Origin of the sequence: Salinivibrio sp. SS3 (assembly GCF_001722105.1) — a bacterium.
GTDB lineage: Bacteria > Pseudomonadota > Gammaproteobacteria > Enterobacterales > Vibrionaceae > Salinivibrio > Salinivibrio kushneri.
Genome location: NZ_MEBQ01000004.1, coordinates 113365 through 171035, shown reverse-complemented (window position 1 = coordinate 171035; position 57671 = coordinate 113365). Strand labels below are relative to the sequence as shown.

58 protein-coding genes (2 of these 58 only partly in view) are annotated in these 57671 nt (G+C 51.0%); 27 read left to right on the top strand and 31 right to left on the bottom strand.

Annotated features, from left to right (window positions below; all coding sequences use genetic code 11):
* Positions 1-237, top strand: the end of a protein-coding gene (locus tag BGL48_RS02495; RefSeq protein WP_069361171.1) for an endonuclease/exonuclease/phosphatase family protein. It extends 606 nt beyond the left edge of the window; 237 of the gene's 843 nt are visible here — the last part of the coding sequence; the start codon falls outside the window, past its left edge; its stop codon occupies positions 235-237.
* A 33-nt stretch (positions 238-270) separates the two neighbouring features.
* Here BGL48_RS02495 and BGL48_RS02490 read toward each other — a convergent pair whose 3' ends face one another.
* The 3 genes from BGL48_RS02490 to gloB all read right to left on the bottom strand — a co-directional run bounded on the left by BGL48_RS02490 (position 271) and on the right by gloB (position 3363).
* Positions 271-960, bottom strand: coding sequence for a YIP1 family protein (locus BGL48_RS02490; protein ID WP_327292089.1), 690 nt, complete (start codon positions 958-960; stop codon positions 271-273).
* Positions 957-2534 carry a LysM peptidoglycan-binding domain-containing protein gene (locus BGL48_RS02485; RefSeq protein ID WP_069361170.1) on the bottom strand — a complete coding sequence of 526 codons (1578 nt, stop codon included), beginning with the start codon at positions 2532-2534 and terminating at the stop codon, positions 957-959. Before BGL48_RS02485 ends, BGL48_RS02490 begins: the two co-directional genes overlap by 4 nt.
* Before the next feature lie 70 nt (positions 2535-2604).
* Positions 2605-3363: a hydroxyacylglutathione hydrolase gene (gloB, locus tag BGL48_RS02480; protein ID WP_069361169.1), complete on the bottom strand. Its 759-nt coding sequence runs from the start codon at positions 3361-3363 to the stop codon at positions 2605-2607.
* Positions 3364-3396: 33 nt separating this feature from the next.
* On the opposite strand from gloB, the gene BGL48_RS02475 reads away from it, so the two are divergent.
* Positions 3397-4122, top strand: a complete 726-nt coding sequence (locus tag BGL48_RS02475; protein ID WP_069361168.1) for a methyltransferase domain-containing protein — start codon at positions 3397-3399, stop codon at positions 4120-4122.
* A gap of 8 nt (positions 4123-4130) precedes the next feature.
* On the opposite strand, the gene rnhA is transcribed toward BGL48_RS02475, so the two are convergent.
* Positions 4131-4598 (bottom strand): ribonuclease HI, encoded by a 468-nt coding sequence (rnhA, locus tag BGL48_RS02470; RefSeq protein ID WP_069361167.1) that lies wholly within the window; start codon positions 4596-4598, stop codon positions 4131-4133.
* Between the two features lie 51 nt (positions 4599-4649).
* Here rnhA and dnaQ point away from each other — a divergent pair, with 51 nt between their 5' ends.
* Together dnaQ and BGL48_RS02460 are read left to right on the top strand one after the other, a co-directional pair.
* Positions 4650-5372, top strand: a complete 723-nt coding sequence (gene dnaQ, locus BGL48_RS02465; protein ID WP_069361166.1) for a DNA polymerase III subunit epsilon — start codon at positions 4650-4652, stop codon at positions 5370-5372.
* Between the two features lie 8 nt (positions 5373-5380).
* A complete protein-coding gene (locus BGL48_RS02460; RefSeq protein WP_069361165.1) occupies positions 5381-6685 on the top strand; it encodes a TIGR03503 family protein in 1305 nt (434 codons plus the stop codon).
* 95 nt (positions 6686-6780) lie between these two features.
* Here the strand turns inward: BGL48_RS02460 and fadE are convergent, their stop codons facing one another.
* Positions 6781-9225: an acyl-CoA dehydrogenase FadE gene (gene fadE, locus BGL48_RS02455; protein WP_069361164.1), complete on the bottom strand. Its 2445-nt coding sequence runs from the start codon at positions 9223-9225 to the stop codon at positions 6781-6783.
* 310 nt (positions 9226-9535) lie between these two features.
* Here fadE and lpcA point away from each other — a divergent pair, with 310 nt between their 5' ends.
* The gene (lpcA, locus tag BGL48_RS02450) at positions 9536-10114 is read left to right on the top strand and encodes a D-sedoheptulose 7-phosphate isomerase (protein WP_069361163.1); all 579 of its coding nucleotides are present in this window, start codon (positions 9536-9538) and stop codon (positions 10112-10114) included.
* 22 nt (positions 10115-10136) lie between these two features.
* Positions 10137-10925, top strand: coding sequence for a class II glutamine amidotransferase (locus BGL48_RS02445; RefSeq protein WP_069361162.1), 789 nt, complete (start codon positions 10137-10139; stop codon positions 10923-10925).
* Positions 10926-10982: 57 nt separating this feature from the next.
* Here BGL48_RS02445 and purN read toward each other — a convergent pair whose 3' ends face one another.
* Complete coding sequence (gene purN / locus BGL48_RS02440; protein WP_069361161.1) at positions 10983-11618, bottom strand: phosphoribosylglycinamide formyltransferase; 636 nt, start codon at positions 11616-11618, stop codon at positions 10983-10985.
* Entirely contained in the window at positions 11615-12658 is a 1044-nt protein-coding gene (gene purM / locus BGL48_RS02435; protein WP_069361160.1) for a phosphoribosylformylglycinamidine cyclo-ligase, read from the bottom strand. The genes purN and purM overlap by 4 nt, the downstream gene beginning before the upstream one ends.
* Positions 12659-12842: 184 nt before the next feature.
* Here purM and upp point away from each other — a divergent pair, with 184 nt between their 5' ends.
* Positions 12843-13469 (top strand): uracil phosphoribosyltransferase, encoded by a 627-nt coding sequence (gene upp, locus BGL48_RS02430; RefSeq protein WP_069361159.1) that lies wholly within the window; start codon positions 12843-12845, stop codon positions 13467-13469.
* A gap of 123 nt (positions 13470-13592) precedes the next feature.
* Here upp and dxs read toward each other — a convergent pair whose 3' ends face one another.
* From dxs to xseB, 3 genes are read right to left on the bottom strand one after another with little or no spacing between them, the layout of a single operon-like run.
* A complete protein-coding gene (gene dxs, locus BGL48_RS02425; protein ID WP_069361158.1) occupies positions 13593-15467 on the bottom strand; it encodes a 1-deoxy-D-xylulose-5-phosphate synthase in 1875 nt (624 codons plus the stop codon).
* 27 nt (positions 15468-15494) lie between these two features.
* Entirely contained in the window at positions 15495-16394 is a 900-nt protein-coding gene (gene ispA / locus BGL48_RS02420; RefSeq protein ID WP_069361157.1) for a (2E,6E)-farnesyl diphosphate synthase, read from the bottom strand.
* On the bottom strand, positions 16387-16632 hold the full coding sequence (gene xseB, locus BGL48_RS02415) for an exodeoxyribonuclease VII small subunit (RefSeq protein ID WP_069361156.1): 246 nt from the start codon (positions 16630-16632) through the stop codon (positions 16387-16389). Before xseB ends, ispA begins: the two co-directional genes overlap by 8 nt.
* Before the next feature lie 222 nt (positions 16633-16854).
* Here xseB and pomA point away from each other — a divergent pair, with 222 nt between their 5' ends.
* From pomA to thiI, 3 genes are all read left to right on the top strand, one after another.
* Positions 16855-17616, top strand: a complete 762-nt coding sequence (gene pomA / locus BGL48_RS02410) for a flagellar motor protein PomA (RefSeq protein WP_069361155.1) — start codon at positions 16855-16857, stop codon at positions 17614-17616.
* Between the two features lie 44 nt (positions 17617-17660).
* Positions 17661-18596, top strand: coding sequence for a flagellar motor protein MotB (locus tag BGL48_RS02405; RefSeq protein WP_069361154.1), 936 nt, complete (start codon positions 17661-17663; stop codon positions 18594-18596).
* 148 nt (positions 18597-18744) lie between these two features.
* A complete protein-coding gene (gene thiI / locus BGL48_RS02400; protein ID WP_069361153.1) occupies positions 18745-20193 on the top strand; it encodes a tRNA uracil 4-sulfurtransferase ThiI in 1449 nt (482 codons plus the stop codon).
* A 73-nt stretch (positions 20194-20266) separates the two neighbouring features.
* Here thiI and BGL48_RS02395 read toward each other — a convergent pair whose 3' ends face one another.
* From BGL48_RS02395 to BGL48_RS02365, 7 genes are all read right to left on the bottom strand, one after another.
* Complete coding sequence (locus BGL48_RS02395) at positions 20267-20872, bottom strand: DJ-1 family glyoxalase III (protein WP_069361152.1); 606 nt, start codon at positions 20870-20872, stop codon at positions 20267-20269.
* 9 nt (positions 20873-20881) lie between these two features.
* A complete protein-coding gene (locus BGL48_RS02390) occupies positions 20882-21757 on the bottom strand; it encodes a 2-dehydropantoate 2-reductase (RefSeq protein ID WP_069361151.1) in 876 nt (291 codons plus the stop codon).
* Between the two features lie 89 nt (positions 21758-21846).
* Entirely contained in the window at positions 21847-22662 is an 816-nt protein-coding gene (locus BGL48_RS02385) for an outer membrane protein OmpK (RefSeq protein WP_069361150.1), read from the bottom strand.
* A 221-nt stretch (positions 22663-22883) separates the two neighbouring features.
* Positions 22884-24278 (bottom strand): AmpG family muropeptide MFS transporter, encoded by a 1395-nt coding sequence (locus BGL48_RS02380; protein ID WP_069361149.1) that lies wholly within the window; start codon positions 24276-24278, stop codon positions 22884-22886.
* A 22-nt stretch (positions 24279-24300) separates the two neighbouring features.
* Positions 24301-24861 carry a peptidylprolyl isomerase gene (locus BGL48_RS02375; protein WP_069361148.1) on the bottom strand — a complete coding sequence of 187 codons (561 nt, stop codon included), beginning with the start codon at positions 24859-24861 and terminating at the stop codon, positions 24301-24303.
* 2 nt (positions 24862-24863) lie between these two features.
* The gene (locus tag BGL48_RS02370) at positions 24864-25433 is read right to left on the bottom strand and encodes a YajG family lipoprotein (RefSeq protein WP_069361147.1); all 570 of its coding nucleotides are present in this window, start codon (positions 25431-25433) and stop codon (positions 24864-24866) included.
* 19 nt (positions 25434-25452) lie between these two features.
* Positions 25453-26595 (bottom strand): methyltransferase, encoded by a 1143-nt coding sequence (locus BGL48_RS02365; RefSeq protein WP_069361146.1) that lies wholly within the window; start codon positions 26593-26595, stop codon positions 25453-25455.
* A gap of 175 nt (positions 26596-26770) precedes the next feature.
* On the opposite strand from BGL48_RS02365, the gene bolA reads away from it, so the two are divergent.
* The 10 genes from bolA (at position 26771) to dinB (ending at position 35915) form a co-directional block, all read left to right on the top strand.
* Complete coding sequence (gene bolA / locus BGL48_RS02360) at positions 26771-27082, top strand: transcriptional regulator BolA (RefSeq protein WP_069361145.1); 312 nt, start codon at positions 26771-26773, stop codon at positions 27080-27082.
* A gap of 419 nt (positions 27083-27501) precedes the next feature.
* Positions 27502-28842 (top strand): Na(+)-translocating NADH-quinone reductase subunit A, encoded by a 1341-nt coding sequence (locus BGL48_RS02355; protein WP_069361144.1) that lies wholly within the window; start codon positions 27502-27504, stop codon positions 28840-28842.
* Positions 28843-28845: 3 nt separating this feature from the next.
* Positions 28846-30087, top strand: a complete 1242-nt coding sequence (locus BGL48_RS02350; RefSeq protein WP_069361143.1) for an NADH:ubiquinone reductase (Na(+)-transporting) subunit B — start codon at positions 28846-28848, stop codon at positions 30085-30087.
* On the top strand, positions 30077-30880 hold the full coding sequence (locus tag BGL48_RS02345) for a Na(+)-translocating NADH-quinone reductase subunit C (protein WP_069361142.1): 804 nt from the start codon (positions 30077-30079) through the stop codon (positions 30878-30880). Before BGL48_RS02350 ends, BGL48_RS02345 begins: the two co-directional genes overlap by 11 nt.
* Positions 30873-31505, top strand: a complete 633-nt coding sequence (locus BGL48_RS02340) for an NADH:ubiquinone reductase (Na(+)-transporting) subunit D (protein WP_069361141.1) — start codon at positions 30873-30875, stop codon at positions 31503-31505. Before BGL48_RS02345 ends, BGL48_RS02340 begins: the two co-directional genes overlap by 8 nt.
* Before the next feature lie 6 nt (positions 31506-31511).
* Entirely contained in the window at positions 31512-32108 is a 597-nt protein-coding gene (gene nqrE, locus BGL48_RS02335; protein ID WP_069361140.1) for an NADH:ubiquinone reductase (Na(+)-transporting) subunit E, read from the top strand.
* Positions 32109-32139: 31 nt separating this feature from the next.
* Positions 32140-33363, top strand: a complete 1224-nt coding sequence (nqrF, locus tag BGL48_RS02330) for an NADH:ubiquinone reductase (Na(+)-transporting) subunit F (protein ID WP_069361139.1) — start codon at positions 32140-32142, stop codon at positions 33361-33363.
* Between the two features lie 85 nt (positions 33364-33448).
* Positions 33449-34465: an FAD:protein FMN transferase gene (locus tag BGL48_RS02325; RefSeq protein WP_069361183.1), complete on the top strand. Its 1017-nt coding sequence runs from the start codon at positions 33449-33451 to the stop codon at positions 34463-34465.
* Between the two features lie 96 nt (positions 34466-34561).
* Positions 34562-34783, top strand: coding sequence for a (Na+)-NQR maturation NqrM (nqrM, locus tag BGL48_RS02320; protein WP_069361138.1), 222 nt, complete (start codon positions 34562-34564; stop codon positions 34781-34783).
* Between the two features lie 55 nt (positions 34784-34838).
* Positions 34839-35915 carry a DNA polymerase IV gene (dinB, locus tag BGL48_RS02315; protein ID WP_083238384.1) on the top strand — a complete coding sequence of 359 codons (1077 nt, stop codon included), beginning with the start codon at positions 34839-34841 and terminating at the stop codon, positions 35913-35915.
* On the opposite strand, the gene BGL48_RS02310 is transcribed toward dinB, so the two are convergent.
* Positions 35912-37387, bottom strand: a complete 1476-nt coding sequence (locus BGL48_RS02310; protein ID WP_069361137.1) for an aminoacyl-histidine dipeptidase — start codon at positions 37385-37387, stop codon at positions 35912-35914. The genes dinB and BGL48_RS02310 overlap by 4 nt on opposite strands.
* Before the next feature lie 710 nt (positions 37388-38097).
* On the opposite strand from BGL48_RS02310, the gene BGL48_RS02305 reads away from it, so the two are divergent.
* From BGL48_RS02305 to BGL48_RS02280, 6 genes are all read left to right on the top strand, one after another.
* On the top strand, positions 38098-39390 hold the full coding sequence (locus BGL48_RS02305; RefSeq protein ID WP_069361136.1) for an NCS2 family permease: 1293 nt from the start codon (positions 38098-38100) through the stop codon (positions 39388-39390).
* A 57-nt stretch (positions 39391-39447) separates the two neighbouring features.
* Positions 39448-39903, top strand: a complete 456-nt coding sequence (gpt, locus tag BGL48_RS02300; RefSeq protein WP_069361135.1) for a xanthine phosphoribosyltransferase — start codon at positions 39448-39450, stop codon at positions 39901-39903.
* 162 nt (positions 39904-40065) lie between these two features.
* Positions 40066-41319: an esterase FrsA gene (frsA, locus tag BGL48_RS02295; protein WP_069361134.1), complete on the top strand. Its 1254-nt coding sequence runs from the start codon at positions 40066-40068 to the stop codon at positions 41317-41319.
* Positions 41320-41449: 130 nt separating this feature from the next.
* On the top strand, positions 41450-41851 hold the full coding sequence (gene crl / locus BGL48_RS02290) for a sigma factor-binding protein Crl (RefSeq protein ID WP_069361133.1): 402 nt from the start codon (positions 41450-41452) through the stop codon (positions 41849-41851).
* Positions 41852-41936: 85 nt separating this feature from the next.
* On the top strand, positions 41937-43091 hold the full coding sequence (gene proB / locus BGL48_RS02285) for a glutamate 5-kinase (RefSeq protein ID WP_069361132.1): 1155 nt from the start codon (positions 41937-41939) through the stop codon (positions 43089-43091).
* Between the two features lie 22 nt (positions 43092-43113).
* Positions 43114-44367, top strand: a complete 1254-nt coding sequence (locus BGL48_RS02280; RefSeq protein ID WP_069361131.1) for a glutamate-5-semialdehyde dehydrogenase — start codon at positions 43114-43116, stop codon at positions 44365-44367.
* Between the two features lie 71 nt (positions 44368-44438).
* Here the strand turns inward: BGL48_RS02280 and lipA are convergent, their stop codons facing one another.
* The 12 genes from lipA to leuS all read right to left on the bottom strand — a co-directional run bounded on the left by lipA (position 44439) and on the right by leuS (position 56723).
* On the bottom strand, positions 44439-45404 hold the full coding sequence (gene lipA, locus BGL48_RS02275) for a lipoyl synthase (RefSeq protein WP_069361130.1): 966 nt from the start codon (positions 45402-45404) through the stop codon (positions 44439-44441).
* A complete protein-coding gene (lipB, locus tag BGL48_RS02270; protein WP_069361129.1) occupies positions 45401-46057 on the bottom strand; it encodes a lipoyl(octanoyl) transferase LipB in 657 nt (218 codons plus the stop codon). Before lipB ends, lipA begins: the two co-directional genes overlap by 4 nt.
* A 78-nt stretch (positions 46058-46135) precedes the next feature.
* Complete coding sequence (gene ybeD / locus BGL48_RS02265; protein WP_069361128.1) at positions 46136-46405, bottom strand: DUF493 family protein YbeD; 270 nt, start codon at positions 46403-46405, stop codon at positions 46136-46138.
* A 128-nt stretch (positions 46406-46533) separates the two neighbouring features.
* Complete coding sequence (locus BGL48_RS02260) at positions 46534-47685, bottom strand: serine hydrolase (protein ID WP_369795687.1); 1152 nt, start codon at positions 47683-47685, stop codon at positions 46534-46536.
* A 112-nt stretch (positions 47686-47797) separates the two neighbouring features.
* On the bottom strand, positions 47798-48619 hold the full coding sequence (locus BGL48_RS02255; protein ID WP_069361127.1) for a septal ring lytic transglycosylase RlpA family protein: 822 nt from the start codon (positions 48617-48619) through the stop codon (positions 47798-47800).
* Positions 48620-48621: 2 nt separating this feature from the next.
* Entirely contained in the window at positions 48622-49740 is a 1119-nt protein-coding gene (rodA, locus tag BGL48_RS02250; protein ID WP_069361126.1) for a rod shape-determining protein RodA, read from the bottom strand.
* Positions 49737-51617 carry a penicillin-binding protein 2 gene (mrdA, locus tag BGL48_RS02245; protein ID WP_069361125.1) on the bottom strand — a complete coding sequence of 627 codons (1881 nt, stop codon included), beginning with the start codon at positions 51615-51617 and terminating at the stop codon, positions 49737-49739. Before mrdA ends, rodA begins: the two co-directional genes overlap by 4 nt.
* Before the next feature lie 6 nt (positions 51618-51623).
* On the bottom strand, positions 51624-52094 hold the full coding sequence (gene rlmH, locus BGL48_RS02240) for a 23S rRNA (pseudouridine(1915)-N(3))-methyltransferase RlmH (protein WP_069361124.1): 471 nt from the start codon (positions 52092-52094) through the stop codon (positions 51624-51626).
* A gap of 6 nt (positions 52095-52100) precedes the next feature.
* On the bottom strand, positions 52101-52418 hold the full coding sequence (rsfS, locus tag BGL48_RS02235) for a ribosome silencing factor (RefSeq protein ID WP_046073734.1): 318 nt from the start codon (positions 52416-52418) through the stop codon (positions 52101-52103).
* Between the two features lie 68 nt (positions 52419-52486).
* On the bottom strand, positions 52487-53509 hold the full coding sequence (gene holA, locus BGL48_RS02230; protein ID WP_069361181.1) for a DNA polymerase III subunit delta: 1023 nt from the start codon (positions 53507-53509) through the stop codon (positions 52487-52489).
* Positions 53509-54132 carry an LPS assembly lipoprotein LptE gene (gene lptE, locus BGL48_RS02225; RefSeq protein WP_255377290.1) on the bottom strand — a complete coding sequence of 208 codons (624 nt, stop codon included), beginning with the start codon at positions 54130-54132 and terminating at the stop codon, positions 53509-53511. The genes holA and lptE overlap by 1 nt, the downstream gene beginning before the upstream one ends.
* Positions 54133-54146: 14 nt before the next feature.
* Positions 54147-56723: a leucine--tRNA ligase gene (gene leuS, locus BGL48_RS02220; RefSeq protein WP_069361122.1), complete on the bottom strand. Its 2577-nt coding sequence runs from the start codon at positions 56721-56723 to the stop codon at positions 54147-54149.
* A gap of 106 nt (positions 56724-56829) precedes the next feature.
* On the opposite strand from leuS, the gene BGL48_RS02215 reads away from it, so the two are divergent.
* Positions 56830-57315: a zinc ribbon-containing protein gene (locus BGL48_RS02215; protein WP_069361121.1), complete on the top strand. Its 486-nt coding sequence runs from the start codon at positions 56830-56832 to the stop codon at positions 57313-57315.
* A 66-nt stretch (positions 57316-57381) separates the two neighbouring features.
* On the opposite strand, the gene BGL48_RS02210 is transcribed toward BGL48_RS02215, so the two are convergent.
* Positions 57382-57671, bottom strand: the 3' portion of a protein-coding gene (locus tag BGL48_RS02210; protein WP_069361120.1) for a DUF2069 domain-containing protein. It continues 124 nt past the right edge of the window; the window shows 290 of its 414 coding nt (coding positions 125-414); its start codon lies beyond the right edge, outside the window — the gene reads right to left on this strand; the stop codon is at positions 57382-57384.

Here is a 57671-nt window from a genome sequence, read left to right as displayed (position 1 = left end):
ATTTTAGCTGGTGACTTTAATACTTGGTCTCAGCGGCGGTTAGACGCGGTAAGAGCGATGGTCACGCGTTTGTCATTGCAAGAAATGCGTTATCATCCCGATGAGCGAATGACTAAATTTGGGTTGCCGTTGGATCATGTTTTCTACCGTGGCTTATCGGTAGAAAAGGCGAGCGCAATTGATAATGGTGCCTCTGATCACGCAGCGATAGAGGCACAACTGAAAGTGACAGGATAGAGGCAGCGAGGGGATTTCCCTCGCTGAATTTTCCTAGCTTAATGCTATGACGATGGCCCAACTGGCAAAAACGGCAACCCAAGGCAGGGTAGCAACGACGATCGCTTTGCCATGATTGAGTGGTGTCCAAGTACCGATAACCGTAATGCTTAATACCCAGTACCACGGGAGTAGCAATGGCAAGCTTGCTGCCCATGCACTCCATGGCGAGGCGAGTGGTAATTTAAGTAAGCCATTAAGGCTATTTAAATCCGCATGAGCCGGCAAAATAAAACCGGATGATAAGGTCATATTGGTATAGCTTGCCAAATCGCCCACGACCGCGGGTAAAAAGATAAAGCAAGAGGCCGCGAGCCAATGACGATAGCCAAAGTTAGGGGCTTCTTGTTTGGTGGCTAACCGAAACCACAGTGCCAAGGAAAAAATGACCGCCGCTCGGCCAAACCAATCTCCGAGCACTTCAGAGGCAAGCAGTGTTTCACGTTGTAACCACTTTTCAGCGTCTGCAGGTGGCATCGATAATTGTTGCGCGAGTGCTTGCTGAAGCGCGGCAAGGTTGGTGTGATCAAAATAAGCACTCCAAAATGCAATAGCGCTTAGGCACATAAGCAAATAAGCCAACCAGCCCCATACCGGGCGCTGGCTTAATGCAGCAAAGCATGCACTGGGACGAAGAACGATGTCTCTTAAGGCGAACAGTGGATTGGCTGACGCTTGCATCATGAGCCGCTACTCCGAGAAATGTCGATATGCAGTGTTAGCTTTTGACCGGGTTGGATATATGCGCTTTGTCGTAACTGGTTCCATTTAACCAGCTCGGCGACTGATACATTGTAGCGTTGTGCAATACTGCTCAAGGAATCACCTTGTCGAATTCGGTAGGTAATCGTGCGGATGCGACGTGCATCTCCCTCTTTATCCCAAACGACCAACGTCTGGCCAATGCTGAGGGTGTCGCGAGGACTCATGCCGTTCCACTTAGCGAGCTGACGATAATCAACGTCATAACGGCGGGCGATTGTCCAAAAACTGTCGCCTTGGCGCACGGTGTGGGTGCGCTTGTGGCCATCTCGCTCCGCCGCTTGCAATGCCGCGAGGCGCTGTGGTGCGCTTAGCGTGTATTGTGATTCATCTTTCAGCGAAACAGGGATCATCAGGCGCTGACCCACGCGAATACGTGAGGAGCGGAGTTGGTTAGCTCGTTTTAATACCTTGACGGTGGTGTTGTACTCAGCCGCGATTTCACTCAGGCTGTCACCTGACTTCACCGCATAACGTTCCACACGAAGCCCTTGGTTGTCATTTTTAGCCAATTCAGTATTAAAGCGTTCCACATTGTCGTTGGGCAACAATAAGTGGGTGGGGCCTGATGGTGAGGTTGCCCAATGGTTATACGCAGGGTTAAGGCTTTGGAGCTCAGAAACACTTAAACCGGCATAGTTAGCCGCGAGCGCCAGATCCATCTGCATCTTAGGATCGACCAAGGTCAGTGCTGGCTGATTGGGGATTTCTGGCACGTCGAGTCCATACTGCTCTTGGTGGCGCAGTACATCGCCAAGGGCGATTAGCTTAGGCACATAGCTGCTGGTTTCTTTGGGGAGGTCTAAATGCCAAAAGTCGGTAGGCTTTCCGCGTTGCTCGTTGCGACGAATAGCACGAGCCACACGTCCTTCGCCGGAGTTATATGCAGCGATAGCGTGTAACCAGTTGCCATCAAACATGCCATGCAAGTACTCGAGGTAATCGAGTGCCGCATCGGTTGATTGCACCACATCACGTCGGCCGTCGTACCACCAATTTTGTTCCAGGCCAAAACGGCGGCCTGTTGCTGGGACAAATTGCCAAAGGCCAGCCGCCCGGCCATGCGAGTAAGCAAATTGATCAAACGAGCTTTCTACGACTGGAAGCAACGCCAACTCTAAGGGCATGTTGCGCGCTTCGACCTTTTCTACGATCAGGTGTAAAAACGGCGTGGCGCGCTCAGCGACCGTGGCAAGGTGATTAGGATACTTTAAGTACCAATTACGATAACGGCGTACCGAGGCATTATCAGGCACGGGAAGCGAAAGCTGCATACTGATGCGCTGCCACACATCATTCTGTTTTTGCGGGGAAAGTACCGTAGGCGTCGCGGGTGTGGTTTTCTTGGGCGTCTCTGAGGCTTTATCAGGCGAGCGCGTTGTTTCTTTTGCGACAACGGGCGGTGCCTCGGAGGCGATATCCGCATTTTGAGCGTCGCCGATAGACTGACAGCCGCTCAGCAACAGCGTGCTCAATATAACAAAACGGTACTTCATTGCATAAAACCTTCGTCCAAAATAGCCGATGATGATAGGGGCTGGCCTCATTGATGACAAGAGACTCAGCTCAAAATTCGTCCTTCCACTGCCGCAGCGCTCGGAAAACGGCAAGCTCATCGTCGGCTGCAGTGCGACCTGCAACCGCTTGAATGACCGTCGGCTCTTGGGTACGCAAAAACGGGTTAATACGCTTTTCTCGCTCAATGGTACTGGGGAGCGTTTGCTTACCTTGGGCGCGTAAGCGGTTCACTTCTTCTCGGTACAAGTGTAATGCGTCGTTTTCAGGCTCTACAGTCAGCGCAAACGCGACATTGGCGGCGGTATACTCATGGGCGCAATACACTTGGGTCTCGATGGGTAGCGATGCTAGCTTTTTCAATGAGTTAAGTGATTGCTCCGCAGTGCCACCGAGTAAGCGGCCACAACCGGCTGAAAACAAGGCATCGCCACAGAACAGCTTACCATCGCCGACAAACGCAATGTGATCGTCGGTGTGGCCCTCGACACCGACGACCAAAAAGCGATGGTCAAAGACATCAATTTGGTCACCGTCACCGACCGCCATTGAACGTTGAGGTATTGGATGAACATCCGGGCCGATCACTTTCGCGTTTGGCGCATAACGTACAAGATCGTCAATGCCATTGGTGTGATCCCAATGGTGGTGCGTGATAAGAATGCACGATAAAGTCAATGAATTCGCTTTAAGGTAGTCAATAACCTGACTTGCTTCACCCGGATCGACCACGGCGCAGCGATTATCTTCACTAATAATGAGCCATATGTAATTATCGTTAAATGCAGGTATGCTTTTTACATGAAGCATTGGGTTCTCCAGCGATAGAATGAGCCTTAATCAATGAAACCAGCGCGCATAGAACATCAGTTTGACTATCCCTATACGTGGGACCAAGTTGCTTACGGTGATTGGGCGCGCACCCAATTGCAAACTCGGTTGGATGAATGGCTACCGACCTTATTTGGCTACCACTTGCTGAAACTGGGCGGCTTAAGCTGCGAGCTAGTCAGTGAACAGTGTAACATTCAACACCAAGTGTGTGTCGACCAACATAACCCAATGCGCAATGTGACCGCGACACACTATGCCTTGCCATTTATCGAGAAATCTTTTGATGCCTGTGTATTAGCGCACCAACTTGATTATAGCGATGATCCGCACCGTTTATTGCGGGAGGTTGATCGTGTGATGATTGATGACGCTTGCTTGATCATCTCGGGTGTTAACCCCATAAGCTTTTTGGGCGTAAAAAAACTGCTACGTGGCAAGCATCAAAGGCTCCCTTGGGCTGGACGTATGTTTTCACCTCTTCGCGTTAAAGATTGGTTGAGTGTGATGAATTATGAGGTGGTTGAGGCGCACCAGATGGGACTGTGGCCGACGCAGCGACCCAGCGCTCGGCACGCTTGGGTAGAGAGTAGCGCCAGTATGGTGACACCTGCGCTTGGGTCCATTTATTTGATTATTGCCCGTAAGCGTAGCTACCCATTAAAACCGATTAAGCCTCGTTGGAAACTCAAGCAAGCGGTCTCACCGCTGGGCGGGGTTGTTCCCAACGGCGGCTAGAAATAGGTTTAGTCTGCAGGCTGATAACCTTCATCGATCTCTGTCGGGTGGTTGGCAGCGTCGCGCGCGAGTTCGTCACAACGCTCATTTTCTGGGTGTCCAGCGTGGCCTTTCACCCAGTTCCACGTGATCTGATGCTTAGATGCCGCTTGATCAAGCTGTTGCCATAAATCGGCATTTTTCACCGGTTTCTTATCCGCCGTCTTCCATTGGCGTTTTTTCCAATTATGGATCCATTGGGTGATCCCTTGTCGAACGTACTGGCTGTCAGTGGTGAGAGTCACGTTACAGCTCGTGTTAAGCGCATTTAAGCCGACAATGGCCGCCATCAGCTCCATGCGATTATTGGTGGTGAGGGTGAAACCGGCACTCAAGGTTTTTTCATGTTGTTTGTAGCGCATCACCACGCCATAGCCGCCCGGTCCCGGATTGCCGAGACAAGAACCGTCTGTGAAAATTTCTACCTGCTTGGTCATCTTTGATACTATTGGCTATTCATCTGAGCCAAGTTTGACACAGTTATTGCCATGAAAGCGAATTACGATCGCCTCGTTGTGCTTGATACCGAAACCACCGGTATGAACCGCGAAGGGGGGCCGCATTACCAAGGCCACAATATTATTGAAATCGGCGCGGTAGAGATCATCAACCGTAAGCTCACGGGGCGGCACTTTCATGCCTATATCAAGCCCACTCGTGCTATCGACCCTGAGGCGATTTCGGTACACGGTATCACCGATGCCTTTTTGGCCGACAAGCCGCAATACGCGCAAATCCATCAAGCCTTTGTTGATTTTATCCAAGGGGCGGAGCTGATCGCTCACAACGCGCCCTTTGATGTGGGGTTTATGGATCATGAGTTCAAAAACCTAGGTGTCTCGCTGCAAACCACTGAGCTTTGCACCATCACAGACACCTTAGCGATGGCGAAGAAAATCTTCCCTGGAAAGCGTAACAACCTGGATGTGTTGTGCGATCGCTACGGTATTGATAACTCTCGGCGAACGCTTCACGGCGCGTTGTTGGATGCGGAGATCCTCGCTGACGTTTATCTATTAATGACGGGGGGACAAACCAACCTGTCATTTAATGCGGGAACGGAGACGGATAATGCGAGCCCAATGGCTCCAAGAACCGTTAAGCGCCAGAAATCGCTAAAGGTTATTCCTGCATCGGCCGATGAAATGAGTGCGCATGAAGCGCGTTTAGACTTTATTGAGCAAAACGGAAGCTGTCTTTGGCGACAGTAGGAGAAGGCATGAAGAAGCGATGGTGGGCGGTGTGTGTTTGTTTTCCCTTGTTAGCACACGCTAACGAGCAAGAAATTCGTCTGCTGGAAAATCGTTTCCGTGTTGATCCAACCATTGAGCGTGCGGCCTTCGTGATTTATCGAGAAAAGCCAAGCATGCCGGTGGTGTTGGTACGTCCGGACGGCACCAAATATTATGCATGGCGTCACCCAGACAAAGTATCCTGGCATCAAGAAGCAGATATGGACATTGTGTCGGTGACCGACCCCATGCCAGGGCCATGGCAAGCGATTGGCCGGGTGAGTCCTGACAACAAAGTCCGTGTTTTAAGCGATTTGCGTATGCAGGTTGAAGACTTACCCAGCCGTCTTTATCAAGGCGAGGCGGTCAAGTTTACTGCACAGCTCATGTTGGGGGACAAGCCACTTAACTTGCGTGATTTTATTGAGCGTGTCGATTTAACGGTTAATTTTACCGAATTTATCGAAAATCCTGAATCACTTAACCCAGACCAACGCCCTCAACCCAAATCCTTGGGACAATTTAGTGACGATGGTACTGGGCTTGATGAGACGCCGAATGACGGTGTGTTTACCGTTTCTTTGCCGATTAATGTGATGCCGGGGAAATACCGCGCACGCGTGACCTCGGGCAATGGCATTTTTTTCCGCACGCTAGAGCAACAAGTCTTAGTCTACCCGACACCGTTAATGGCCACGTTTAAACAAAGCCAAGCAGAGGGCGAACCGCATCAATTGGTTGTTCAGTCCGAGCAGGCCAGTATTGAGCCTGGCAGCGTATCTGTTCACGCCAAATTCACCGATACGGAAGGAAAAACCACGGTCTACCAAACCACCGCTGAGGAAGAGCAGGAGACGATTACGCTCGATATCCCTTATGCCAGTACACCTGGACAATATAAGTGGCGAACAACCTTGTATGCGACGGATCAGTTGTCGGGACGTCCCTTAGTTTTCCCGCTTCCTGAACAAACCTTTGCGGTCACCGATTACGCAGCGCTGGAACAAGCCGAAGCAGAGCGCGAAGCACGTGAAAAAGCGATGATGGAAGCGGCAGAGGCGCGCCGCCAACAGCGGGCTCGCGAGGAGGCACGAACCACCTCCCTGTTGATCATTGGCTTAGGTAACTTATTGGTGATGTTGATGGGGGCTGCAACCTGGTTTGTCTTGCGAAAACGCAAGGCGCGTAAATTGGCTGAAGCGGCGCAAGAGCTGGAAGCGCCCCCGCTGGACAGCGACGGAGACGATCAAGGAAGTGAGCTTGATATGGATAAACCGGATAAGAACGACTAGCACTGTGGTGCGAGTAAGCTCATCTATTCGGGGAAATAAAAAAGAGAGGGAAGCCCTCTCTTTTTGACGTCAAGCTATCGATGCGGAAAACACGGTTAAGCCGCGTTATGCATCTTGCTCTCCTTGATTGACGCTGCAGGTAGCTCTGACGGGTCAAAGTCATCCACATTGATCGTTTCAAGTCGGCCTTGCTCGGCTTCTCGCAATAGTTCGGCTTCTTGCTCGGTGATCACACCGGCGCTTAAGCCTTTATCCGCGACTTGGTCAAGGAACATAAACGGCAGCTTTTCACCGATCCCCTCGCACACTTTCTTGTGAATAGGTTCAGCGTTCAAAATATCGTGCAGCGCTTTTTCGATGTTACCAATCGCATTACCAGGCTCGAAGTACTGACCACGACCGAGGCGGTCACGTGTCGCACTGGGTGATTGTAAAATGACGGCCAGTTTGCCATCGAGACGATCGCCAGGTTGACGGCGTCCTTTACCCAGAGGGAATACTAGTGCGCGGACTAAGCCGGCAATCGCCTTGTTGGGGAAGTTAGCGATAAAGCCATCCAGTGCTTGCTCAGCTTGGTACATGGCGTCTTGCATGCCCCAATGAACCAAAGGCAGATCCTCTTTTTGGTAGCCTTCATCGGCATAGCGTTTCATGGTGGCCGACGCTAGGTAAAGCTGGCTCAGCACATCGCCAAGGCGCGCAGACAGGCGCTCTTTACGCTTGAGGTTGCCGCCCAATACTGCCATAGAGACATCGGCAAGCAGCGCGAGCGCGGCACTGTAGCGGTTCATCTGCTGGTAATAGCGGCGTGTTGCGTCCTTGCGTGGCGCTTTTGACAAACGACCATCAGTGAGGCCCAGCCAGAAAGTACGTGCAACATTGCTAAACACGAAGCCAACGTGGCCAAACAAGGCCTTATCAAATGCGGCAAGGGCCGCTTGCTGATCGCTATTCTCGCTGGCACGAATTTCATCCAACACGAAGGGATGGCAACGAATGGCACCTTGGCCAAAGATGATCATCGAGCGCGTCAGGATGTTGGCGCCTTCTACCGTGATGGCAATCGGCGATCCTTGATAGTTGCGCCCTAGGAAGTTTTTGGGCCCTAGACAAATGCCTTTACCGCCGACAACGTCCATCGCATCAATCACGCCCTGTTGACTGCGGTGGGTACAGTGATACTTAACGATGGCAGAAATCACCGATGGCTTCTCGCCGATATCGATACCCGTCACTGTCAGCGCGCTGGCAGCATCCATGACGTAGGCGTTGCCTGCAATGCGCGCGAGAGGCTCTTCAATCCCTTCCATTTTACCAATGGGCAACTTGAACTGGCGACGGATGCGTGCGTAGGCTCCGGTAGCCAGCGCCGCGGATTTTAGCCCACCCGTGGTGTTAGATGGCAGGGTAATACCGCGACCAATTGACAAGCACTCCATCAGCATCCGCCAGCCTTGGCCTGCCATTTTCTGGCCACCAATAATAAAGTCCATCGGTACGAAGACGTCGTTGCCTTGCGTTGGACCGTTTTGGAAAGGCACGTTAAGCGGGAAATGACGACGACCAATTTCAACCCCGTCCAAATCAGTTGGAATCAAGGCACAGGTAATACCAAGTTCATCTTGGTCGCCTAACAGGTGCTCAGGGTCGCGCAGTTTAAACGCTAGACCCAACACAGTGGCAACCGGGGCGAGGGTGATATAGCGTTTGTTCCAGGTGATTTTCATCCCCAGTACTTCTTCACCTTGCCACATGCCTTTGGTGACCACACCATAATCAGGAATCGAGCCTGCATCAGAGCCCGCCTCTGGGCTGGTCAATGCAAAGCAAGGGAGCTCTTTACCTTGCGCCAAACGAGGAAGGTAATGGTCTTTCTGCTCGGTAGTGCCGTAATGCTGGAGCAATTCACCTGGGCCTAAAGAGTTCGGCACACCCACGGTGGATGACAGCACACCAGACACGCCTGACAGTTTTTGCAGCACCAAGGATTGCGCGTAGGCAGAGAATTCTAGGCCACCATATTGCTTTTTGATGATCATGGCGAAGAACTTATTGTCCTTCAGGTATTGCCAAACATCTTCAGGCAAATCGGCCAGTTCATGGGTGACTTGATAGTCATCCACCATGCGGCAGACTTCGTTGACTGGCCCATCTAAAAATGCCTGCTCTTCCGCACTCAGCGTGGGCGCAGGAATGTCATGCAGTTTGTTCCAATCCGGCGCGCCACGGAATAGATCCGCTTCCCACCAGACTGTCCCCGCATCAATCGCTTCTTTTTCCGTCGCTGACATTTCCGGCATCACGGATTTAAATGCTTTGAACGCTGGCTTACTGAGCCAGTTGCGACGAAACGTCACAATATTAAGCGGCAACGCGATCACGGCAAAGATCAACCAAGTGATCTCGCCGACGCTGCCCATGATTGTCCCTACAACTAGCCCGGCTGCAAGCACTGCAGTCGATACCAGCAGCTTGGCACGATGGTATGCGAGTACACCGGCCAGTATTAGCATGGCGGCGATATATAACCCTGTTGCCATCACGTCATCTCCTTAGGTTTGGGTTAGCTCTTACTATTGTGGTAAGAGGTCGTACCACTCAATGTAAGCAAATAATTAACGAATTGTAAAATGATACGGTGTGACCTAGCTTGCAAGGTGAGAAAATCACCACCAGGGGACGGGGACAACTGGCAAGATAGGTTGCCATTCAAGCAAACGTGACCTAGCTCGCTTGTCGGGAGGGCGCGGCAGTCGACAGCCGTAAAACGATGCGGGTACACTGGCAGTTATGTGACGTCATGCCTGTCAGGCGACACCGTCAGATATTTGTTAACAATGGGAAGGTGCCATGTACCAAGATATTATTCGCGGTGAGCTAACAGAAGCTGCCGATGTGTTAACAGCGTTTTTAAGTGATGACAATAATATTCAGCAAATCGAGAAAGCCGCGAAACTGCTGGCCGATAGCTTTAAGGCCAGTGGCAAGGTACTCTCTTGCGGCAATGGTGGCTCGCATTGTGATGCCATGCATTTTGCCGAAGAATTGACCGGGCGCTACCGAGAAAATCGTCCTGGTTATCCAGCGATTGCCATTTCAGATCCAAGTCATATTTCTTGCGTATCGAATGACTTTGGCTACGAGTATGTTTTCTCGCGTTACCTTGAAGCGGTGGGCATGAAAGGCGACGTATTGTTTGGGCTCTCCACATCGGGTAATTCGGGGAATATCCTCAATGCTATTGATGTTGCCAAACAAAAAGGCATCAAGACCATTATGCTCACGGGAAAAGACGGCGGCAAAATGGCAGGTCTCGCTGATATCGAAATCCGTGTGCCTCACTTTGGTTATGCGGATCGTATTCAGGAAGTCCATATCAAAATTATCCATATTCTTATCCAGCTAGTGGAAAAGGAAATGGCAGCGTAACTCCGCGGAGGCAGATGAAAGAATGTGCGAGCTGCTTGGCATGAGTGCCAACGTCCCAACCGATATTTGTTTTAGCTTTACTGGCTTGATTCAGCGCGGCGGTAAAACGGGTCCGCATCGCGATGGCTGGGGGATCACCTTTTATGAAGGGAAAGGATTTCGCACGTTTAAAGATCCGGCACCCAGTAGCCAATCCAAGATCGCAGAGCTGGTCACCAGTTATCCGATAAAAAGCTGTGCGGTAGTTAGCCATATTCGCCAAGCAAACCGAGGTGGGATAAGCCTAGAAAATACACATCCTTTCACTCGTGAGATCTGGGGACGCTATTGGACCTTTGCTCACAATGGGCAGTTATCTGGGTTTGAGAGCCTGGATACTGGGCACTTTAAACCTGTCGGGGAGACGGACAGTGAAAAAGCCTTTTGTTGGTTATTGAATGAGTTGTTCAAGCACTACCCGCAACAGCCAGACAATATGTGTGAGGTGTTTGACTTTATCGCGTCACGCTGTGATCGTTTGCGCGCGCTGGGTGTCTACAACATGCTGTTTAGCGATGGCGACTATGTTATGGCTTATTGCACCAATAACCTCCACTGGATCACGCGCCGTGCCCCGTTTGGCAAGGCCAGCCTGATCGACCAAGAAATGACGGTCGATTTTCACGAGCAAACCACGCCTAACGATGTGGTGACCGTGATTGCCACGCAGCCCCTTACCAACAACGAGTGCTGGCATAAGATGGCTGAAGGGGAATATTGTGTGTTTCACTTTGGCGAGGTGTATTGCCACAATCACACATCGGTTTCTTAGCGGACATAAAATAAGGCGCGAAGGCGCCTTAGTTTATGTTGTCAGTGTCTGTACAGGCTAGGCCTCTGCGGCGTAACCTGCTGGTCCAAGCGTTTGGCCATCAAGCCAGGCACTGTCCTCTGCCATCTTCAGTCGGCCATCGACAAACCATTTGACCACCAGTGGGTAGATCCTGTGCTCTTGTTGTTGGACGCGCGCGGCGACAGACTCAGCGTCGTCGTCCTCAAAAATAGGCACGCGAGCTTGGAGTACCACTGGCCCACCGTCAAGCTCTTCAGTGACAAAATGCACCGATGTACCATGCTCGGTATCGCCAGCATCAATCGCACGCTGGTGAGTGTGCAGTCCGGTGTACTTGGGAAGCAGTGAGGGGTGAATGTTGAGCATTCGCCCCGCATAGTGGGCAACGAAACCTGGGGTTAAAATACGCATAAAGCCGGCCAGTACGACGAGATCGGGCTGATAGGCATCTAACGCTCGAATAAGCGCCGCATCATACTCTTCCCGGCTAGCATAATCGGTGTTGGCAACCACTTGAGCCGGTATGCCCGCGTGCTCGGCACGCGTCAGACCATACGCATTCGCTTTGTTAGCGACTACCGCGGCAATCTGTGCGTGTTGCTGGTGGATGCTATCAATCAATGCTTGCAAATTGGAGCCGCTGCCGGAAATTAATACGACAATGCGCTTCATGCTTTCAGCTCCACCTGTGCGTCGTCGCCCGTCGCGTGAGCAATATGGCCCAACTGCCAGGCGGTTTCGCCGGCTTTATTTAACAGGGCGATCGCTTTGTCGGCGTCTGCCTGAGGCAATGCAATCACAAGTCCCACTCCACAGTTAAAGGTGCGCAGCATTTCGTAGTCACTGACGTTGCCTTTTTCTTGCAACCAGTTAAACACAGCCGGCCATTGCCAACTGGTATTGTCGATCACCGCCTTGGTTCCAACGGGCAATACGCGGGGGATGTTCTCCCAAAAGCCGCCACCTGTGATATGAGAAATCGCGTGAACGGGGGTTTGCTCAAGCAGGGCTAATACGGATTTAACGTAAATGCGGGTCGGGGCGAGCAAGTGATCGATGAGTGGTAGGCCTTCTAGGTCTTCACTCAGGTTTGCTTGACTGACGTCGAGGATCTTGCGGATCAGTGAGTAGCCGTTTGAATGTGGGCCACTCGACGCAAGGCCAATCAAGGCATCGCCATCGCTGACTTGGCTCCCATCTATGATGGCCGATTTTTCGGCAACACCGACACAAAAACCAGCCACATCGTAATCATCGCCGCTGTACATCCCCGGCATTTCTGCCGTCTCGCCACCGATAAGGGCACAACCTGCTTGCTGGCAGCCTTGGGCGATGCCGGTCACCACGTCGGCGGCGACGTCAACATCTAACTTGCCCGTGGCGTAGTAGTCGAGGAAAAACAGAGGCTCAGCACCTTGCACGATCAGATCGTTTACGCACATCGCAACCAGATCGATGCCGATCGTATCGTGCTTATTGGCATCCAGCGCCAAACGTAGTTTGGTACCCACGCCATCTGTACCAGAGACCAGTACGGGCTCTTTGTATTTGGTTGGCAATGAACAAAGCGCGCCAAAGCCACCTAAACCTCCCATGACTTCGGGACGGTGCGTTTGTTTTACTACCCCTTTAATGCGGTCGACTAGTGCGTTACCCGCGTCAATATCGACGCCAGCGTCCTTATAGCTAAGAGATGATTGTTTACCGCTCACTGCAATTCCTCGCCGGAGTTGGAAGTCAAAAGTCGGCGCTATTCTATCAGTGCATTCAGAGAAAGGAAAACGTTTGCGTAAGCGGTTTGGTGAGAATCTGGGCGATATGTCAAGCCCTAAGGCTACGCTAGCAAAAACCTTTCATGTATACTACCGATAATTTGTTTTTTGTAAGGAGTCTAAGATGAAGGTCGTGGAAGTAAGGCACCCGTTAGTCAAACATAAAATCGGTTTGATGCGCGAGCGAGATATTAGCACCAAACGGTTTCGCGAGCTTGCCACCGAAGTGGGCAGTCTGCTGACTTATGAAGCCACCTCTGACTTCGATACAGAAATAGTGACGATTGATGGCTGGGACGGCCCGGTTAATGTCGATCAAATCAAAGGCAAAAAAGTCACCGTGGTGCCCATTTTGCGCGCAGGGTTGGGCATGATGGATGGGGTGCTTGAACACGTCCCAGGGGCTCGCATCAGTGTCGTCGGCGTATATCGCGATGAAGAAACGCTCGAGCCTGTGCCGTATTTTCATAAGTTGGCGAGTAATATCGATGAGCGCATGGCCTTGGTTGTGGACCCGATGTTGGCGACCGGTGGCTCGATGATTGCGACCATCGACTTGCTTAAAGAGCAGGGCTGTCAGCAGATCAAGGTCTTGGTATTGGTCTCTGCCCCGGAAGGGATTGAGGCATTGAAAAAAGCGCATCCTGATATTGAGCTTTATACCGCGGCTATCGATGAAAAACTGGATGACAAAGGCTATATCGTGCCTGGACTGGGTGATGCGGGCGATAAGATTTTTGGGACCAAGTAAAGTTATCGCTATGGCGCTGATGATTATTTCAACCGTGCGATAAAGCATGAAAAAACCCGCTTATATAGGCGGGTTTCTTTATATCAGTCGATAGCGCTTGGCTAGCGGTTTAAAGCGGCGCTTCTACTCAGCTAATTTAGCCAGATAGCGCTGGATTTGCGCCTTAATGCCAGGACCATCAAGCTCAAGCTCGGCGTGCATTTCTTGTTGGGTGCCTTGGGAGATAAAGCGATCGGGGAGACCGATTTGCAGCACAGGCTTGATAACCCCATGGCGCATCATGGCTTCAATCACGCCAGAGCCCGCCCCGCCGGCGATCGCATTTTCCTCTACCGTCACGAGGTAGTCGTGCGTGTTGGCCATTTCAAGCAGCAATGCTTCATCCAGTGGTTTGGCAAAGCGCATATCAACCAAGGTGGCATCCAGCGCTTCAGCCGCGTCTAATGCGTGAGGCAACAAGGTGCCAAAGTTCAGCATCGCTATCCGCGTTCCCTGCCGTTTAATCACGCCTTTGCCAAGTGGCATCGCTTGCATCGTTTGTTCAATCTCTGCCCCGATACCACTGCCGCGAGGATAGCGCACCGCCGCTGGCCCATCATGAATATGGCCGGTATACAGCATTTGACGGCACTCGTTTTCGTCACTTGGCGTCATCACGACCAAGTTGGGAACACAGCGTAGATAGCTTAAATCAAAAGCCCCTTGGTGAGTTTGGCCATCCGCGCCAACAATTCCGCCACGATCAATGGCAAACAGCACTGGTAAGTTCATAATTGCCACGTCGTGGATGACTTGGTCATACGCGCGTTGTAAGAAAGTTGAATAAATGGCAACGACTGGGTGGTAAGTACCGATTGCCATGCCAGCGGCCAGTGTGACCGAGTGCTGCTCGGCGATGGCGACATCAAAGTACTTGTCTGGGTGAGCTTTCGAAAAGCGCACCATCCCGGAGCCTTCGCGCATTGCAGGGGTAATGGCGAGAAGTTTGTCGTCTTGCGCCGCCATATCGCATAGCCAGTCACCGAACACATTGGAGAACGTTGGGCTAGTTGGCTTGGATTTAGGCAGTGTGTGCACACTGGGATCAAACTTAGGCACGGCATGGTACCCAATCGGATCTTTTTCCGCCGGCTCATAGCCTTTGCCTTTTTTGGTCATCACGTGCAGAAACTGCGGCCCTTTTAAGTGGCGCATGTTCTTGAGGGTTTTGACCAGCTCTTCGACGTCGTGACCATCAATCGGGCCGATGTAGTTAAAGCCCAGCTCTTCAAACATGGTGCCTGGGACAACCATGCCTTTTAGATGTTCTTCCGCGCGACGCACCAACTCTTTGATTGGCGGCGCGCCTGATAAGACTTTCTTACCGCCTTCACGAATACTGGTGTAGACATTGCCAGAGAGGAGTTGGGCAAAGTGGTTATTCATCGCGCCAACATTTTCAGAAATCGACATCTCGTTGTCGTTAAGTACCACCAGCATATCGGGCTTGACATCGCCGGCATGGTTCATGGCTTCAAACGCCATTCCGGCGGTGATCGCCCCATCGCCAATCACGCTAACCACACGCCGGTTATGGCCTTCCTTCTGTGCGCTGATGGCCATGCCTAGGGCGGCACTGATGGATGTGGAGGAGTGGCCAACGGATAACACATCGTAAGGGCTTTCTCCTCGCCACGGAAAGGGGTGTAAACCATCTTTTTTCCGGATCGTTTGCATGCGCTCACGTCGTCCGGTCAGGATCTTGTGAGGATACGCCTGATGGCCCACATCCCATACCAAATGATCGAACGGGGTGTTATAGACATAGTGCAGCGCCACCGTCAGCTCTACGGTGCCAAGTCCAGACGCGAAATGGCCACTTGAATGACTGACTGTGTTGAGTAAGTAGGTCCGTAACTCTTCACAAAGCTGCGGCAGGTGATCGCGTGGTAAGGTACGCAACTCTTCCGGCGTATCAGCAAGAGCGAGAGTCGGGTATTTTGATATATCCAGTGTCATAATGGTTCGGCGCTTTTATTAATCATGCTAGTTGTTGCGCTCGATGATATATCGGGCAAAAACTTCCAGTTGTTCGGTATTGTAGGGGATTGCCTCCAAGGCGTGTAGTGCTTCTTGGTAAAGTTGCTCGGCTTTTTCCTGCGCGCCAGCTAGCCCCAGTAGTGCTGGGTAGGTGCTTTTATCCGCGTTCACATCTGACCCTTGCGGTTTCCCGAGTGTTTGCGTGTCACTGGTAATGTCCAAAATATCGTCCTGCACTTGAAACGCGAGACCGATGGCGTCAGCAAAACGCTCAAGCTCATGCAAGTGGGCGACACCTGCTTCGCCGGCTGCATAGGCGCCGAGTTTTACTGCCCCTTTGATCAGCGCCCCGGTTTTATTGTGGTGAATGCGTTTAAGGGCTTCAAGCTCAACGGCACGTCCCTCTGCAGCCAAATCCAGTGATTGTCCTAAACACATACCCGCTGCCCCGCTGGCCGCGGCCAAGGTTTTCACCATGTCTATACGGTAAGGCTCGGCCGCTGGATTGAGTGGGCCTTCAGCCAGCACGGTAAAGGCCAGTGTTTGTAGCGCGTCACCGGCCAAAATCGCGGTGGCTTCATCGAAGGCAACATGACAGGTTGGCTGCCCGCGTCGCAAGCTGTCGTTATCCATGGCGGGTAGATCGTCGTGAATCAACGAGTAGGCATGAATACACTCTACCGCGACAGCCGGTGTATCAATTTGCCCAAGTGACACGCCAAACAGCTGTCCTGTGGCATAGGTTAGAAAGGGACGAATGCGTTTGCCCCCCAAGAGCAAACCATGGCGCATTGCCTGAATAAGCGGTTGATCTTGGGAGGATAAGGTATCGAGCCACGCTTCGAGTTGTTGATTGCTTCGGGTTTGCGTTTCGCGCAGCGCATCGTGTACAACAGTGTTAATCATCGTCTTGAGGAGAAAACTCAGTCAGTGGCCCATCATCTTCTTGCGAGAGCAAGATCTCGACGCGTTGTTCGGCGTCAGCAAGGGTTTTCTGCCCTTGACGAGTGAGTGCGATGCCGCGCTCAAAACGTTTCATTGCGGTGTCGAGAGGAAGTTCGCCGGATTCGAGCGCGCCGACAATGGTATCTAACTCTTTGAGCGTGTCCTCAAAGGTCATATTTTCTGGTTTCTTCACAGCCATGATGCCATAAAATTAAAATAGAGAGGCTAGACGGTAACGCAGTGGCCACAGGCGGTCAAACCACTCTATGTGTTTTTGTGTGCTTGGCGCCACCACCGTAAAAGGCATGTTATCCTTGTTGGTATCTGCGTATTTACGCTAAACCTAAAGGATTGGTTGCCGATATAACCAATACCCTGAAAATGAACAACAATGACTTAATGGTAGTTAAGGGAGACTGACGTGGATATAGCGACGGTGCTAGGCCTTATAGGAGCATTAGCCTTCATTGCGATGGCGATGCTACTGGGCGGTAATTTTGGAATGTATGTTGATCTACCGTCGGTATTGATTGTATTTGGCGGTAGTACTTTCGTTGTTCTCATGCAATACCCGATGAGACAGTTCTTCTCCTCATTCAAAATTGCGGGCAAGGCTTTTATGTTCAAAGCTGATGATCCGGAAGATTTGATTGCTAAAATTATCGAAATGGCCGATGCGGCGCGTAAAGGCGGGTTTCTCGCTCTCGAAGAAATGGAAGTGACTAACTCGTTTATGCAAAAAGGCGTAGACTTGCTCGTTGACGGCCATGATGCGGATGTGGTGCGAACGGCACTAAATAAAGACATTTCGCTCACTGACGAGCGTCACGAGAGTGGCATTGGCTTTTTCAAAGCGATGGCGGATATCGGCCCTGCTATGGGGATGATCGGTACCTTGATCGGCTTAGTGGCCATGTTGTCGAATATGGATGACCCGAAAGCGATCGGGCCAGCGATGGCGGTGGCGTTGTTAACCACTATGTATGGCGCATTACTAGCGAATGTGTTTGCCATTCCTATCGCGAATAAGCTGACGTTGCGGAAAGAGCAAGAAAAACTGAATCGGCGACTAATAACGGACGGCTTACTCTCAATTCAGGATGGACAAAATCCAAGAGTGATTGATGGTTTTTTGAAAAACTATCTCAATGAGAAAAAACGTGAAGTAGATGTTGAGAGTTAATCATTGATTATCAACACTGTTATAGTCTGCGGTAAGGAATCGAGATGGCACAACAAGAAGAAGAGGAATGTAAATGCCCGCCCCCCGGTTTACCACCGTGGATGGGGACGTTTGCGGATTTAATGTCGTTGCTTGTTGCATTTTTCGTCCTTCTGTTGTCCTTTTCAGAAATGGACGTGCTCAAGTTTAAGCAAATTGCAGGGTCAATGAAGTTCGCTTTTGGGGTACAAAATGTGCTCGAGGTGAAAGACATTCCTAAAGGAACCAGTGTGATCGCGCAAGAGTTTCGTCCGGGTCGTCCTGAGCCGACGCCGATTGAAGTGATCATGCAGCAAACCATTGATATGACGCAGCGCACCTTGGATTTTCAAGAGGGCGAGGATGATCGGTCCGGCGGCTCGCAACGCAACACGTCAGATAAGGAAGGCGGCACCAGTGCCCAAGTGGCGTCACAATTGGAGCAGCAGAGAATGCAGCAGCAACTTGAGCAGCTGCAAAAGGCGTTGATGCAAGCGTTGCAACGCGAAATCGATGAGGGGGCGGTCGAAGTCGAGAACTTAGGGCAACAGTTGGTGATAAGGATCCGAGAAAAGGGCGCTTTCCCACAAAACTCTGCGTTTCTTCAACCCAAGTTCCGCCCCATGGTGCGTCAAATTGCGCAGTTGGTAAAAGATGTGCCGGGGGAAATCAAGGTCTCAGGGCATACCGATAGCACACCTTTGGAGTCGGAGCTTTACCGTTCGAACTGGGATCTTTCGGCACAGCGTGCGGTGTCAGTGGCGCAGGAGATGGAAAAAGTCCCTGGTTTTAACCATTTACGAATGAAAGTGGAAGGATTAGCGGATACCAAGCCGCGTGCGCCGAACAATTCTCCGGAAAACCGTGCGTCAAACCGGCGTGTGGAAATCGCTGTGATACAAGGAAAACCCACCTTCTCGGATGAAATCTCTACCGAGAATGCGCCACAAAACGCACCTTAGTCCTGTCTCTCGGCGATAACTGATTGTGGGTAAAGACAAGTTATCGCCGAGCACTTCCTCTTGCTACAGACGTGAAAATAGCCGGTTTCAGCGGCAGCCTGGTTATTGTATAATCCGCGGCTTTGTTCCCAGCTGTATCGAACCGGTTATGAAGTTTATCGTTAAAATTCACCCTGAGGTGATCGTCAAAAGTGAGTCAGTCAGAAAGCGTTTTACAAAAATCCTCGAATGCAATATTCGTAATATTTTAAAGCGTCGGACTGATAATACGGCGGTATATAACCGTCGGGATCACATTGAGGTGACGTTAAAACAACCTAACGAGCGCCAACTGGTTCTGGATGTGTTAACCAACACACCAGGAGTGCAAACCGTGCTTGAGGTTGAGCAAACTCTGTTTAACGATTTACACCATATCTATGAGCTTACTTTGGCGGGTGTGCGTCACCAAATCGAAGGGAAGACCTTTTGTGTGCGCGCTAAGCGTCGTGGGCAGCATGACTTTACCTCTATCGATCTGGAGCGCTATGTCGGTGGTGGACTAAACCAAGCCGTGCCGTCGGCCAGTGTGCAACTGAAAAAACCGGATGTCACCGTGATGATGGAAGTCGATCACGATAAGCTCAACGTGGTGAAACATCGTCACGCAGGTTTAGGGGGCTTCCCACTCGGTACACAAGAAGATGTATTGAGCTTGATCTCTGGCGGGTTCGATTCAGGCGTTTCCAGTTATTTACATATTAAACGTGGCAGTAAAGTGCACTACTGCTTCTTTAATCTGGGTGGTAAATCGCATGAAACGGGTGTGCAGCAGATATCTCATTATCTTTGGAACAAATTTGGCTCATCGGCCAAAGTGAAGTTTATTTCGATTGATTTTGAGCCGGTCGTCAATAGCATCTTGGAAAATATCGATAGCGCGCAAATGGGCGTGGTGTTGAAGCGTATGTTTATGCGGGCGGCGGCCATGGTGGCAAAACGGTTTGGTATTCAAGCACTGGTGACCGGCGAGGCATTGGGGCAGGTGTCGAGCCAAACGCTCACCAATCTGCGTATGATTGATAACGTCACCGATAGCTTGATCTTGCGCCCACTGATTAACTGGGACAAAGAAGACATTATTCAAACGGCGCGTAAAATTGGCACAGAAGATTTCGCCAAAACCATGCCAGAGTATTGTGGCGTGATTTCCAAAAAGCCAACGGTGAAAGCGGAAAAAGCCAAGCTTGAACACGAAGAAGCCAAGTTTGATTTTCGTCTGCTTGAGCAAGTGGTCGACAACGCGACTGTGATGGATATCCGTGATATCGAAGCCTTGAGCCAAGAAAAAGCGCCGGAAGCGGAGCTGGTTAATGAGGTTGAGAAAGGCGCAGTGGTGCTGGATATCCGCAGTCGAGAAGAGCAAGAAGATAAGCCGCTTGAGATTGAAGGCGTTGATGTGGTGCACATTCCTTTCTTCAAATTGGCGACCCAGTTTGGCGACCTTGACCAAACGAAAACCTATTTGCTCTATTGCGAGCGAGGGGTAATGAGTCGCTTGCAAGCGCTGTATCTTAAAGATATGGGCTTTGACAACGTGAAAGTGTATCGGGTGTAGGCCGAGTGGCTTACCGCAGTAAGACAACAGGCAGCCATTTAGCTGCCTGTTTGCGTTTAAGCCTCGCGTCAATCTAGCCTTCTGTAAACTTTTTCTCATAGTGCAGTTGAGGCAGGGGCATCATCGGCTCCGCCACTTGCCAGGCCAAGGCTTTGCCGCCAAGCACGTGAACGACTTCGATCGCGAACTCCATTGCCGAACCTGGCCCCTGGCTGGTAATCAAACGATGGTCATAGTCGGTCATCACGCGGCGGCGGCTTAGCCATTGCGCTGGGATCTGATCGCTAACGCTGGGGTGACAGCTCATGTGTGACTGTGGGAATAGCTGGTGGCGTTGTAGCACTAACGCCGGTGCGGCACAAATGGCAGCCACCCACGCATTGTCGCTCTGCTGCTGCTTGATGATCTCGGTGATCAGGTTACTTTCTCCTAAGCACTGGGCGCCCTCGATACCACCGGGTAAGATCACACAGTCAAAAGGCTGGTCGGCGACTGTTGCCAGTGCTGCGTCGCAAACTAGCTTGACGCCACGTGAACAGGTTAGCGTGAGCTCGCCTTCGGGATCGGCGCTGGCCACGATGACATTGAAGCCGGCACGTTTCATCACATCAATGGCAGTCACGGCTTCCATTTCTTCTGTGCCATTGGCCATACAAATCAGGATGCGTTTATCACTCATGATGATTCCTTATCTCTCCACTTGTTGAACGGCTTGGTGTAGCTGCTGGTGGTGTGGGGTTGAAATCTGGTGTGCTTGGGCGCGTTGCAGCACATAGCCCGTAATATACGCCAGCTCGGTCGGGCGACGGTAAAATACATCGCGATTCATTGAAGAGTAGTTGTCTGCGGTTGCCTTGGCGACCGTTTCCACACGTTGACGTACTTCGGTAGCCGAGGCAAGGATCCGCTCCGCCCGCATTACAGTGGCTAATTCTTGGCATAGCGCATCAATGATTGGCGCATAGTCTCGTTTGAGCAATTCACCGTTTTTTATCCCATGTAAGGCGGTAAGCGGGTTGATGACACTATTGACCGCCAGTTTATACCACAGCGATTCCAGGATATCGCTCTGCCAGGTTGCTGCCGGTAGGGCATGATCCAAGACATCGGCGAGAAACTGACAGGCTTCACCGGCTTGGTTACCTGCTCCGAGCGCTGTGGGCCCATTGCCCGTGTGCCGATACTCGCCTGTTTCCGCGCGAAACACGCCTTGTGAGGTGGTCGCAAGCAGCAGCGGCTGGCTGGCAGGTAGGGTATCAATGAGCCATTGATGAGGTCCCATGCCGTTATGCATCAACATCACCATGGTTTCCGGCTCAAGATGAGCAACGCACGGGGTTAAGGCTGCTTGCACGTCATAGGCTTTGGTGCAAACCAGCCAAAGATCACTATAACGCAGTAAGTCTGGTTGGTTGGCGGGCAAAGTAAGGGAGGTATCGTCAAGGTTCAGCGCCCGCTTATCAGCGCCATCGCGCGTGATAAGATGAACGTGATGACCCGCTTGGCTTAATTTGACCGCCCATAAGGTGCCGATCGCACCTGCGCCTATCAAGGTGATCCGCATGACACTTGCCTATCGATGAAAAGGCCAGTGTATCATAGACAATATAAGGCAGGGAGCACAGCGCCGGCAGGGACCGGCGCTGGATAAGATTAGAATTTGTAGGTCGCGCTAAGGTAGTGAGAAATACCCGAGCTGTCAGTTGTGCCGCCATCTTCAATTAAGTAGACGTCATTGTACGCTTTTAGGCCATAACCGAGGGCGTAGTTGTCTGAGTGCCAGTACAGGCCGTTAAACATCGCGCCGCCATGGGTTGCTTGACTGTTGCCTTTGAAGGTGTCATCGGCACCGAATTGATAATCAATATAACCTTGGTATGACAGGAAGCTACCATTGTCGAAAAAGTGGAAAGGTTTAAACCAGTTAGTCGAGAACTGATAGCCATTCCAATCTTTTTTATTGATGTCATACAAGCCATAGAGGTTCATGCCCACTTTGCCAAACCATGGCAGCTCAACATCGGCACCGACACCCCAGAACGAGTTGTTAGTGTCACTATCGCCGCCGCCCCAGTTAAACAAGGTCGAGAAGTAGACTTCTTGTACAGGGCCAAATGACAAGTCTTGCCCTGTGATGCCATCAATTGAGAAGCGGGGCGCTAATTTCATAAAAGACTTGGGTTTGTCTTTCTTATTGTTGTTATTGCTGTCGCTTTCTGCCAAGTCAAAAATATCCACATAACCATAGAGATCGACCACGCCTTTACGGCCGCCAAACTCCATTTCTAGATAGTTATGGTCTTTATTGGTGTCATCACCAAATTGCGGCTTCTCGTCAATAGCATACATAGCATTAAACTGAAGCCATTTGTGATCATTTTTGTAAATGTCATCTGAGTAATCGGCGGCGTTAGCAACGGATGCGCTGCTAGCGGCGATAACGGCGAGTGCGAGTAGGGATTTTTTCATAGTGACTGCCTCTGCTGGGTCTTGTTGTTGCGCAGTGCGCATGGGACAGAGGCAGTATATTGATTAAGTTCACGATAAAGAATGTAATAAACATAGACACAAAAATAGGCTGTGATCAGAGGCAGATTGTAAAGGGTTGCATGACAGTTTTATGTGATCATTGTTACTCAATAAGTCACAGCGGCGCGCAAAATTTTGCACTCCACTGTGATATGTCAGGGTTAGTCGCGACGAGAATCTAGGCAGTGTCTAGCATGCTTATCATTTTGTGACGGCGGTTGGCGAAACTGTCTGCCAATGTAGATCAGCATGACTAGTCCTGGGATCACCATTAATGCGGTTATTACGAAAAATGTTGACCAGCTATCGAGCCAGTCGACCATCATGCCACTAAACGATGCAACCGTGGTGCGGCCTAAGTTCCCCAAAGACGCGAGTAGCGCATATTGAGTGGCCGAGAATGCGCGGCCGGTCAAGAAGGTTAAAAAGGAGACAAACGCAATAGTGGCAAAAGCCGAGGTAAAGTTGTCTACCAGGATGGCCCCTAATAGCAGGTGCTCGTTGGGGCCGACCATGGCAATCCAGGCGAACATAAGGTTGCTGGATGCCATGGCGACCCCACCAATAAACAGCCCTTTAATCACGCCAAAGCGCAGGTTGATGTAGCTGCCTATTAAGGTGTAAACCACGGTGAGCCCCCAGCCGACTAGCTTGGAGTAATACCCAATTTGCTCATTGGTAAAGCCAACATCTTTGTAAAACACGATCGACATGCGACCGAGAAAGGCTTCGCCCAGTTTAAACAAAAACACAAATAACAGCAGCGTAAGGGCTACCTTAATCCCGTTGCGACGAAAGAACTCGGCAAAAGGTTCCACCACCGTCACGGCAAACCAGGCTTGGAAGCCACTGTAGCCTTGGTTGAGGTAATGTTTGGTGGCCTTGTCTTGGCGCTGTTCCCGATCACTGGCAGGCTCTTTGACATACAGGGTGGCGAGAATCATTAAGCCGACAAATCCGGCCATAATCACATAAACTTGGTTCCACCCGATGGCATCGGCATTGATAAAGCCGATATAGCCAGGCACAGAATAGCCTGTCCACCAACCAATGACCGACATCGCCGAGGCGAGCGGGAACTTCTCGGTTTCGTGCTCGGCGAAGTTATCGATACGGAAGGCATCAATGGCTATGTCTTGTGTGGCCGACGCGAGGGCGATAGAAAAAATCAATGACGAAAGGACAAGGGTGGTGATCCAGGGATCAATCGCTTGCAGGCCTTGCATGTTAACGCGAGACAAGGCCAAGGTGGCGACAAGCATCAGTGATTGTGTCACCACAATCCAGCTACGACGATGGCCAAGCTTTTCATTCAGTACCGGGATCTTAAGCCTATCCAGCAGGGGGGCCCACAAAAAGTTAACGGCGTAAAGCACGAACACTGAGCCAAAAAGGCCAATAGCCGTGCGCGATAACCCCTCATCGGCCAGCCAACCATTTAAGTTGGAGCCAATTAATACCCAAGGGAAACCACTACAGCACCCCATTAAAAAAACAAAGAGCAGGCGACGGTCGGCGTAGGCCGCCAAGGTCGTTTTTAGCTTGGATGACTGCATAATAAGGTGGCCTACTTAAAGACTAGGGGGTTGAGACACGATTGATAGCAGTAATAATAATCGGTTGTTGCGGCACATCCTGCATCCGTTTGCTGGGGATAGTAACGGTTGGCTGCTCGGTGATGGTCAGGATAGTGTTAAACCCTTCCACGACGCGGCCAAACACCGTGTACCCCAGCTTATTGGGGGTTGCATCTAAAAAACCATTATCACTGACATTGATGTAGAACTGGCGGGTGGCAGAGTCCGGGTCTTGGGTTCTAGCCATCGCAATGGTGGCACGACGGTTATGTAGGCCATTACGTGATTCATTATCAACAGGTTCATACGTGGGGCGACGATTGAGGTCTTGATCAAATCCGCCTCCTTGCACCACAAAACGTGGGATCACCCGATGAAATTGAGTGCCGACATAGCTGCCGTCATCGACATAGCGTAAAAAATTGCTGACAGTTTTGGGAGCTTTATCCTCATTAAGTTGCAAGACAAAGTCTCCCAGGGTCGTTTCAACAGCGACCATCACGCTGGCTTGCACTGGCGCCACCACCAGTGCAAGTAGCCCTAAAAGTGCCCATATTTTCATGATTAAAAGTGCGCTTTCATGTGATCAAGTAGCTGCTCATCGTTGGCAATGTCTTGCAAGACAGCTTCTAGCAGGTTGTTTAATGCCATTTCGATATCGTCGGGCGAAGCGCTGCTAACGCCGCTCTGGGTTGATTTGCCGGTGTAACGTTTTACAAAGCGACCATCCGGCGATTCAGCGACTAGCTGCAGTTGCACTGACGCTTCCATATCGTGCTTGAATACCGTGTGCTTAACACGAACTAAGGCGTCAAGAATATCGAGGCGGAGCATGCCCGGGCCATTTGCGACGACACGGAACCCTTGTGCTGAAAGCTGGCGTGAGAGGGTATCTTCAAGGACAACGCGTAAGTTTTGGGTGGCATGCAGCGGCTTAACATTGGAGCGACCGCTATCAATCACCGCAACGAACTGAGCTGTCCGTAAGTCCTTACTCTTTACCACCACAGGAAGGTTGTTGACCTGCTGCTGATTGGATGACGCTGGAGACGGTGCAATGGTTAGTTGTGGCTCGCGAGGTGTTGAGCAGCCCGCTAGGACTAACACAGCGGCGGCAATAATCAGTTTCTTCATGGGGTTCAGCATCCTTTTGTTAAAATTGGGCGTTGACTGCCTTGAGAATAACGAATTTTTTATTTGACGCAACGACAGTCACGTTACCAAAAAGACGTTTTAGCTTAGTATGATAGCCAAGATGACGATTGCCAATCACTAAAAGCGCGCCATTCGTGGTCAGAACACGTTTTGCGTCACAAAACATTTGCCAAGCAATGTGATCAGTGATGGTTTGTTGCTGGTGAAAGGGCGGGTTACACAACACAAGATCAATATCTGTGTGGTTAAAATCGGTCAAGCAATCTCGTGCTTCACATTGGAAACGTTGTGAGTCAATATCATGGCTTTCAAGGTTGTGTTGGGCACTGGCGACGGCCATATGGCTCTCGTCGACTGCATAAATGTATGCCTTTGGGTTGTTACGTGCCGCCTGCAGGGCAAGCACACCATTCCCACAACCTAAATCCAGAATATTTTTTTCTTCGTCCGAGCTTGGGATTTGCGGAAGCATTAAGTAAGCCGCGATATCCAGCTTTTTGGCGGAAAACACATTGGGCCAATTAGCCAAGCGCATGGAAAACTCAGGCACATCGACATAGCTAAGTGGCTCGGTGGGCTGTTGGGGGAGGGCGTTAGCGGTAGAAAAAATCAAGCGCGCTTTTTTCTTTGCCAACGAGGTGGTGGTTGCCCCAAGCCAGTGCTCAAACTGATTCAGCGTAGAGGTATGGATCGCTTTTGCCTTGTCTCCGGCGAGGATGCGTGTGGCCGGTGTCGTTACAGACGCCAGTTGCTGGAGCTGCCATGCCAACATTTTGCTGCTTTTAGGCACTCGCATGATCACCGCATCAAACTCTTTAGGCAGTGGTTCCGTACTCTTAAGCAGCGTAATGTCTGGAAGCTGGTTTTGGCGAAGGTTCGCGAGAGTCGCTTGCTGTGACACCACAGAATCGCTGATTTGAATGACGTCATAACCTTGCGAGCATGCCCAACAACTCAACGCGCCAAATTGATCATTGAGAATTAAAACCCGATTGCCTGCCTCAAGTTGCCAGGTGTTGGCGTGCTCAATGATATATTCATCGGCTGCATCAAAGGCTTGAAGTGTCTCATTTTTTCGGCGCGGGTAGCGGTGTAGTGTCAGGGGAGATTCGTCGCTTGAGATTACAAGTTCTGTTTTCATGGGAGCGTTTGCGTCAGAGGTCACTGACTGCGTATATTGTCGCACTCACACCACAACTGCAATTCAAACTCGATGGGTATGCCATCAATGATGGCGTGATCAGGCTATTGAATTCGCAATTTTATCGATAACGACTAAAATCTGGGCAACTTGCCCTTGATAGGTTGGGGAAGCCATGAAAATTCAAACGCAAATTACAGAGAAACTGACACAGGCTTTTGCGCCCGTTCATCTTGATGTCCGCAATGAAAGCGATATGCACAATGTACCAGAAGGGTCAGAGAGCCATTTCAAGGTTGTCGTGGTGTCAGATGAGTTTGCAGGTAAGCGTTTAATACAGCGGCATCGTGCGATCAATACCACCTTGGCGGACGAGCTTGCCAATGATATTCATGCATTGGCTATCCATACTTACACCCCAGAAGAGTGGCAAGAGCAGGCAAATGCGCCAGACTCGCCAGCCTGCCGCGGGGGTGGTGTAAAATAAGGGTGAGCCGATATGCTTAGGCGTGTTGATTCTTCACGTTATGGCAACAAATTCTTACATAAAGTCGCTGGTGGGGTGGGTATCAACGCGGCGCTTGGCGCACCACGCGAACAGCGTGGGGTCGGTGACCGTCACCTTAAGACGAGCAAAAAAACAACAGTAAAACTGTGAGCTTACAACGAGCATTGTTTGTACAGGTATGCATAATTGCCACGCCCTAGTGACAATACCCATAGAATCAATACTGGGGTTAGTGATAGAATGCCGTGCTTAAAGACTAACCTAGGCTACCTTTGTGTAACGTCATGGTTAGCAGGATGTTGCGACGGTGCGCCCTCAGGCCACCATACAGTCGAAAGTCGTGTCTTTAACTGCGCAATAACAGAATTCTTTTTCCCGTTAATGTAGTGCAAGTGCGTATGATTACAATAAAAAAGGGTTTGGATATCCCCATTGCTGGGACTCCTGCTCAGGTGATAAATGATGGCCCAGCTGTCAAGAAAGTCGCCTTGCTTGGCGAAGAGTACGTTGGAATGCGCCCCACAATGCATGTGCGAGTGGGTGATGTGGTGAAAAAAGGCCAGGGCCTTTTCGAAGATAAGAAAAACCCTGGTGTGGTATTTACTGCTCCCGCAGCCGGTAAAGTGGTTGAAGTCAACCGCGGTGCCAAACGTGTTCTTCAGTCTGTCGTCATTGAAGTCGATGGTAACGAGCAAGTCACATTCAACAAGTATGAAGCGTCGCAACTGGCCTCTCTTGAGCGCCAAGCGGTGGTGGACCAATTGGTTGAGTCGGGGATGTGGACAGCGCTCCGCACGCGCCCGTTCAGCCGTTCGCCCGCGATTGATGCCGTGCCGGAAGCCATTTTTGTGAATGCAATGGACACCAATCCGCTCGCCGCGGATCCGAAAGTGATCATTGATGAGCAAAAAGAGGCATTCGTTGCAGGTCTTGATGTACTCTCTCGCTTAACTGACAAGCAAGTGTTTGTTTGTAAGGCGAATGTAGAGTTACCCACCAGTCAGCAATCTAACGTTGAACAACATGTCTTTGCTGGCCCTCACCCAGCAGGCTTAGTGGGCACCCATATCCACCACTTGCGCTCAGCAAGCATGGAGAAAAAGGTGTGGCATCTTAACTACCAAGATGTGATTGCGTTTGGCCACTTGTTCCTTACCGGTGAAATCAACACTGATCGTGTGGTGTCATTGGCAGGCCCGATGGTTAACAAGCCACGCTTGGTACGCACGCAGCTAGGCGCAAACCTTGACGAGCTGACTGATGGCGAGCTGATGGCGGGTGAAAGCCGTGTTATTTCTGGCTCAGTGCTGTCGGGGACCAAAGCGTCTGGCCCGCATGCTTACTTGGGTCGCTTCCACTTGCAAGTATCGGTATTGCGTGAAGGCAACGAGAAAGAGCTGTTTGGTTGGTTGTCGCCAGGTAAAAACCGCTTCTCAGTGACGCGCGCCTACCTTGGCCACCTATTCAAAGGCCAACTTTTCAATTTGACCACCTCGACCAATGGCAGTGATCGTTCCATGGTACCAATCGGTAATTATGAGCGAGTAATGCCACTAGATATCGAGCCAACAATGCTGCTGCGTGATATCTGTGCTGGCGATACAGATAGCATGCAACAGCTGGGCGCGCTGGAGTTAGATCCTGAAGATTTGGCCCTTTGTACTTTTGTCTGCCCAGGCAAGTACGAGTACGGTCCAATGCTCCGCGAGAGCCTAGAAAAGATTGAGAAGGAAGGGTAACTGATGAGCCTTAAAAATTTTCTAGAGCAAATCGAGCCACACTTTGAGCCAGGCGGCAAACATGAAAAATGGTTTGCCCTGTACGAAGCGGTTGCCACCATTTTGTACACCCCGGGTATGGTGACCAAAGCCGGCGCGCACGTGCGTGACAGCATCGATTTGAAACGCATCATGATCATGGTGTGGTTTGCTGTGTTCCCCGCGATGTTCTGGGGCATGTATAACACAGGTAACCAAGCCATCATGGGATTGATGGATTTATATTCTGGTGACCAACTGGCACAGGTGATCAGTGGTAACTGGCATTATTGGCTCACCGAGTCGATTGCGGGGCCGCTATCCGCTGCCGGGTGGGGAACCAAAACCATTCTAGGCGCTACCTACTTTCTGCCTATTTACGCCACCGTATTTATTGTGGGTGGTTTTTGGGAAGTACTGTTCTGCATCGTGCGCAAGCATGAAGTCAACGAAGGTTTCTTCGTCACCTCGATTCTCTTTGCACTGATTGTGCCGCCAACCTTGCCATTATGGCAGGCTGCACTGGGTATCACCTTTGGTGTGGTGGTTGCCAAAGAGATCTTCGGGGGAACTGGACGTAACTTCTTGAACCCTGCGCTTGCGGGACGCGCGTTCTTGTTCTTTGCTTATCCAGCGCAGATCTCTGGCGATCTAGTGTGGACAGCCGCAGACGGTTACTCAGGCGCAACGGCATTGAGCCAATGGTACTCCGGCGGTGAAGGCGCGTTGCAACACAATGTCTCCGGGCAAGCGATGTCTTGGATGGATGCCTTTATCGGTAATATCCCTGGCTCTATCGGTGAAGTATCAACCCTTGCTATCTTGATTGGTGGCGCGGCCTTGGTATACATGCGCATTGCCTCATGGCGTATCATCTTGGGTACGTTCGTCGGTATGGCGGTGGCGGCAACTCTGTTTAACCTGATTGGTTCCGACACTAACCCGATGTTTAGCATGCCTTTCTACTGGCACTTGGTTCTAGGTGGCTTTGCGTTCGGCATGATGTTTATGGCAACGGATCCGGTTTCGGCCGCGTTTACCAATAAAGCGAAATGGTGGTACGGCGCATTGATCGGTGCCATGGCAGTGATCATTCGCGTGGTTAACCCAGCATATCCTGAAGGCATGATGCTGGCGATCCTGTTCGCTAACCTGTTTGCACCCTTGTTCGATAACTTGGTGATTCAGGGCAACATCAAACGGAGACTGGCTCGTAATGGCAAGTAGTAACGATAGTATTAAGAAGACGCTGATCGTTGTTATCGCGTTGAGCTTGGTATGCTCAATCGTGGTGTCCGGTGCAGCGGTAGCCTTACGTCCTTTGCAGCAGATGAACGCAAAGCTCGACGTACAGAAGAACATCCTCTCGGTCGCTGGCATTGAGGTGTCGGGCGGTAAGAGTGCGATCAATGATGCTTATAACAAGTACATTGAACCGCGTCTGGTTAGCTTAGATAAAGGCGACTTTGTCAGCCCCGATGCGGCCAATGTCGAAGACGTCGCAGACTACGACCAGCGTGAAGCCGCCAAAGACCCTGGGATGTCGAAAAAGCTAAGTGGTGACGAAAATGTCGCTGGTTTTGGCCGTCGTGCCGATATTGCGAAGATCTACTTGGTGAAAAACGACACAGGTGATTTGCAACGCCTCATCCTGCCAGTGAAAGGCTCGGGTCTTTGGAGCATGATGTATGCGTTTGTTGCGGTCGAGCCTGATGGCAATACGGTGGCTGACATCGTCTATTATGAGCAAGGGGAAACCCCGGGCTTAGGTGGCGAGGTTGAAAACCCGAAATGGCGCGCGAAGTGGGATGGCAAAAAGCTATTTAACGAACAAGGCGAGCCTGCTATCAAGGTGGTTAAAGGCGGTGCACCGAGTGATAGCGAGCACGGTATTGACGCGCTATCGGGCGCAACCTTGACCAGTAACGGTGTCGAGAAACAATTTGATTTCTGGCTAGGTGATTTGGGCTTTGGTCCATTCTTAGCAAAAGTTCGAGAGGGAGGCCTGACCAATGGCTGAAACGAAAGAACTGAAGAAAAACCTGCTGTCGCCAGTGTTAGACAATAACCCGATTGGCCTTCAGGTCCTCGGTGTATGTTCGGCACTCGCGGTGACCACGCAGATGCAGACGGCGTTTGTTATGACCTTGGCGGTGATGTTCGTTACCGCGATGTCTAACTTGTTCGTATCGCTGATCCGCAACCACATTCCGAATAGTGTACGTATCATCGTGCAAATGGCGATCATCGCGTCATTGGTTATCGTGGTTGACGAAACGCTTAAAGCGTTTGTTTATGACATCTCTAAGCAGCTTTCGGTCTTCGTGGGGCTGATCATCACTAACTGTATCGTGATGGGACGCGCAGAAGCCTATGCGATGAAATCGTCGCCGCTGCCGTCATTTATCGATGGTTTGGGTAACGCATTAGGTTATGGCTTCGTGCTGATGACGGTTGCCTTCTTCCGTGAGCTGCTTGGCTCAGGCTCTGTCTTTGGCGTGTCTATTCTGCCTGTGGTCAGTGAAGGGGGTTGGTATCAGCCAAACGGTATGATGCTGCTGGCCCCATCTGCATTCTTCCTAATCGGCTTTTTGATTTGGATTGTGCGTACCTTCAAACCCGAACAAGTTGAAGCGAAGGAGTAACAGCACATGGAACATTATTTGAGCCTGCTGGTGCGCTCAATCTTTATTGAGAACATGGCGCTGGCATTCTTCCTCGGCATGTGTACGTTTTTGGCGGTGTCCAAGAAGGTAAAAACAGCGTTCGGCCTCGGTGTCGCTGTGGTGGTGGTATTGACTATCGCAGTACCGGTGAACAATTTGGTCTATAACCTGATCCTACGTGAAGATGCATTGGTGAAAGGGATCGATCTTAGCTTTCTCAACTTTGTGACCTTTATCGGTGTTATCGCCGCATTGGTTCAGATTTTGGAAATGACATTAGATCGCTTCTTCCCGCCACTTTATAACGCGTTAGGTATCTTCCTGCCGTTGATCACGGTGAACTGTGCCATCTTTGGCGGCGTATCATTTATGGTACAGCGTGATTACAACTTCGTAGAGTCAGTCGTATACGGCTTCGGCTCTGGGGTGGGCTGGATGTTAGCCATCGTCGCCCTTGCGGGTATCCGTGAGAAAATGAAGTATTCAGACGTGCCGCCAGCACTGCGGGGATTGGGGATCACCTTTATCTCCGTTGGCCTGATGGCATTGGGCTTTATGTCTTTCTCTGGTGTGCAACTGTAAGCCGGGTAAACTGCGAGAAAAGGAATAGTCAATGGACATTATTCTTGGTGTAGTGATGTTTACTCTGATTGTGCTGGCGCTGGTATTGGTGATTTTATTCGCCAAATCCAAGCTGGTACCAACCGGAGACGTCACAATTGATATCAATGACGATCCTGAAAAAGCGATCGTGACTCAGCCAGGTGGCAAGCTGCTTGGCGCACTGGCCGGTGCTGGTGTGTTTGTATCGTCTGCCTGTGGTGGCGGTGGTTCATGCGGTCAATGTCGCGTGAAAATTAAAGAAGGGGGTGGTGATATTCTGCCCACCGAGCTTGACCACATCACCAAAGGCGAAGCGCGTGAAGGTGAGCGTCTTTCATGTCAGGTGGCAATAAAACAAGACATGAAAATTGAGCTGCCGGAAGAAATTTTTGGTGTGAAGAAGTGGGAATGTGAAGTTATCTCCAACGATAACGAAGCCACATTCATCAAAGAGCTTAAACTGCGCATCCCTGATGGTGAGTCGGTTCCCTTCCGAGCCGGCGGCTATATTCAGATTGAAGCGCCACCGCATCACATCAAATACGCAGATTTTGATATTCCTGAGGAATACCGAGAAGACTGGGAGAAGTTTAACCTTTTCCGCTATGAGTCGAAGGTGGATGAAGAGATCATTCGTGCGTACTCGATGGCTAACTACCCAGAAGAAGAAGGCATTATCATGCTGAACGTGCGTGTGGCAACACCACCACCACGTAATCCTGATGTGCCACCGGGTCAGATGTCATCTTATATTTGGTCACTTAAGCCAGGCGACAAGTGCACAATCTCAGGCCCATTCGGTGAGTTCTTTGCTAAAGACACCGATGCGGAGATGGTGTTTGTGGGTGGTGGTGCCGGTATGGCGCCAATGCGTTCACACATCTTTGACCAGCTTAAACGTCTGAATACCGACCGTAAGATCACCTTCTGGTATGGGGCGCGCTCGAAGCGAGAAATGTTCTACGTCGAAGATTTCGATATGCTCCAAGAGCAAAACGATAACTTTGAATGGTACTGTGCGCTATCGGATCCGCTTCCAGAAGATAACTGGGAAGGGGACACGGGCTTTATTCACAATGTGCTTTATGAAAACTATCTGAAAGATCATGAAGCGCCAGAAGATTGTGAGTACTACATGTGTGGGCCGCCGATGATGAACGCCGCCGTGATTGGTTTGCTTAAAGACCTGGGTGTCGAAGACGAAAACATCATGTTGGATGATTTCGGCGGGTAAACACCGACAGTCTATCTTACCGCTTAATGGCTGGCCTATGGGCCAGCCATTTTTACGTATGAAACTGATGTCCAAGGACACCGCTATGAAGACGTTATGGTTACGCTGTGCATGGGTATTTGCGCTGATTGTGGGATTACTCGGTTGCGACCGTGCCCCTGAGTTGGTGCATCTGACTGGTGAGACCATGGGAACATACTACTCGGTGAAATATATCGCCACAGAGAACACCCCATCTCAAGATAAGGTTCAAGCTGAGATTGATGCGCGTTTGGAAACGGTTAACGATCAGATGTCGACGTATCGTACCGACTCCGAATTAAGCCAGTTCAATCAGCAGAAAGCGGATATACCAATGGACGTATCACCCGCAACCGCAACGGTAGTAAAAGAGGCGATACGGCTGAATACGTTCACTCAAGGGGCGTTAGATGTCACCGTCGGCCCATTGGTGAACTTATGGAGCTTTGGGCCAGAGAAACGCCCCGAGAATATTCCGAGCGACAAAGACATCGCCTCTCGCATGGAAAGGGTTGGGTTGTCGCATTTACAGGTTGAGGATAACACCCTTACCAAAACCCATCCTGATTTATACGTCGACTTATCGACCATTGCCAAAGGGTATGGCGTCGATGTGGTCGCCAATTATCTAGGGTCGCTTGGGCTCGATAATTATTTGGTTGAGATTGGTGGTGAGTTACAATTAAAGGGTGTCAATCAAGATCAAAACCCATGGCGGATTGCCATTGAAAAACCCAGTGCTGGCGCGCAATCTGTGCAGGAGATCATTCAACCCGGTGATATGGCCGTCGCCACGTCTGGCGATTACCGCAACTATTTTGAGCAAGATGGTGTACGTTATTCGCACATTATTGATCCCAAAACAGGACGACCCATTAACCATCACCTCGTGTCCGTCACCGTGCTTGATCCCTCTTGCATGACCGCGGATGGCTTAGCGACGGGTTTTATGGTGTTGGGGCCAGAAAAGGCCATGGCGCTGGCCAATCAAGCGGATATTCCCGCGTTTATGGTGGTCAAAACCGATGACGGGTATAAAGAAATGGCGTCAGAGGCCTTTAAACCGTATCTAAACCGTTAGTGCGTCACGCACTGGCGTCTATTACACGCATCAGGCGTGGAACTAGCGCTCAGCGGTATCTCGCTGAGCGTGACGACTAAAAGTAGGTGAGCAATTATGTCAGTTTTTCTTATCACCTTTGCTGTCTTTGTACTCGTCATTGCCGGTATGGCGATTGGTTACATTGTGCAGCAGAAAACCATCAGTGGTAGCTGTGGCGGCTTAGGGGCCGTCGGTATCGAGAAAGAGTGTGACTGCCCAGAGCCATGCGATGCGCGGAAAAAGCGAGAAGAGCGCGCAGAAAAAACGCGTGAATGGAAGAAAAACCAAATAATCTAGGGACAATGCCCATCGTGGTGATCGCCACCGATGGGCTTTTTAGCGACGCAGCATAATGACCAGCTCAATAACCGGCCGTGCGAGCAAGAAAATCATCCATATCGACATGGACTGTTTTTATGCGGCCGTCGAAATGCGCGATAATCCTGCGTTGCAAACCATTCCCTTAGCGATTGGTGGGTCTGCGAATGGACGAGGTGTCATCGCCACTTGTAATTATCCGGCGCGCCGATTTGGGATCCGCTCGGCGATGGCGACGGCCCAAGCCCTCAAACTATGCCCTGGGCTAACCGTCATGCGCGGCGACATGGGTAAATACCGCCGAGTGTCTCAGCAGCTTCATGCTATCTTTCACCGCTACACTGATACCATAGAACCGCTTTCCCTTGACGAAGCCTATCTCGATGTCTCTGAAACGCAATGTTATCAAAATTCTGCGACCTTAATAGCCGAAGCCATCCGGCGAGACATTCGGCATGAATTAGCGTTAACTGCCTCCGCGGGCGTGGCACCGGTGAAGTTTGTTGCTAAAGTCGCGTCAGACAAAAACAAACCCGATGGTATTTGTGTCGTGGCGCCAGATCAGGTCGATGACTTTGTCCGTGACCTCCCTTTGCAGTCGATTCCTGGTGTGGGGCGAGTCACACTGACGAGATTACACGAATGGAATCTTTTCACCTGCGCAGATATCCAGGCTTGCGACCAAACCGCCTTGATACAGCGGATGGGGAAATTTGGTGCCGTGCTATGGCAGCGGGCGCACGGTATTGACCCACGAGAGGTTGAAGTTGAGCGAGTTCGCAAATCCGTGGGGGTGGAGCGTACCCTATCTGAGGATATTGACCAGCTCGAGGCTTGTTTACCCTGGATAGAGCATCTTTATCAAGCGTTATTGCTCCGCTTAGAAAAAGCCGATGCCAATGGCCGAATTTGTCGGCAGGGGATCAAAATCAAGTTTAATGATTTTCAAACCACCACGGTGGCCCATCGATGCGAGTCACTTGACCGCGCGTTGTTTGATACCTTGCTGCATGAGGCGTTTTATCGTGGCGAGGGAAGACGTATACGACTGATTGGGCTATCGGTAGGGTTGGGGGACGACACTGCCCCCCAACTCAGTTTACTGGGTTAGGCCGATTTAGCGGGGATTGCCTTTAAAATGGCCTGCATTTGCTGCCAGTAATGACCCACACTATCGATATGCACTTTTTCATCGGGCGAATGGGGGAACTTGATGGTTGGGCCGAATGAGATCATATCCATCGTTGGGTACGGCTTCTTAAACAAGCCACATTCAAGACCGGCATGAATCACCATGATATCAGGCTTACGCTGATAAATGCCCTCATAGGTGTCACGAAAGATATGCATGATTTGCGAGTCAGGATCGGGCTTCCAGCCTGGGTATGCCCCTGAGAACTCGACCGTGACATTGGCAAGACTCGCCAACGACTGTAGCATTCCTTGCATCATTTCTCTGCCCGAATCGATTAACGAGCGGATCAGAAATAGTACAGTGATACGATCCTCTTCGGTGTTGATAACCCCTAAGTTCAGTGACGTCTCCACGACGCCAGGTATATCATCACTCATTCTTACGACGCCGTTTGGTGCTGCATTTAACGCCGCTAATAAGCGGGACTGCACGGCGCGTGTCAGTGGTGCTACGGGGTTGTCACATGGCTCTAGAATGACAGTGATTTGCGGTTCAAGCTGGCCGAGCTCCGCTTTCATCAACATGGCAAAGTCATCGATCGCGGCCGCCAGTGCTTGCTGCTGATCGGCAGGGACGGCGATATCGGCAAACGCCTCTCGTGGGATGGCATTGCGCAAGGTGCCGCCGCGTAATGCAAGTAGGCGAGTATCTGTTTCACCAAGGTGATGACTGAGCAAACGGGCCAGTAATTTATTGGCATTGGCGCGACCCGTATGAATATCGACGCCCGAATGGCCGCCTTTTAGCCCTTTGATCCCCACCGTAAAACGTGCAAGTCCTTCATCGTCTGCCTGACGCTCTATTGGAAAGTGCATACTGGCATCGACGCCACCGGCACAGCCCATGTACACTTCCCCTTCTTGCTCCGAATCCGTGTTGAGCAAGATGTCCCCGTTTAGCCATCCTGCTTCCAAGCCAAATGCGCCATCCATCCCGGCTTCTTCATTGGTGGTGAGTAGCACCTCTAGCGGACCATGTTCGATGTCATCAGCGTCCAGTACCGCAAGGCATGAAGCCATACCAATGCCATTATCTGCGCCTAATGTCGTGCCATCAGCGGTCACCCAGTCACCATCGACATAAGGGCGAATAGGATCGCGCGTGAAATCGTGCACAGTGTGCTCGTTTTTCTGCGGCACCATATCCAAGTGGGCTTGGAGGACAACCCCTTTACGATTTTCCATTCCGGGTGTTGCCGGTTTACGAATCAATAGGTTACCCGTTTGATCCTGACGGACGTCTAGGCCGCGTCCTTTGGCCCAGTCGATAATAAATTGAGCAAGTTGTGACTCATGATAAGAAGGATGAGGAATAGCACAGATCTGGTCGAAGAATGCCCAAACGGGGCGAGGTGATAATTGGCTGATTTCAGACACGGTAGACTCCATTTTATTTTATCTATGGCCTTTTTCGTAGCAGGCCTCACTGGAATGGAAAAACAAACCCAAGGATATCACTGTCTCTATATTGACAACAGTCACCCATAGAAACCGCTTATGCCAGCTTTACTAGGCGTTTTTATTGTAATTAAATTACACATATGAATTTTTTGTGACTATGGTCACCTTAATGCTTGTAAATAAATTACCATTGGGCTATTATCTAGACATTGGCAACCAAGCTTGCCAGTTGTTCATGGAGTGAACCCGAGTATTCGCCTCCAAGGAACCGAGATAAATGTGAACAACATTGGTTTAAACTTGAGAGAGGTTAAAAATGGAAGGCATGGTATCAAGCTACTACTGGAACCAGCAGTCAGTCTATACACAAGGTTTTACATATCCGACATCGTTCGGGTATAGCAAGTAAGTTTTACGATTCCCCCGCTCTTACAGAGTCATTTCTGATCCAGAAGCAAACGCTTTAATTCTGGCGCCGCACTATGTGTGGCGTTTTTTTTGTCTTGCTCGTCCACTGTCCAACTATACTGACTGTTTTGATAGTTATTCGTTCTAATCAGCGATAATCACGGTGATTTCGAGCTTTTTATCCTGGAAATTTCCGCCGCCGATCGGTAAGATTTGCGCCAAATTTTAGTACGCAAACGTTTTCCTTTTGTATCTCGTGATACACCACGTTTAGTTTGGGACAAAAACCGATGTTAGAGCGTTTATTTAAACTCAAAGCCCATGGCACGGATCTTCGCACGGAAGTGATTGCTGGGTTTACCACCTTCTTAACCATGGCGTACATCATATTCGTCAACCCATCGATTTTGGCCGAAACAGGCATGGACAAAGGCGCAGTCTTTGTCGCCACCTGTCTCGCCGCCGCGATCGGTTGTTTAGTGATGGGGATTGTGGCCAATTACCCAGTGGCGCAAGCGCCGGGTATGGGCTTGAATGCCTTTTTCACCTATACGGTGGTATTGCAGATGGGTCACTCGTGGCAGGTTGCGCTAGCGGCGGTGTTTATCTCGGGTCTATGTTTTATCTTGCTGAGTGTATTGCGCGTGCGAGAATGGATTATTAACTCTATTCCCATGCCACTAAGAACCGGGATTTCTGCCGGTATTGGCCTTTTCTTAGCGCTCATCGCCTTACAAAATGCGGGGATTGTGGTCGATCATCCCGCCACCCTCGTGGCGCTCGGTGATGTCACTGCGTTCGCACCTGCAATGGCGGCATTGGGTTTCTTCCTGACCATTGGCCTTGTGCACCGTGGCTTGAAAGGGGCGGTGATGATCGCCATTTTAGCGGTCACCGTGATTGGTGTGGTGGCCGGTGATGTGTCTTATGGTGGCGTGATGTCAGCTCCACCCAGCTTAGCACCAACCTTTATGCAGTTAGACTTTTCCGGTGCATTGGAAGTGGGTCTGGTCTCGATTGTGTTCGCATTTTTGTTTGTTGACCTTTTTGATACCGCAGGAACCTTAGTGGGTGTGGCACAGCGCGCGGAACTGCTCGACAAAGATGGTAAACTACCGCGCTTAAATCGTGCTTTACTGGCAGACAGTACCGCGACCTCCGTCGGGGCGCTTTTAGGCACGTCAAACACGACCTCTTATATTGAGAGTGTCTCTGGGGTCGCCACGGGCGGGCGCACAGGCCTAACGGCGGTCGTTGTCGGTATCTTGTTTTTGCTCGCGCTCTTTTTTGCGCCGCTTGCTGGTATGGTGCCGGCTTATGCGACCGCCGGCGCATTGTTTTATGTGGCGATTTTGATGATGTCGGGCTTGGTTGGCATCAACTGGCGAGATCTCACTGAAGCGGCACCCGTGGTGGTTGTTTGTTTGCTGATGCCGCTCACTTACTCGATTGCAAGCGGCATCGGGCTTGGCTTTATTGCATTTTGTGCCGTAAAAACCTTTGCGGGCAAAGGGCGAGAAGTCCCTGTCAGTATTTGGATTTTGGCGGGGTTGTTCTTACTCAAGTTCGTTTTCTTGGTGTAAAACAGCTGTCCGCATTTGATGTTATAACAAGGCGAGAGTCGCCACGAGGTTTTCACCATGAGCAATAAGTTTATTATCACTTGGGACAATATGCAGATGTACACCCGTCAATTGGCGGAGAAGTTGCTGCCCGCAGAGCAATGGAAGGGAATTATTGCCGTCAGCCGCGGGGGCCTCGTGCCTGCTGCCATACTGGCGCGTGAGCTGGGTATTCGTCATGTCGATACTGTGTGTATCTCAAGTTATGACCATGATCATCAACGTGATATGCGTGTGGTGAAGCAAGCGCCCGGTGATGGTGAAGGCTTTATCGTGGTCGATGATCTGGTGGATACCGGTGGGACCGCAGAAATGGTCCGCCAGCTATATCCGAAAGCCCGTTTTGTCACCGTCAGTGCCAAGCCGGCTGGGAAGCCTTTGGTTGATGACTATGTGGTCGACATTGCCCAAGACACTTGGATTGAACAGCCTTGGGATATGGCGGTCAGTTATATTGATCCCATCGCCAAGTAAGTCATTCATGCTCGCACCTTTAAACGCCGCGTGATCACGCGGCGTTTTTGGTTTCTGTGGCTGCGTTTGGACGGGTGTGGCTGATTAGCGCGGAAAATCATGGCCTTGATATGTGTATGGTTTAAACTAACAGCACGTTACATAAAAAGCCTAGGAGTGGGTGTGTCGGACAACGAATCACAAAACCTATCGGTCAAGCTGTTTGCTAAACACAAGCATGCCACCGAGACATCGACCCTGTTCGGGGCCGTCCAGCAAATCCAACAGTCAGATTACTCGGCATTTGATGGTGACAGTGAGTCGAGTTGGTATCGAATGCGCCGCCGTGGTCAATGGACATGGCAAGGGGTCGACCCATTGGAAATGGAAGCGATTTTTGCCCGCATCGCATACTCGGATAATTCACGTTCGGTCGATTCACTGCTTGATACGGTAGAAGGCTATCGCTCGGGAAACTGGAACTATGAATGGACCGCGGTTGGCATGCAGCATCAAAAAGCCGCCCAAGCCTTGATGGATGAGGGAAAAGCCAAACAAGCGGGGGAGCAATGGTTACAAGCTTGCACGTATTTTGGTATTGCCGCATACCCTCACTTGAAAGGGGACAGCTTGGCGCTGCAGTCGGAAACCTTGGCATTTAAGGCATTTGAAAGTGCGATTGCGCAATTGCCGTTCACAGTAAAAACGGTGGAGACGCGACTCGATGGAAAGTCACTGAAAGGGTACCTCTATTTACCCCGCACCGACGCTACTTTGCCGGTGGTTATCTTAAGCGGCAGCTTAGATAGCTTACAAACTGACTTGTGGCGCCTGTTCGTTGACTACTTTGCCCCCGCCGACATAGCGGTGTTAACCCTGGATATGCCGTCCGTGGGGCATAGCTGTCATTGGCATCTCAATGAAGATACCAGCCGTTTGCACACCGCGATGCTGGATAAATTGGTCGATGTACCTTGGGTGGATCATCACCGTGTGGGCACCATGGGGATTCGCTTTGGTGCTAACCCGGCAGTCAGAATGGCGTTTCTCGAGCCGCATCGGGTGAAAGCCAGTGCGTCACTGGGTGGCATTGTTCATGCGTTGCTGACAGACGCTTCCCTAATGAAAAAAATGCCACCTATGTACCTCGATACCCTGGGATCGCGCTTAGGACGTCGCATTCCTATTGACACATTGAAAACCCGTTTACAGGCGTGGTCATTAAAAAATCAAGGGCTACTCACCGGGCGGCGCACAGAGGTGCCTATCCTTGCACTTAGCCTTAAAGATGATCCTGTTTGTCCGGAGTCAGACAATCAAATGATCGCCAGATACAGTCGCGGTGGCAAAGCCATGACCTTACCGAATACCCCGCTACATGATGGCTATCACCGCGCTTTGACTGAAACCGTTAAGTGGTTCGAGGATGTGCTTTAATCGAATGATGAGGGCACGGATAAAAATGAAGATGTGATCCACCGCTGAAAGCGAGATATTGTCGTTCACCTGATGGCTAAGCCCATGATATACCATGAACAAGGACGTCAAAGTGCCATTGGAGGACACGATGAGCGAGCAATTACCGCTTTCATATGGACGATTAAAAACACGTTTTACTGCATTGGGCCCTTACTTTCGCGAAGGAAAGTCAGACACTGAGCGCTACTTTTTCGATAGTCTATCTGTCTGTGTGGATGCTAAAAAAGATCCCGATGCACGCGAATTCTGGGGCTGGTGGTTAGAACTCACTCCGCACTTTGAAGGCTTTGAATATCGCTATGGCTTTGGTTTGTATGATAAAAAAGGGGATTGGGTCGCCAAGTCGATTCCGCGTGAAGCGCAAGCAGCAGTGGATAAAACCCTGACTCACTTTTATGACAAGTTGTGCGCCTTGCTAGAAGATGAATTAAACCTTGCCCTTTCACCAAGCCAAGCTCTGACTGAACCCGAACTGGCTTGCTCAGAGTAACCCGCCATTTGCCTGATCCCACCCCTTGTTAAATACACGAGGGATTGATAAAAGAGAGACATACGCTTTTGTGGATCAGGCAACCATGACAATTCAAGATGTATTCCAAGACGGTGACCTTGCGGCCAGCGTCTCTCCTCAAACGTTGGTGGTAAAACTCGGCACCAGTGTGTTAACGGGCGGCTCTGCGCGTTTAGACCAAGCACATATGGTCGAGCTGGTACGCCAATGCGCGCGTTTACGCCAGCAAGGTCACCAGGTGATCATTGTGTCATCCGCGGCGATTGCCGCAGGCAGAGAGCACCTCGGCTATCCGGTACTCGCTGACACCGTGGCTAACAAGCAAATGCTGGCCGCGGTGGGGCAATGCCGTTTAATACAAACCTGGGAGCACCTGTTTGCTTTGTACGGCTTTCAAGTCGGTCAAATGTTGCTTACCCGGGCCGATTTAGAGCACCGAGAACGTTTTCTCAACGCCCGTGATATGCTTCAGGCCTTGCTGGATAATGGCATCATTCCGATTGTGAATGAGAACGATGCGGTTGCCACTTCTGAAATCAAAGTCGGTGATAACGATAACTTATCCGCATTGGTCGCGATTCTCGCGGATGCCGACAAACTCCTGCTGTTAACAGACCAACCCGGCTTGTTTACGGCCGATCCGCGTTCCAACCCCGATGCCGAGCTGATTCGTGAAGTCCATACCATTGATGAAACCTTACGCAAATTAGCAGGTGGCAGCGTAGGGGGCCTTGGCACCGGCGGGATGGCGACCAAGCTTCAAGCGGCTGATATTGGCCGTCGAGCGGGTGTTGAAGTGACCATTGCCGCGGGGAGTAAGCCTGAAGTGATTCAAAAAGTCATCGTTGGGGATAACGCTGGCACACGCTTTTTGCCTCTAGAAAGCCCGCTAGAGAGTCGTAAACGCTGGATCCTTGCCGGGCCCCCACCAGCGGGTGATATCGTCGTCGATGCAGGTGCGATTACCGCGGTGACGCAAAAAGGTAGCAGCTTGTTGAGCAAAGGCATCGTTGCGGTGAAAGGGGCGTTCTCACGCGGCGAGGTAGTGCGTATTCTCTCAGTGGAGGGAAAATGCGTTGCGCGTGGTATTTGCCGCTATACCGCCAGTGATTTGCGCCGTATTGCTGGCGCGCATAGCCAGCAAATCACGGATATTCTTGGTTATGAATACGGGCCTGTCGCGATGCACCGTGATGACCTTGTGGTAGTAGACAATTAAAAAAGAGCAAGACGGGGACACAATGAGCTTACAAAACATGGGTAAAGCGGCCAAAGAGGCTGCACACCAACTGGCTGTGACATCCACGGCCATCAAAAACCAAGCACTCGCCATTATTGCCGATGAGCTTGATGCGCAGCAAACGGCGATCTTAGCCGCCAACCAAAGCGATCTCGCCGCCGCCCGTGAGGCAGACATGGATCCTGCGATGTTGGACCGCCTAACCCTGACCCCAGAACGTTTAACCAATATGGCCAGCGATGTGAGGCAAGTGATTGCGCTGGCTGATCCCGTCGGACAGATGCTTGATCATAAGCTGCTGGAAAACGGTATGTCCTTGTCAAAGCGCCGTGAACCGCTAGGGGTTATTGGAGTGATTTACGAGGCGCGCCCCAATGTCACCATTGATATCGCGGCGTTGTGCTTAAAAACGGGCAATGCCGCCATTTTGCGAGGCGGGAAAGAAACCTTTGCGACTAACCAGGTATTGGTAAAGGTTATTCAAGCAGGGTTAGAGAAAGCCGGTCTGCCACATGCCTCGGTGCAATATATTGAAAAACCGGATCGCGCGCTGGTCTCTGAGTTACTGACCCTTGATGAATATGTCGACATGATCATTCCACGTGGTGGGGCTGGACTACATAAAATGTGTAAACAAAACAGCACCATCCCTGTGATTATCGGGGGATTTGGCATTAGCCACTTGTATGTAGATCACAGTGCCGATCTTGATAGGGCCCCCGAGGTGATCCTCAATGCCAAGACAGATCGCCCCTCAGCCTGTAATGCCTTAGACACCTTACTGGTGCACAAAGACGTTGCAGCACAACTATTTGCTCGTTTGACCCCCCTCTTTAATCAGCACGGTTTGCACATTGTCGCTGGTTCAAGCGCATTGCCTTATCTTGATGGCGTCGAGCAACTGCGTGAGGCGCAGATAGGGGACTTTGATAGCGAGTGGTTGGGGCCAACGCTTGGTGTGGTGGTGGTTGATAGTGTGGATGAAGCGCTCGCGCATATGCGCGCGCACAATGCCAGCCATTCCGATGCCATTTTGACCAACGACTTGCAGGCAGCTGAAACCTTTATTAATGGTGCTGGCTCGGCGGCAGTGTATGTCAACGCCTCAACGCGCTTCACCGATGGTGCGCAGTTTGGGCTTGGGGCAGAAGTGGCAGTTTCGACGCAAAAGCTGCATGCACGTGGCCCGATGGGGCTCGAGGAGCTGACTACCTATAAATGGGTGGGGCGTGCGGACTATTTATCACGTCACTGAGTACCCAAGATCATCGATAATAAAAAACCGCTAGTCTGGCTAGCGGTTTTTTGTCTCAACAGCTTGGGCGCTTATTTGATTTCCACGCCTTTCGCCTGTAGATCGGCATGGTAGGAAGAGCGAACAAACGGGCCGCATGCGGCATGCGTAAAGCCCAAATCGAGGGCAATCTCTTTCAGCTCGTCAAACTCTTCAGGTGGCACATAACGCTCAACCGGTAAGTGGTGGCGGCTCGGTGCCAAGTACTGGCCAAGCGTAAGCATAGTCACGCCGTGCGCACGCAAGTCTTTGAGAACCTCGATGATCTCTTCTTTGGTTTCACCCAAGCCCATCATCAAGCCTGACTTGGTGGGCACCTCAGGGTGCATCTCTTTAAACTTTTTCAGCAGATCCAGTGACCACTGATAATTGGCACCAGGGCGGGCTTTGCGGTACAACCGCGGCGCAGTTTCCAGGTTGTGGTTGAACACATCGGGTGGATTGTTTTGCAAGATATCGAGTGCGCGATCCATACGGCCACGGAAGTCAGGCACCAATGTCTCAATTTGGATCTCTGGATTGAGCGCGCGGATTTCACGGGTACAATCGACAAAATGCTGGGCACCACCGTCACGCAAATCATCACGGTCAACTGAGGTGATCACCACATAGCGCAGTTTCATGTCTTTGATCGTTTGCGCCAGATGCTTTGGCTCTTCGCTATCAGGGGCAACAGGACGACCATGGGCGACATCACAAAAAGGACAACGACGGGTACAAATGGCCCCGAGAATCATAAAGGTCGCCGTGCCGTGGCTGAAGCACTCGGCAAGGTTCGGACACGACGCCTCTTCACACACAGAGTGAAGGTTGTTTTTGCGCATCGCGTCTTTGATTTCTTTAATGCGTGCGGTTTCAGCCGGGAGCTTGATCTTCATCCAATCAGGCTTACGCAGCACTTCTTTTTGCTCGGTCGGCATATTTTTGACCGGGATAAGCGCCATTTTGTCGGCGTCGCGGTACTTAACACCGCGTTCCATCTGAATCGGTTTGCTCATAAATCGCTGCTTTCCGTTGTAAACTCAACCTCAGAATACATCAGCTGTTGAGTTAAAGTGTCTACCAGCACAGGTTGAACGTCCTCGAGCGTGACTTTGCCAACCTGATCGCTCAGTTGCGTCATGGCCATACCAGCGTAACCACATGGATTAATACGCTGAAACGGTGATAAGTCCATATTGATGTTGAGTGCCAGTCCATGGAATGAGCACCCGCGACGGATACGGAGCCCAAGAGAACATATTTTTGCATCGTTAACGTAAACACCGGGCGCATCTGGGCGAGCGTAAGCGTCAACGTGGAAGTGTGCTAATGTGCTCACCACAAGATCTTCAATATGGCTAACGAGCGCCCGCACACCGACTTTTTTACGTTTGAGGTTTATCAGGAAATAGGCGACGAGCTGGCCTGGCCCATGATAGGTCACCTGTCCGCCACGATCTGATTGTACGACTGGGATGTCGCCAGGGACCAATACATGCTCCGTTTTTCCCGCTTGTCCTTGGGTAAAAACCGGATCATGCTCAACCAGCCAGACTTCATCACGCGTGTCTTCGTCGCGACGATCGGTAAAGTCTCGCATCTGCTCCCAGACGCGTAGGTACGGTTGACGGCCAAGGTGCCTTACAACGAGTTGGTGCTGCAAACCCATTTCCCGTGTTGTTGTCAGTGGCGATATTATAGAGGCTGGCAGCGTGATTTAAAGCCGCCAGTCGTGTGGGTATTCGAATTAGAGAACCATGCGGACAATTTCAATCTCACCCAGCTCTTTATATAAGGTTTCTACTTGCTCAATAGATGTCGCCTTAATAGTAATAGAGACCGAATGATAGTTGCCCTTGGCACTCGGCTTGACGGCTGGGCTGTAGTCGCCAGGCGCATGACGCTGGATCACGGTCAGCACATGATCGGGTAGCTCAGGTTTTGCCTGGCCCACCACCTTGTAGGTGAATTGGCAAGGAAACTCCAACAGATCTTTTAATTTCGGTTGCTCTTGCATGTTAACTCCCAACTGCAGGCTGATAGAGGCACGCGTTTGTGCGATTGATCACGATTAACGCGAAATACTAATCTGCCAAGCGCGAGAAAACAAGCCGCCCACCAAGTTGGTGGGCGGCACAGAGAGGGTTAACCGACGAGGTTTTTAAACATCATCACGATGTAATCTATTAAGCGACTAAAAAGCCCACCCTTTTCAACATCGTTTAGAGCGACAAGTGGGTATTCCGCCACATCCTCATCATCCACTTGATAGAAGAGTTTACCCACGACATCACCTTTACTGATCGGGGCTTCCAAGGTGTTGTCGAGGACAAAACTGGCTTTCAGATCTTGCGCCTTGCCACGGGGAAGCGTGACAAAGGTGTCTTCTGTCACGCCGAGCGCGACTTCGTCTGTATCACCCATCCAGACCTTCTCAGTCACAAAGGTTTCGTTGGCTTTGTGAGGCGCGACGGTTTCAAAGAAGCGGAAACCATAGTTGAGTAGTTTCTTGCTCTCTGCTTTGCGGGCATTGGCGCTTTTGGTGCCCATGACCACCGAGATAAGACGCATGTCGCCCTCGGTGGCAGAGGTGACAAGGTTGTAGCCAGCACCGTCAGTGTGGCCGGTTTTAATACCATCGACGTTGAGGCTCTTATCCCACAGCAAACCATTACGGTTGTATTGCGTGATACCGTTATAGGTGAAGGCTTTCTCTTTATAAATACGGTATTCCGCCGGTACATCACGAATAAGGGCTTGGCCGAGTAGCGCCATATCGTACGGCGTGGTGTAAAGATCTTTGGAGTCCAAACCGTGAACATTAGAAAAGTGAGAGCTGTCCATGCCCAGGGTTTCGCCCCAGCGGTTCATCAGATCGACAAAGGCGTCTTCTGAGCCGGCAACATGTTCAGCCATCGCCACACAGGCATCGTTGCCTGACTGGATAATAATGCCACGATTGAGATCTGCCGCTTTGACCGTGGTGCCGACTTCGATAAACATCTTCGAAGAGCCGGGGAAGTTTTTGGCCCACGCATTCTCACTAATGACAACGTCATCATCCATCGAGATATTGCCACGCTCAACTTCCTGACCAATCACGTAACTGGTCATCATTTTGGTCAAACTCGCAGGATTAAGGCGTTGATAGGCGTTATTTTCCGCCAGCACCTCGCCGGAATGATAATCCATTAATACGTAGCCTTTGGCGGCAATTTGCGGCGCATCAGGCACAACAGCAGGCGCGGCTTGAGCAGTCGCAGAGGCGAACAGGGCTGCAGAAAGCAGTGTACGCATGCGGAAAACGGTTTTATTCATCATTGTTAGTACTTATGTCGGTTATCGATGTCGATACTGTGCCCTCACTATACCAAATTGCGGATAGAGGGACAGGCTCGATTTCTTTAACTTATTGATTGTTTGTTTTTGCACCTGTGACAGATGTGTCACCATTCACAAGTGCTTCGGTAACGATAAATGCCCCTGGCAACTGATGCTGCTTTGCCGTGCGCATCGCTTGCTGTGCTTGGTCTCTATCGTAAAAAGGTCCAAAGCGAACACGATACACGGTATCACGGCGGGCGATATGTGTCGGTAGACCATGGGCCTTCGCCAATTGTTCCGCTTTTTGATTGGCTTTTAGGCCATCAGATAGCGCGGCGAGTTGTACATAATAAGCATGATGACGCGCGGAGTGCCACTCGTCATCCGCAGGCTTACTCGGCGAGAGTAGACGCAGTGATACGGGCGCTGTGCCTGTTTTTAATACATCTAGCTTTTTGGCGGCAGCGTAGCTTAGGTCTATCAAGCGTTGATTGTGAAAGGGGCCGCGGTCATTGACGCGCACAATGGCCTTTTTACCATTATTTTGGTTGGTCACTTCCACGTAACTGGGCAGGGGAAGGGTTTTGTGCGCGGCTGACATAGAGTACATATCGTACACTTCGCCATTAGAGGTGCGATGGCCATGAAATTTTTCCCCATACCATGAAGCAATGCCCGCCTCTTGGTAGCCTTTTGGATCGCGTAAAATTTGATAGCGCTGACCCTTTAACGTGTAATCTTTGTTACCCGCGAGGCTGTAGGGCTCATATCTAGGTTGCGCGTTTTCTGCGTGAATAACCGGTGGCACCGTCTCGGGTGCTTTATCACTGTGCATGTCGTAGCGGCCTTGCTGGCTGCTGCATGCACTTAATAAGACGATAGCGCTAGAAACGATAATAGCTCGCATGTTTATGCCCTGGATAACATTTTACGATGAGTGTGAATAGACATCAGAATGCCAAAACCGGCCATCAGTGTGACCATCGAGGTGCCGCCATAACTGATAAGTGGTAAGGGTACCCCAACCACAGGAAGAATGCCGCTGACCATGCCAATATTGACAAAAACATAAACAAAAAAGCTTAACACGATGCTGCCAGCCATCATCCGGCCAAACGCCGTTTGGGCACGGCTGGCGAGCATTAGCCCGCGGCCAATCAAAAAGAGGTACAGGGCCAGCAGTACACAGACACCGATCAACCCCCATTCTTCAGCGATTACGGCGAAAATAAAGTCAGTGTGTCGCTCAGGGAGAAACTCCAATTGGGACTGTGTCCCTTGCAGCCAGCCTTTGCCGCTTAAGCCACCAGAGCCAATGGCAATTTTAGATTGAATGATGTGATAGCCTGCGCCCAAGGGATCGGATTCTGGGTTAAACAAGGTCAGCACGCGGGTACGCTGATAATCATGCATTAGGAAAAACCAGAGTACAGGGACAAAACTGGCGAGCGCGACGACGGCAGCAATAATAATTTTCCAACTGATCCCGGCCAAAAACAGTACAAACACCCCAGAGGCGGCAATCAGTATGGATGTGCCTAAATCGGGTTGCTTAGCAATCATAATGGTGGGGACAAACAGTAACACCAGAGCGATGAGTAAGTGGGTGAATTTGGGAGGAAGCGGATCTTTGCCAATATAGCGGGCCAGCATGAGCGGTACCGCAAGTTTTATGATTTCTGATGGCTGGAAGGTCACCACCCCGAGATCGAGCCAGCGCTGAGCACCCTTTGCGGTTTCGCCAACCAATAGAACGGCGGCTAGTAAGACCACGCCCACGGCATACAAATAGGGCGCCCAGAACTCATAGTGGCGAGGTGGTACTTGGGCGAGGGCAAACATGACCGCGAGCGCCAACAGCATGCGGATCGCCTGGCGTTCCATCATCACCATGCTTTGACCACTGGCGCTATACATCACCACAAGGCCGAAGCCCATCAGTAACAAAATGCCAACCAGCATCGGCAGGTCGAGGTGTAAGCGATCGAACAAAGAGCGTTTCGCGCTGACTTGGGCAAGTGAACTCATTGTTTGGCCTCGTTTGTCTCTTTGTCTTCCAACAAAATATGGTCGAAGATGCGACGGGCAATAGGGCCGCCGTTGCTCGAGCCTCCGCCTGCGTTTTCCAGTACCATAGAGACCGCGACTTCTGGATCTTCAAAGGGTGCAAAGCCGATAAAAAGTGCGTGATCGCGTAGATGTTCAGCAATTTCATCCGCATTGTATTCTTCGTCTTCACCCAGCCCAAATACTTGAGCGGTCCCTGATTTTCCGCCAGACAAATATTCTGCAGAACGGAATGAACGACGCGCGGTTCCTTTGCGACCGTGGTTAACCAGTTGCATACCTTTAAGGCCGACATCCCAATATTTATCGTCGACCCCTTTAATCGGTGGAAACGGCTCGGCGTCGGGTTTGTGGGTGCCATGTTCATCGCGCGTTTTGTTTAATAGTTTGGGTGCTTTGACGTCGCCACGGTTGAGTAGCACGGTCAAGGCTTTGACGATTTGCATCGGGGTGGCGGTCCAATAACCTTGCCCAATCCCGACGGGAATCGTGTCACCTTTATACCAGGGTTGGCGGTAGCGACTCATTTTCCATTCGCGGTTAGGCATATTAGCGCTACTTTCTTCTTGAATGTCGATGCCCGTGTATTGGCCAAAGCCAAATTTTTCCATCCACATAGAGAGTTTATCGATCCCCATGTCATAAGCGATTTGATAGAAGAAGGTATCGACCGACTCCTCGATCGATTGCACGATGTTGACCCGTCCGTGCCCCCAAGGGAGCCAATCGCGGAAGGGGCGCGTATCCGAGTTGGGGATCCGCCAATAACCCGGGTCGTTACGCGTGGTCTTGGTGGTGACCACGCCTTCTTCGAGCGCGGCAACGGCAATGAAAGGCTTCACCGTCGAGGCGGGGGGATAAATACCGAGAGTGGCGCGATTGACCAAGGGACGATCTTTATCATTGAGCAGCTGCCGGTATTGCTTGCCAGAGATGCCATGGACAAATAAGTTAGGGTCATAGCTTGGGGTAGAGACCATCGCCAGTACGCCTGAGGTGTCAGGATCGACCACCACCACCGCGCCTCGTCGGTCACCAAGGATCCCACGCACATAGAGCTGCAGATCAATATCGAGGTTGAGGATAAGGTCTTTGCCTGGTTGCGGGGGCACATATTTGAGCGTGCGTATCACGCGGCCACGGCTGTTCACCTCAACTTCTTGGTAGCCGGCTTTACCATGCAGCGTTGACTCGTAGTATTTCTCGATCCCCAGCTTGCCGATGTCTCGGGTTGCTTTGTAGTTGTTCAGCACCCCTTTTTGTCTTAGCTTGGCAATATCGCGATCATTGATTTTGGCGACATAGCCGAGCACATGGGTCAGTGCATCGCCGTAAGGGTAATGGCGTTTTAAGTAGGCTTTTATTTCCACCCCAGAAAACTGATGCTGGTGCGCGGAAAAAATGGCAACTTCTTTATCGGTGAGCTGAGTTTTTAGTGCGACGGCATTAAACCGTCGCGAGCGGCGACGCTCTTTTTGAAAGCGGGCAATGTCTTTGTCGGTCAATGAAAGTAAGTCTTTTAGCTGGGCGAGGGTTGCCGGCATATCATCGACTTGCTCAGGGGTCACTTCTAGGTGATAAACGGGACGATTTTCCGCTAGTAATTTTCCATTGCGATCATAAATCAGGCCACGGTTAGGGGCGACGGGAACGACCTTGATACGGTTATCGTTCGAGCGGGTTTGGTAGTCTTGGTGCTCGGTCACCTGAATATGATAAAGGTTAGTCAGCAGCACCCCGACCAACGCCATAATACCGACAAAGCAGACGATAGCGCGACGCACAAACAAGGCCGCCTCGGCGCTGTGGTCTCGTATTTCAACTCGTTGGCGCTTCATCTCAACTTATTCTCGATGGTACGGATGATTGGTGGTGACACTCCACGCGCGGTAAAGGCTCTCTGCCATGATAACCCGAACTAATGGGTGAGGCAGAGTCAGTGGTGACAGAGACCAGCTTTGCTCCGCAGCAGCCTTACACTGTGGCGCAAGTCCCTCTGGCCCACCGATCAAAATAGCGACATCGCGGCCATCAAGTTTCCACTTTTCCAACTGATTAGCCAATTGTGGTGTGTCCCAAGGCTTGCCGGGAATATCGAGTGTCACAATGCGACTACCCCGGCTGACGGCCGCCAACATGGCGTCCCCTTCTTTTTGCAAGATGCGGGCGATATCGGCATTTTTGCTGCGCTTGCCAGCAGGGACCTCTATTAGCTCGAGTGGCATGTCTTTTGGAAAGCGGCGTTGATATTCTTCAAAGCCTTGCTCTACCCATTTGGGCATTTTATTGCCGACCGCAATCAGTTGGATTTTCATGATGGTTTAGTTCCAGAGCTTTTCCAATTGATAGAGTTGGCGTTGCTCCTCTTGCATGACGTGCACCATGACGTCACCTAAATCGACGACCACCCATTCGCTGTCATCTTGGCCTTCCGTGCCGAGCGAGTCGATATCCACTGCTTGGGCTTGTTCACACACATGCTCGGCAATAGAGGCGACATGACGGCGAGAGTTGCCGGTGCACAGCACTAAAAAGTCGGTAATGCATGATTTGTCGCGGACATCCAGGGTCACAATATCGCTGGCTTTTAACTCATCGACCTTATCGGTCACAAACTGTTTTAACTCGTTCGCTTGCAAAGAAAACCTCTGTGTTTTGCTCTTGGTTTTATCTAGGCAGTATACCACTTGCTACCGCTTTGGACACGCTAGGGCGTGAGTGGTTCGGACGCTTGGGTCATGAGTGCACAAAAATACTGCAGATCCGGCCAAGGATCGCTACCAAAGTCCGTTTTTAGCCTGATTTCTATCTGCGCCAAGCGGCGTAGCAGTGTGATTAACCGGGCTTTATTGAGTCGATTGAGAGCGGCTGTGAGCATGGGACGACGGGTTTGCCACACACGGAACTGATCAAAGATGGCATTCAACGGCCTGCCTTTTTGTCCTTGCTCTTGAATGCTGTACAGCTGCTTAAGCTCTTTTTGAATCAGTCGCAACAGAAGTGTTGGCTCTTCCCCTTCAGCGCGAAGCTGGTCGAGTATCCGCTGCGCGCGTTGTGCCTTCCCGGCTAGCAGCGCATCGGTGAGCTGGAAGGGGGTAAAGTGATGATGGCGTGACAGCGAACTTTCAATACGAGGCAAGGTGAGTGCACCATCGGGATAAAGTAGCTGCAAGATATGCAGACTTTGCACTAAGGCGAGGAGGTTTCCTTCATGCCATTGTGCTAATAGCTGTAGCGCAGGTTGATCAGGCTTTAGTCCCAAGTGACGACAGCGTTGCTCAATAAAGCGTGGTAAGTGACGAGCTTCCGGGGTGTTACACACCACGTATAAGCCGTGTTGGGCGAGCGCTGAAAACCATTTGGCGCTTTCTTGCTTTTTGTTGAGCCTTTCCCCTTGCACCAATAAGAGGATATCAGGATGCAGATAAGCGGCCAGCTCGGTAAGCTGCTTGGCTTGCGTGCTGGTGAGGCCATTGTCAGGGCAGGTAAGTTCAATAATTTGCCGAGACGCAAACAAGCTAAGTGCTTGACAGCAATCGATGACTTCTTGCCAATCTAGCTGACCATCAATGACAAATTTATGATGCTCTTCAAAACCTTGGGCGCGTGCCGCGTGTGCAATGGCATCGCGTGCTTCGAGTTTAAGTAATGGGTCGGAGCCAAAAACCAAATAAGTTTGGCGCAGCGGTTGGTTGAGCTGCTGCGCCAATTGGTCGGGATAGGTTCTCATCATTGCGCGGTGTTCGTCTCGGTTTGTCGCGTTTCAATGATAACATCAGGCTTAGTCGGTGTTTCACCTTGCTCGAGTTTCTCCATTGCCGCTTGTTCGGCCTGTTGGCGCTCAAACTCGGCGATATCGCCTTTTAATTGGGAAAGCTGACGCATAATTTGCCGAGTGGCTTCTGTACGCATCTCCGCGACTAACTTATCTTCCTCTACAGACTTTGCCAACGCTGTCAGTGGGTTATCAAGGAAGTTACGACTCAAGGTGGTGTTATAGGTATAACTGCCTTTATCGGGTACGGTAACGCGATAACGGGCGACATAGCGAAATTCTTTCTCCGCCACACGGCTGTTTTGATAAAGCGATAGCGTTTGTTCGCTATTGCTTTCCCCGAGCAAGTGGATATTAGCCACCTCCTTGGAAGGGGAGACGAGATCGACCTTGTGTTGACGCAAGGCATTTCGCATTTGTCGGGTTAACTCGCCATAAGGGTCAAAGCTGGTCAATGAGACCTTATCCACTTCATCGGGCAGATTGTAGCTGCCGCGCAAGGCAAACCCGCAAGACGCGATGGTCAAACAGACCATCGCGACAAGCAGGGAGCGAAGCATTGTCTTAAACAGATTCACTCCATCGCTCCTTGTTAGTTGGCAACAATGTTAACCAGCTTGCCAGGCACGTAAATCACCTTGCGCACGGTTTTGTCTTCGGTAAATTTCACCACGTTTTCATCTGCCATCGCTTGGGCTTCTACGGCCTCTTTCTCCGCATCTGCAGCGACGGTGATCTTGGCACGCAGTTTACCGTTGACTTGGACGATAATCAGTTTCTCATCCTCAACCATGGCTGCTTCGTCGGCCTGTGGCCACCCTGCATCATCAATGTGGGTTTCACCGAGTGCCTGCCACATGCTAAAGCAGATATGCGGGGTGATCGGATAAAGCATGAGCACCACAGCTTTGAGGGCTTCATCAAGTACCGCACGGTCTTGCTCGCTTTGTTGTGGGGCTTTCACCAATCGATTCATCAGCTCCATAATCGCCGCGATAGCAGTGTTAAAGGTCTGACGGCGTCCCATGTCATCACTGACTTTGGCAATGGCTTTATGCACCTCGCGGCGCACCGCTTTTTGCTCATTGTTGAGTGCATTTGCATCCAGTGCCACCACAGGCCCTTTTTGGCTGTGCTCGTAAACCAGTTTCCACACGCGACGCAAGAAGCGGTGTGAGCCCTCAACCCCTGATTCTTTCCACTCTAGGGTCATATCAGCAGGTGCGGCGAACATCATGAACAGGCGTACCGTGTCGGCGCCGTACTTCTCAACCATAAGCTGCGGATCAATGCCGTTGTTTTTCGACTTCGACATCTTGGTCATGCCCGCATGGACCACGGCATTGCCTTGGCGGTCTACCGCATTAACAATTTGCCCTTTACTGTCACGTTCGACGGTCACCTCGGTTGGTGATACCCACACGCGCACGCCTTTGTCATCGGTATAGTAGAAGGCATCAGCCAGTACCATGCCTTGACACAGTAGTTGCTTAAACGGCTCATCACTATCAACCATATTTTCATCACGCAACAACTTGTGGAAGAAGCGCGAGTAGAGAAGGTGCATACAAGCGTGCTCAATGCCGCCGATATACTGATCCACAGGCAGCCAGTAGTTGGCAGCACTTGGGTCGAGCATCTGATCGGCCTGCGGCGAGCAATAGCGTGCATAATACCAAGACGATTCCATAAAGGTATCGAAGGTATCGGTTTCACGCAGTGCAGGCTTGCCTTGGTATTGGGTTTGTGCCCACTGTTTGTCTGCTTTTATCGGGCTTTGTACCCCGTCCATCACCACATCTTCTGGCAGGATCACGGGCAGTTCATCCGTCGGGACAGGTACCACGTCACCGTCTTCGGTGTTCAGCATGGGGATAGGCGCGCCCCAATAGCGTTGGCGTGACACGCCCCAGTCACGAAGACGGAAGTTAACGGTTTTCTTGCCTTTGCCCAACGACTCGAGCTTGGCGGCAATTGCATTAAACGCGGCATCAAAGTCCAAACCATCAAATTCACCCGAGTTAAAGAGCTTGCCTGTTTCTGTATAGGCTTGCTCGGACAAATCAGGCGCATGGCCGTTTTCATCCAGGATCACCGGCTCAATATCGAGGCCGTAGTTACTGGCAAATTCAAAATCGCGTTGGTCGTGGGCAGGCACGGCCATGACCGCGCCTGTCCCGTAGTCCATCAGTACAAAGTTGGCGACAAAGATAGGTACGCGGCGGCCGTTTAATGGATGCGTGGCGTACAAGCCCGTCGCCATGCCTTTTTTCTCCATGGTGGCAAGCTCGGCTTCCGCTACCTTGGTGTTACGGCATTCTTGGACAAATTCAGCCAAGGCTGGGTTGTTTTTGGCCGCGGCATCGGCCAGTGGGTGGCCCGCCGCAATACCGACATAGGTGACACCCATCAAGGTGTCGGGACGGGTGGTGTACACATCCAGTGCCGGGTGCTCACCTTCCACGTCAAAGGTTAGCTCCACCCCTTCTGAGCGGCCAATCCAGTTACGTTGCATGGTTTTCACCATTTCTGGCCAACCATCCAGTTTGTCGATGCCTTGCAGCAACTCGTCTGCATAATCGGTGATTTTAATAAACCACTGTGGAATTTCTTTTTGCTCGACAGGGGTGTCACAACGCCAGCAGCACCCTTCGTGCACCTGCTCGTTCGCCAGCACGGTTTGGTCATTCGGACACCAGTTGACCGAAGAGGTCTTTTTGTAGACCAAGCCTTTGTTGTATAGCGTGGTGAAGAATTCTTGCTCCCAGCGGTAGTAATCTGGGCTACAGGTGGCGATTTCGCGATCCCAGTCGTAACCGAAGCCCAGCATTTTCAGCTGGCCTTTCATGTAATCAATGTTTTCGTAAGTCCAAGGCGCAGGGGCGGTTTTGTTCTTGATAGCGGCCCCTTCGGCTGGCAAACCAAATGCGTCCCAACCAATAGGTTGCATCACATTCTTGCCTTGCAGGCGCTGATAACGCGAGATCACATCACCGATGGTATAATTACGGACATGCCCCATGTGAAGTCGACCACTGGGGTAAGGGAACATAGAAAGACAGTAAAACTTTTCTTTGTTAGGGTCTTCATGAGCCACAAAGGTTTTATTGTCATCCCAATGGGCTTGAACTTTTTGTTCAATATCTTGCGGGCTATATTGTTCTTGCATCGATGGCTTCCGAGATTCTGTGAGAAAGGTAAAACCTGAAAGAGAAATATCGTCATAGAATAACGAAAGGCAGAGACCGCAACAACACTTGAATCAGGACGGAACCATGAATAAAGAGAAAGAACCGCAACAAAGCATCATTGAGCGGGTAAAAGAGGCACTGGAAAACAGTCCAGAGGCTTTGTCTCGCTGGGTCGAGTTGTCTGATCAATACCTCAAAGCAGCCGCGGATCTGACCAAAGATGAGTGGGCGCTGATTGAGGCGTACTTCAAGCGGGATGTGAAAGCCTTTGGTGAGCAGTATGACAAATCTCAAACCGAAGAAATGGACAGTCAGGTGTTTAACGATCTGATTGCCAACTCGATTTGGGAACAACTGGCAGAAATCACTGATCGTACGCAGCTAGAGTGGCGTGAAGTCTTCGATGACCTTCAGCATCATGGTGTGTATGAAGCGGGTGAAATTGTGGGGCTGGGCGTATTGCAATGTGAGCAGTGCCAACACCAGTCACGCCATAGCCGAGTGGATGTGATTGCCCCTTGCAGCAAGTGTGGCCATCGATACTTTTCTCGCCGCCCTTATCCGGTGTAAGCCAAGCGTGGGGCTTGGCTTAGCCGAGGTGATCAACAGACCAAGGGCGAGGATAAAGGCCAGTTCTTAGTCAGACGAGGCGTTATCCTTGCCTTCAAAACGTTGGCGTTCTTCACGTTCCACTTGAGACAGACGCGGCAGCTTCAGCCCTTGTGATTTTCCCATCCAACGCGCAAAGACAATGTTACTGGCGAACGCAAAGGTCACTAAAACCAGCTCGGTCGCGGCGAGCCAGCGCTCCCCTTCATCAACATAAATAAGAGTCAACGCGTGCAAAAAGTAAAACATCAAAATAAAGTTGGCCCACGCGTGGGTAAAGGGCTTGCCTTTCACGATCCCAGGCAGCGGGAGTAGCA

Excerpts from the sequence above, each read along its gene's own strand:
- BGL48_RS02405 (WP_069361154.1), top strand. The coding sequence starts at position 17,661 with ATGGCACAACAAGAAGAAGAGGAATGTAAATGCCCGCCCCCCGGTTTA.
- BGL48_RS02260 (WP_369795687.1), bottom strand. The coding sequence starts at position 47,685 with ATGCGTACACTGCTTTCTGCAGCCCTGTTCGCCTCTGCGACTGCTCAA.
- fadE (WP_069361164.1), bottom strand. The coding sequence starts at position 9,225 with ATGGCAACAGGGTTATATATCGCCGCCATGCTAATACTGGCCGGTGTA.
- BGL48_RS02340 (WP_069361141.1), top strand. The coding sequence starts at position 30,873 with ATGGCTGAAACGAAAGAACTGAAGAAAAACCTGCTGTCGCCAGTGTTA.
- BGL48_RS02395 (WP_069361152.1), bottom strand. The coding sequence starts at position 20,872 with ATGAGTGATAAACGCATCCTGATTTGTATGGCCAATGGCACAGAAGAA.
- BGL48_RS02305 (WP_069361136.1), top strand. The coding sequence starts at position 38,098 with ATGTTAGAGCGTTTATTTAAACTCAAAGCCCATGGCACGGATCTTCGC.
- lipB (WP_069361129.1), bottom strand. The coding sequence starts at position 46,057 with ATGGGTTTGCAGCACCAACTCGTTGTAAGGCACCTTGGCCGTCAACCG.
- rnhA (WP_069361167.1), bottom strand. The coding sequence starts at position 4,598 with ATGACCAAGCAGGTAGAAATTTTCACAGACGGTTCTTGTCTCGGCAAT.
- purN (WP_069361161.1), bottom strand. The coding sequence starts at position 11,618 with ATGAAGCGCATTGTCGTATTAATTTCCGGCAGCGGCTCCAATTTGCAA.
- BGL48_RS02345 (WP_069361142.1), top strand. The coding sequence starts at position 30,077 with ATGGCAAGTAGTAACGATAGTATTAAGAAGACGCTGATCGTTGTTATC.
- lpcA (WP_069361163.1), top strand. The coding sequence starts at position 9,536 with ATGTACCAAGATATTATTCGCGGTGAGCTAACAGAAGCTGCCGATGTG.
- rodA (WP_069361126.1), bottom strand. The coding sequence starts at position 49,740 with ATGAGTTCACTTGCCCAAGTCAGCGCGAAACGCTCTTTGTTCGATCGC.
- mrdA (WP_069361125.1), bottom strand. The coding sequence starts at position 51,617 with ATGAAGCGCCAACGAGTTGAAATACGAGACCACAGCGCCGAGGCGGCC.
- BGL48_RS02350 (WP_069361143.1), top strand. The coding sequence starts at position 28,846 with ATGAGCCTTAAAAATTTTCTAGAGCAAATCGAGCCACACTTTGAGCCA.
- crl (WP_069361133.1), top strand. The coding sequence starts at position 41,450 with ATGAGCGAGCAATTACCGCTTTCATATGGACGATTAAAAACACGTTTT.
- holA (WP_069361181.1), bottom strand. The coding sequence starts at position 53,509 with ATGAGAACCTATCCCGACCAATTGGCGCAGCAGCTCAACCAACCGCTG.
- rlmH (WP_069361124.1), bottom strand. The coding sequence starts at position 52,094 with ATGAAAATCCAACTGATTGCGGTCGGCAATAAAATGCCCAAATGGGTA.
- xseB (WP_069361156.1), bottom strand. The coding sequence starts at position 16,632 with ATGGCTGTGAAGAAACCAGAAAATATGACCTTTGAGGACACGCTCAAA.
- BGL48_RS02485 (WP_069361170.1), bottom strand. The coding sequence starts at position 2,534 with ATGAAGTACCGTTTTGTTATATTGAGCACGCTGTTGCTGAGCGGCTGT.
- BGL48_RS02490 (WP_327292089.1), bottom strand. The coding sequence starts at position 960 with ATGATGCAAGCGTCAGCCAATCCACTGTTCGCCTTAAGAGACATCGTT.
- bolA (WP_069361145.1), top strand. The coding sequence starts at position 26,771 with ATGAAAATTCAAACGCAAATTACAGAGAAACTGACACAGGCTTTTGCG.
- BGL48_RS02215 (WP_069361121.1), top strand. The coding sequence starts at position 56,830 with ATGAATAAAGAGAAAGAACCGCAACAAAGCATCATTGAGCGGGTAAAA.
- dinB (WP_083238384.1), top strand. The coding sequence starts at position 34,839 with ATGACCAGCTCAATAACCGGCCGTGCGAGCAAGAAAATCATCCATATC.
- gpt (WP_069361135.1), top strand. The coding sequence starts at position 39,448 with ATGAGCAATAAGTTTATTATCACTTGGGACAATATGCAGATGTACACC.
- BGL48_RS02365 (WP_069361146.1), bottom strand. The coding sequence starts at position 26,595 with ATGAAAACAGAACTTGTAATCTCAAGCGACGAATCTCCCCTGACACTA.
- thiI (WP_069361153.1), top strand. The coding sequence starts at position 18,745 with ATGAAGTTTATCGTTAAAATTCACCCTGAGGTGATCGTCAAAAGTGAG.
- dnaQ (WP_069361166.1), top strand. The coding sequence starts at position 4,650 with ATGAAAGCGAATTACGATCGCCTCGTTGTGCTTGATACCGAAACCACC.
- nqrM (WP_069361138.1), top strand. The coding sequence starts at position 34,562 with ATGTCAGTTTTTCTTATCACCTTTGCTGTCTTTGTACTCGTCATTGCC.
- BGL48_RS02325 (WP_069361183.1), top strand. The coding sequence starts at position 33,449 with ATGAAGACGTTATGGTTACGCTGTGCATGGGTATTTGCGCTGATTGTG.
- BGL48_RS02375 (WP_069361148.1), bottom strand. The coding sequence starts at position 24,861 with ATGAAAATATGGGCACTTTTAGGGCTACTTGCACTGGTGGTGGCGCCA.
- ybeD (WP_069361128.1), bottom strand. The coding sequence starts at position 46,405 with ATGCAAGAGCAACCGAAATTAAAAGATCTGTTGGAGTTTCCTTGCCAA.
- BGL48_RS02385 (WP_069361150.1), bottom strand. The coding sequence starts at position 22,662 with ATGAAAAAATCCCTACTCGCACTCGCCGTTATCGCCGCTAGCAGCGCA.
- lipA (WP_069361130.1), bottom strand. The coding sequence starts at position 45,404 with ATGAGCAAACCGATTCAGATGGAACGCGGTGTTAAGTACCGCGACGCC.
- BGL48_RS02255 (WP_069361127.1), bottom strand. The coding sequence starts at position 48,619 with ATGCGAGCTATTATCGTTTCTAGCGCTATCGTCTTATTAAGTGCATGC.
- nqrE (WP_069361140.1), top strand. The coding sequence starts at position 31,512 with ATGGAACATTATTTGAGCCTGCTGGTGCGCTCAATCTTTATTGAGAAC.
- BGL48_RS02460 (WP_069361165.1), top strand. The coding sequence starts at position 5,381 with ATGAAGAAGCGATGGTGGGCGGTGTGTGTTTGTTTTCCCTTGTTAGCA.
- ispA (WP_069361157.1), bottom strand. The coding sequence starts at position 16,394 with ATGATTAACACTGTTGTACACGATGCGCTGCGCGAAACGCAAACCCGA.
- BGL48_RS02355 (WP_069361144.1), top strand. The coding sequence starts at position 27,502 with ATGATTACAATAAAAAAGGGTTTGGATATCCCCATTGCTGGGACTCCT.
- BGL48_RS02475 (WP_069361168.1), top strand. The coding sequence starts at position 3,397 with ATGAAACCAGCGCGCATAGAACATCAGTTTGACTATCCCTATACGTGG.
- BGL48_RS02370 (WP_069361147.1), bottom strand. The coding sequence starts at position 25,433 with ATGAAGAAACTGATTATTGCCGCCGCTGTGTTAGTCCTAGCGGGCTGC.
- BGL48_RS02280 (WP_069361131.1), top strand. The coding sequence starts at position 43,114 with ATGAGCTTACAAAACATGGGTAAAGCGGCCAAAGAGGCTGCACACCAA.
- leuS (WP_069361122.1), bottom strand. The coding sequence starts at position 56,723 with ATGCAAGAACAATATAGCCCGCAAGATATTGAACAAAAAGTTCAAGCC.
- upp (WP_069361159.1), top strand. The coding sequence starts at position 12,843 with ATGAAGGTCGTGGAAGTAAGGCACCCGTTAGTCAAACATAAAATCGGT.
- BGL48_RS02310 (WP_069361137.1), bottom strand. The coding sequence starts at position 37,387 with ATGGAGTCTACCGTGTCTGAAATCAGCCAATTATCACCTCGCCCCGTT.
- nqrF (WP_069361139.1), top strand. The coding sequence starts at position 32,140 with ATGGACATTATTCTTGGTGTAGTGATGTTTACTCTGATTGTGCTGGCG.
- proB (WP_069361132.1), top strand. The coding sequence starts at position 41,937 with ATGACAATTCAAGATGTATTCCAAGACGGTGACCTTGCGGCCAGCGTC.
- gloB (WP_069361169.1), bottom strand. The coding sequence starts at position 3,363 with ATGCTTCATGTAAAAAGCATACCTGCATTTAACGATAATTACATATGG.
- BGL48_RS02445 (WP_069361162.1), top strand. The coding sequence starts at position 10,137 with ATGTGCGAGCTGCTTGGCATGAGTGCCAACGTCCCAACCGATATTTGT.
- dxs (WP_069361158.1), bottom strand. The coding sequence starts at position 15,467 with ATGACACTGGATATATCAAAATACCCGACTCTCGCTCTTGCTGATACG.
- BGL48_RS02380 (WP_069361149.1), bottom strand. The coding sequence starts at position 24,278 with ATGCAGTCATCCAAGCTAAAAACGACCTTGGCGGCCTACGCCGACCGT.
- BGL48_RS02390 (WP_069361151.1), bottom strand. The coding sequence starts at position 21,757 with ATGCGGATCACCTTGATAGGCGCAGGTGCGATCGGCACCTTATGGGCG.